The 56,282-nt window shown below is 72.1% G+C and carries 52 protein-coding genes, 1 tRNA gene and 1 riboswitch (2 of these 54 cut by a window edge); of the genes, 32 read left to right on the top strand and 21 right to left on the bottom strand.

The genetic code is table 11. The features are described from left to right. On the top strand, positions 1 to 316 hold the 3' end of the coding sequence (locus tag IO39_RS08160; RefSeq protein WP_043618474.1) for a response regulator. 353 nt of this gene lie to the left of the window's left edge; 316 of the gene's 669 nt are visible here — the last part of the coding sequence; the start codon falls outside the window, past its left edge; the stop codon is at positions 314 to 316. 92 nt (positions 317 to 408) lie between these two features. Next, a complete protein-coding gene (locus IO39_RS08155; RefSeq protein WP_043618471.1) occupies positions 409 to 2,421 on the top strand; it encodes a VanW family protein in 2,013 nt (670 codons plus the stop codon). A 171-nt stretch (positions 2,422 to 2,592) separates the two neighbouring features. Here the strand turns inward: IO39_RS08155 and IO39_RS08150 are convergent, their stop codons facing one another. Next, entirely contained in the window at positions 2,593 to 3,642 is a 1,050-nt protein-coding gene (locus tag IO39_RS08150; RefSeq protein WP_084772474.1) for a PQQ-dependent sugar dehydrogenase, read from the bottom strand. 38 nt (positions 3,643 to 3,680) lie between these two features. On the opposite strand from IO39_RS08150, the gene IO39_RS08145 reads away from it, so the two are divergent. The 5 genes from IO39_RS08145 to ilvC all read left to right on the top strand — a co-directional run bounded on the left by IO39_RS08145 (position 3,681) and on the right by ilvC (position 10,939). Next, positions 3,681 to 4,589, top strand: coding sequence for a 2-hydroxyacid dehydrogenase (locus IO39_RS08145; protein ID WP_043618465.1), 909 nt, complete (start codon positions 3,681 to 3,683; stop codon positions 4,587 to 4,589). A gap of 236 nt (positions 4,590 to 4,825) precedes the next feature. After that, positions 4,826 to 7,471 carry a putative bifunctional diguanylate cyclase/phosphodiesterase gene (locus tag IO39_RS08140; RefSeq protein ID WP_245641861.1) on the top strand — a complete coding sequence of 882 codons (2,646 nt, stop codon included), beginning with the start codon at positions 4,826 to 4,828 and terminating at the stop codon, positions 7,469 to 7,471. Between the two features lie 204 nt (positions 7,472 to 7,675). Then, positions 7,676 to 9,415: an acetolactate synthase large subunit gene (locus IO39_RS08135; protein WP_043618462.1), complete on the top strand. Its 1,740-nt coding sequence runs from the start codon at positions 7,676 to 7,678 to the stop codon at positions 9,413 to 9,415. After that, positions 9,408 to 9,932, top strand: a complete 525-nt coding sequence (gene ilvN / locus IO39_RS08130; protein WP_043618458.1) for an acetolactate synthase small subunit — start codon at positions 9,408 to 9,410, stop codon at positions 9,930 to 9,932. The genes IO39_RS08135 and ilvN overlap by 8 nt, the downstream gene beginning before the upstream one ends. Positions 9,933 to 9,955: 23 nt before the next feature. Then, entirely contained in the window at positions 9,956 to 10,939 is a 984-nt protein-coding gene (gene ilvC / locus IO39_RS08125) for a ketol-acid reductoisomerase (protein ID WP_043618664.1), read from the top strand. Between the two features lie 80 nt (positions 10,940 to 11,019). Here ilvC and IO39_RS08120 read toward each other — a convergent pair whose 3' ends face one another. Beyond that, positions 11,020 to 11,844: a CPBP family intramembrane glutamic endopeptidase gene (locus IO39_RS08120; RefSeq protein ID WP_084772472.1), complete on the bottom strand. Its 825-nt coding sequence runs from the start codon at positions 11,842 to 11,844 to the stop codon at positions 11,020 to 11,022. A 126-nt stretch (positions 11,845 to 11,970) separates the two neighbouring features. On the opposite strand from IO39_RS08120, the gene IO39_RS08115 reads away from it, so the two are divergent. From IO39_RS08115 to IO39_RS08100, 4 genes are all read left to right on the top strand, one after another. Continuing rightward, positions 11,971 to 13,227 carry a sensor histidine kinase gene (locus IO39_RS08115; protein ID WP_157548021.1) on the top strand — a complete coding sequence of 419 codons (1,257 nt, stop codon included), beginning with the start codon at positions 11,971 to 11,973 and terminating at the stop codon, positions 13,225 to 13,227. Between the two features lie 35 nt (positions 13,228 to 13,262). Beyond that, positions 13,263 to 13,940 carry a response regulator gene (locus IO39_RS08110; protein WP_052422588.1) on the top strand — a complete coding sequence of 226 codons (678 nt, stop codon included), beginning with the start codon at positions 13,263 to 13,265 and terminating at the stop codon, positions 13,938 to 13,940. Positions 13,941 to 14,059: 119 nt separating this feature from the next. After that, positions 14,060 to 14,827, top strand: coding sequence for a type I methionyl aminopeptidase (gene map, locus IO39_RS08105; RefSeq protein WP_043618452.1), 768 nt, complete (start codon positions 14,060 to 14,062; stop codon positions 14,825 to 14,827). A 224-nt stretch (positions 14,828 to 15,051) separates the two neighbouring features. Then, a complete protein-coding gene (locus IO39_RS08100) occupies positions 15,052 to 15,291 on the top strand; it encodes a hypothetical protein (RefSeq protein WP_043618449.1) in 240 nt (79 codons plus the stop codon). Positions 15,292 to 15,408: 117 nt separating this feature from the next. Here IO39_RS08100 and IO39_RS08095 read toward each other — a convergent pair whose 3' ends face one another. After that, entirely contained in the window at positions 15,409 to 16,335 is a 927-nt protein-coding gene (locus IO39_RS08095; RefSeq protein ID WP_043618447.1) for an adenosine deaminase, read from the bottom strand. An 88-nt stretch (positions 16,336 to 16,423) separates the two neighbouring features. Here IO39_RS08095 and IO39_RS08090 point away from each other — a divergent pair, with 88 nt between their 5' ends. Further along, the gene (locus IO39_RS08090; RefSeq protein WP_043618445.1) at positions 16,424 to 17,566 is read left to right on the top strand and encodes a PucR family transcriptional regulator; all 1,143 of its coding nucleotides are present in this window, start codon (positions 16,424 to 16,426) and stop codon (positions 17,564 to 17,566) included. Between the two features lie 13 nt (positions 17,567 to 17,579). Here the strand turns inward: IO39_RS08090 and IO39_RS08085 are convergent, their stop codons facing one another. Continuing rightward, positions 17,580 to 18,761, bottom strand: coding sequence for a metal-dependent hydrolase family protein (locus IO39_RS08085; RefSeq protein WP_052422587.1), 1,182 nt, complete (start codon positions 18,759 to 18,761; stop codon positions 17,580 to 17,582). A gap of 218 nt (positions 18,762 to 18,979) precedes the next feature. On the opposite strand from IO39_RS08085, the gene IO39_RS08080 reads away from it, so the two are divergent. The 5 genes from IO39_RS08080 to IO39_RS08060 are packed head-to-tail and all read left to right on the top strand — an operon-like array spanning position 18,980 to position 23,312. Then, positions 18,980 to 20,035: an ABC transporter substrate-binding protein gene (locus IO39_RS08080; protein WP_043618443.1), complete on the top strand. Its 1,056-nt coding sequence runs from the start codon at positions 18,980 to 18,982 to the stop codon at positions 20,033 to 20,035. After that, entirely contained in the window at positions 20,032 to 20,784 is a 753-nt protein-coding gene (locus tag IO39_RS08075; RefSeq protein ID WP_052422586.1) for an ABC transporter ATP-binding protein, read from the top strand. The genes IO39_RS08080 and IO39_RS08075 overlap by 4 nt, the downstream gene beginning before the upstream one ends. Beyond that, positions 20,781 to 21,530, top strand: a complete 750-nt coding sequence (locus tag IO39_RS08070; protein WP_043618441.1) for an ABC transporter permease — start codon at positions 20,781 to 20,783, stop codon at positions 21,528 to 21,530. Before IO39_RS08075 ends, IO39_RS08070 begins: the two co-directional genes overlap by 4 nt. Next, positions 21,527 to 22,306 carry an ABC transporter permease gene (locus tag IO39_RS08065; RefSeq protein ID WP_043618440.1) on the top strand — a complete coding sequence of 260 codons (780 nt, stop codon included), beginning with the start codon at positions 21,527 to 21,529 and terminating at the stop codon, positions 22,304 to 22,306. Before IO39_RS08070 ends, IO39_RS08065 begins: the two co-directional genes overlap by 4 nt. A gap of 40 nt (positions 22,307 to 22,346) precedes the next feature. Continuing rightward, on the top strand, positions 22,347 to 23,312 hold the full coding sequence (locus IO39_RS08060; protein ID WP_043618650.1) for a YobF C-terminal domain-containing protein: 966 nt from the start codon (positions 22,347 to 22,349) through the stop codon (positions 23,310 to 23,312). Between the two features lie 376 nt (positions 23,313 to 23,688). On the opposite strand, the gene dacB is transcribed toward IO39_RS08060, so the two are convergent. Continuing rightward, a complete protein-coding gene (dacB, locus tag IO39_RS08055; protein WP_043618438.1) occupies positions 23,689 to 25,233 on the bottom strand; it encodes a D-alanyl-D-alanine carboxypeptidase/D-alanyl-D-alanine endopeptidase in 1,545 nt (514 codons plus the stop codon). Positions 25,234 to 25,416: 183 nt separating this feature from the next. Continuing rightward, entirely contained in the window at positions 25,417 to 25,965 is a 549-nt protein-coding gene (locus IO39_RS08050) for an FHA domain-containing protein (protein WP_043618436.1), read from the bottom strand. Between the two features lie 89 nt (positions 25,966 to 26,054). On the opposite strand from IO39_RS08050, the gene IO39_RS08045 reads away from it, so the two are divergent. Genes IO39_RS08045 through IO39_RS08035 form a run of 3 tightly spaced genes read left to right on the top strand, consistent with a single transcriptional unit; the run spans position 26,055 to position 29,781 of the window. Further along, complete coding sequence (locus IO39_RS08045; RefSeq protein ID WP_043618434.1) at positions 26,055 to 26,564, top strand: PadR family transcriptional regulator; 510 nt, start codon at positions 26,055 to 26,057, stop codon at positions 26,562 to 26,564. After that, a complete protein-coding gene (locus IO39_RS08040; protein ID WP_043618430.1) occupies positions 26,561 to 27,241 on the top strand; it encodes an ABC transporter ATP-binding protein in 681 nt (226 codons plus the stop codon). The genes IO39_RS08045 and IO39_RS08040 overlap by 4 nt, the downstream gene beginning before the upstream one ends. Beyond that, the gene (locus IO39_RS08035) at positions 27,238 to 29,781 is read left to right on the top strand and encodes an FtsX-like permease family protein (RefSeq protein WP_043618427.1); all 2,544 of its coding nucleotides are present in this window, start codon (positions 27,238 to 27,240) and stop codon (positions 29,779 to 29,781) included. Before IO39_RS08040 ends, IO39_RS08035 begins: the two co-directional genes overlap by 4 nt. Here the strand turns inward: IO39_RS08035 and IO39_RS08030 are convergent. Beyond that, the gene (locus tag IO39_RS08030; protein WP_043618424.1) at positions 29,741 to 31,096 is read right to left on the bottom strand and encodes an MFS transporter; all 1,356 of its coding nucleotides are present in this window, start codon (positions 31,094 to 31,096) and stop codon (positions 29,741 to 29,743) included. The genes IO39_RS08035 and IO39_RS08030 overlap by 41 nt on opposite strands. A gap of 126 nt (positions 31,097 to 31,222) precedes the next feature. Beyond that, positions 31,223 to 32,047, bottom strand: coding sequence for a hypothetical protein (locus IO39_RS08025; protein ID WP_245641860.1), 825 nt, complete (start codon positions 32,045 to 32,047; stop codon positions 31,223 to 31,225). A 269-nt stretch (positions 32,048 to 32,316) separates the two neighbouring features. On the opposite strand from IO39_RS08025, the gene serA reads away from it, so the two are divergent. After that, positions 32,317 to 33,906: a phosphoglycerate dehydrogenase gene (serA, locus tag IO39_RS08020; protein ID WP_043618418.1), complete on the top strand. Its 1,590-nt coding sequence runs from the start codon at positions 32,317 to 32,319 to the stop codon at positions 33,904 to 33,906. A 609-nt stretch (positions 33,907 to 34,515) separates the two neighbouring features. On the opposite strand, the gene IO39_RS08015 is transcribed toward serA, so the two are convergent. Continuing rightward, a complete protein-coding gene (locus IO39_RS08015) occupies positions 34,516 to 34,920 on the bottom strand; it encodes a C40 family peptidase (RefSeq protein WP_052422585.1) in 405 nt (134 codons plus the stop codon). Positions 34,921 to 35,250: 330 nt separating this feature from the next. Then, a riboswitch (cyclic di-AMP (ydaO/yuaA leader) is annotated at positions 35,251 to 35,392 on the bottom strand. 98 nt (positions 35,393 to 35,490) lie between these two features. On the opposite strand from IO39_RS08015, the gene IO39_RS08010 reads away from it, so the two are divergent. Next, complete coding sequence (locus IO39_RS08010; RefSeq protein ID WP_043618415.1) at positions 35,491 to 36,537, top strand: 3-isopropylmalate dehydrogenase; 1,047 nt, start codon at positions 35,491 to 35,493, stop codon at positions 36,535 to 36,537. 313 nt (positions 36,538 to 36,850) lie between these two features. Beyond that, complete coding sequence (locus IO39_RS08005) at positions 36,851 to 37,948, top strand: branched-chain amino acid aminotransferase (RefSeq protein ID WP_043618412.1); 1,098 nt, start codon at positions 36,851 to 36,853, stop codon at positions 37,946 to 37,948. Positions 37,949 to 38,018: 70 nt separating this feature from the next. On the opposite strand, the gene IO39_RS08000 is transcribed toward IO39_RS08005, so the two are convergent. Continuing rightward, complete coding sequence (locus IO39_RS08000) at positions 38,019 to 38,663, bottom strand: O-methyltransferase (RefSeq protein WP_043618409.1); 645 nt, start codon at positions 38,661 to 38,663, stop codon at positions 38,019 to 38,021. A 59-nt stretch (positions 38,664 to 38,722) separates the two neighbouring features. On the opposite strand from IO39_RS08000, the gene IO39_RS07995 reads away from it, so the two are divergent. Beyond that, on the top strand, positions 38,723 to 39,367 hold the full coding sequence (locus IO39_RS07995) for a DsbA family protein (RefSeq protein ID WP_084772468.1): 645 nt from the start codon (positions 38,723 to 38,725) through the stop codon (positions 39,365 to 39,367). Between the two features lie 218 nt (positions 39,368 to 39,585). Next, positions 39,586 to 41,163, top strand: a complete 1,578-nt coding sequence (gene cimA / locus IO39_RS07990; protein ID WP_043618406.1) for a citramalate synthase — start codon at positions 39,586 to 39,588, stop codon at positions 41,161 to 41,163. 96 nt (positions 41,164 to 41,259) lie between these two features. Here the strand turns inward: cimA and IO39_RS07985 are convergent, their stop codons facing one another. Then, positions 41,260 to 42,891: a heparinase II/III family protein gene (locus IO39_RS07985; RefSeq protein ID WP_245641859.1), complete on the bottom strand. Its 1,632-nt coding sequence runs from the start codon at positions 42,889 to 42,891 to the stop codon at positions 41,260 to 41,262. Positions 42,892 to 43,041: 150 nt separating this feature from the next. Between IO39_RS07985 and IO39_RS07980 the strand changes: the two genes are divergently transcribed. Then, positions 43,042 to 43,635 carry an HD domain-containing protein gene (locus IO39_RS07980; protein WP_043618403.1) on the top strand — a complete coding sequence of 198 codons (594 nt, stop codon included), beginning with the start codon at positions 43,042 to 43,044 and terminating at the stop codon, positions 43,633 to 43,635. 163 nt (positions 43,636 to 43,798) lie between these two features. On the opposite strand, the gene IO39_RS07975 is transcribed toward IO39_RS07980, so the two are convergent. The 7 genes from IO39_RS07975 to IO39_RS07945 are packed head-to-tail and all read right to left on the bottom strand — an operon-like array spanning position 43,799 to position 46,930. Continuing rightward, complete coding sequence (locus IO39_RS07975) at positions 43,799 to 44,206, bottom strand: antibiotic biosynthesis monooxygenase family protein (RefSeq protein WP_043618402.1); 408 nt, start codon at positions 44,204 to 44,206, stop codon at positions 43,799 to 43,801. Positions 44,207 to 44,221: 15 nt separating this feature from the next. After that, entirely contained in the window at positions 44,222 to 44,809 is a 588-nt protein-coding gene (locus IO39_RS07970; protein WP_043618399.1) for an Asp23/Gls24 family envelope stress response protein, read from the bottom strand. Next, positions 44,806 to 45,468 carry a DUF6286 domain-containing protein gene (locus IO39_RS07965; RefSeq protein ID WP_157548019.1) on the bottom strand — a complete coding sequence of 221 codons (663 nt, stop codon included), beginning with the start codon at positions 45,466 to 45,468 and terminating at the stop codon, positions 44,806 to 44,808. The genes IO39_RS07970 and IO39_RS07965 overlap by 4 nt, the downstream gene beginning before the upstream one ends. 37 nt (positions 45,469 to 45,505) lie before the next feature. Further along, complete coding sequence (locus IO39_RS07960; protein ID WP_043618397.1) at positions 45,506 to 45,871, bottom strand: Asp23/Gls24 family envelope stress response protein; 366 nt, start codon at positions 45,869 to 45,871, stop codon at positions 45,506 to 45,508. Then, entirely contained in the window at positions 45,868 to 46,056 is a 189-nt protein-coding gene (locus IO39_RS07955; RefSeq protein WP_043618394.1) for a hypothetical protein, read from the bottom strand. Before IO39_RS07955 ends, IO39_RS07960 begins: the two co-directional genes overlap by 4 nt. Then, positions 46,053 to 46,409 (bottom strand): Asp23/Gls24 family envelope stress response protein, encoded by a 357-nt coding sequence (locus tag IO39_RS07950; protein ID WP_245641858.1) that lies wholly within the window; start codon positions 46,407 to 46,409, stop codon positions 46,053 to 46,055. Before IO39_RS07950 ends, IO39_RS07955 begins: the two co-directional genes overlap by 4 nt. Next, positions 46,406 to 46,930: an Asp23/Gls24 family envelope stress response protein gene (locus IO39_RS07945; protein WP_043618391.1), complete on the bottom strand. Its 525-nt coding sequence runs from the start codon at positions 46,928 to 46,930 to the stop codon at positions 46,406 to 46,408. The genes IO39_RS07950 and IO39_RS07945 overlap by 4 nt, the downstream gene beginning before the upstream one ends. A 185-nt stretch (positions 46,931 to 47,115) precedes the next feature. Here IO39_RS07945 and IO39_RS07940 point away from each other — a divergent pair, with 185 nt between their 5' ends. Both IO39_RS07940 and gltX read left to right on the top strand, forming a co-directional pair. Further along, a complete protein-coding gene (locus IO39_RS07940; RefSeq protein WP_043618388.1) occupies positions 47,116 to 47,892 on the top strand; it encodes a fumarylacetoacetate hydrolase family protein in 777 nt (258 codons plus the stop codon). A 34-nt stretch (positions 47,893 to 47,926) separates the two neighbouring features. Then, positions 47,927 to 49,258, top strand: a complete 1,332-nt coding sequence (gene gltX / locus IO39_RS07935; protein ID WP_043618385.1) for a glutamate--tRNA ligase — start codon at positions 47,927 to 47,929, stop codon at positions 49,256 to 49,258. Here gltX and IO39_RS07930 read toward each other — a convergent pair. Further along, the gene (locus IO39_RS07930; protein ID WP_052422582.1) at positions 49,239 to 50,600 is read right to left on the bottom strand and encodes an MATE family efflux transporter; all 1,362 of its coding nucleotides are present in this window, start codon (positions 50,598 to 50,600) and stop codon (positions 49,239 to 49,241) included. The two genes, gltX and IO39_RS07930, sit on opposite strands and share 20 nt — an antisense overlap. 56 nt (positions 50,601 to 50,656) lie before the next feature. Between IO39_RS07930 and IO39_RS07925 the strand changes: the two genes are divergently transcribed. Next, positions 50,657 to 51,202, top strand: a complete 546-nt coding sequence (locus IO39_RS07925; protein WP_043618382.1) for a PadR family transcriptional regulator — start codon at positions 50,657 to 50,659, stop codon at positions 51,200 to 51,202. A gap of 97 nt (positions 51,203 to 51,299) precedes the next feature. Here the strand turns inward: IO39_RS07925 and IO39_RS07920 are convergent, their stop codons facing one another. Beyond that, positions 51,300 to 53,270, bottom strand: coding sequence for a M3 family metallopeptidase (locus IO39_RS07920; protein ID WP_052422581.1), 1,971 nt, complete (start codon positions 53,268 to 53,270; stop codon positions 51,300 to 51,302). A gap of 167 nt (positions 53,271 to 53,437) precedes the next feature. On the opposite strand from IO39_RS07920, the gene IO39_RS07915 reads away from it, so the two are divergent. Beyond that, a tRNA-Gln gene (locus IO39_RS07915) sits at positions 53,438 to 53,509 on the top strand. 39 nt (positions 53,510 to 53,548) lie between these two features. On the opposite strand, the gene IO39_RS07910 is transcribed toward IO39_RS07915, so the two are convergent. Further along, entirely contained in the window at positions 53,549 to 54,532 is a 984-nt protein-coding gene (locus tag IO39_RS07910) for an alpha/beta hydrolase (protein WP_084772464.1), read from the bottom strand. 217 nt (positions 54,533 to 54,749) lie between these two features. Between IO39_RS07910 and IO39_RS07905 the strand changes: the two genes are divergently transcribed. After that, positions 54,750 to 56,120, top strand: coding sequence for a sensor histidine kinase (locus tag IO39_RS07905; protein ID WP_052422580.1), 1,371 nt, complete (start codon positions 54,750 to 54,752; stop codon positions 56,118 to 56,120). A gap of 38 nt (positions 56,121 to 56,158) precedes the next feature. Further along, positions 56,159 to 56,282: the start of a response regulator gene (locus IO39_RS07900; RefSeq protein WP_043618379.1), read on the top strand. 491 nt of this gene lie beyond the right edge of the window; the window shows 124 of its 615 coding nt (coding positions 1-124); its start codon is at positions 56,159 to 56,161; its stop codon lies off the right edge, out of view.

The raw sequence follows: 56,282 nt of genomic DNA, 5'->3' as shown, positions 1-56,282 counted from the left end.
CGACCACCTGACCGCGATCGGCCCCGAGGCCCGCCAGGACGACGTGGACCGCCTCTTCGGCGCCTACAAGGGCGCGCACAAGAGCGTCGGGCCCATGCCGAAAGGGTTGTCCCCCGCCACGTGCGCGCTGGTCGCCGATACGCTGCGGGAGGCGGGCCGCGGCCTGTCGGCGGCCGAGGCCGCCGAGCTGACGGGCCTGTCGCGGGTGAGCGCCCGCCGCTATCTGGAACACCTGTGCGCGGCGGGGCAGGCCGAGTTCCGTCCGCGTTACGGCACGGCCGGACGACCGGAACATCGTTACCGATGGCTAGGTTGACACACTTCCGTAGCCGTTTCCCGTGACATATGCGGATCCGCGTGCCTTACTGTTGCCTGAGACTTGGCTGCGGACCGGGAGGAGATTGAGGCGTGCGTAACGCCGGACCGATCGAATCACCGACCGACCCGTTCGCCTCGGTGCCGCTACCCACGTCGGCCGTCTCCAAGAAGCCGCGGATCGAAGGGCTGCCCCCGGGCGTCTCCCGGGACATCTTCGGCCCGCCGGACGGGCGGGAAGCACGGCCGGCCCCCGGCCCGAGCGCCTCGGGCGGTCCTTCGGGCGGCTCCGCCGGAGGGTCCTCCGGCGGGGGCGCGCTGCCGCCGATGGCGCAGCCCGCCCAGCCCTGGCCGGTGGCCGACAAGGAGCGCTCGCCCGCGCCCGTGTTCGGCCCCGCGCCCGAGCGGCCCTCGCCGTACGAGCCCGAGCCGCCCCGGCGCCGCAGGCTGCTGCCCGGCCTGATCGTGCTCGTGCTGGTGCTGGCGGCGCTGGCGTACGTGGTTCCGGCCGTGCTCATGTCCGGCTCTGTCTTACGCGGCACGCGCGTGGCCGGCGTCGACATCGGCGGCCTGACCGTGACGCAGGCGGCCGACAAGCTGCGCAGCGAGCTGGCCGCCAAGCTCAGCAAGCCCGTCGTGGCCGACATCGGCGGCACGAAGGAGACCATCCAGGCCGACGAGGCCGGCCTCGAACTCGACGTGGTCGCCACCATCGGCCAGGCGCCCAGCGGCTTCCCCGGCCCGCAGGAGGTGTGGCGGGCGCTGACCGGCACGACCGAGCTGCCACCCAAGATCACCATCGACTCCTCCCAGCTCACCAGGACCGTCGAGGGCCTGGCGGAGAGCGTCGACAAGCCGGCCCAGGAGGGCCGGGTGTTCTTCACCGGGCTGCGGGCCAGGGCCCGCCAGCCCCGGGACGGCGTGCTGCTCGACCGGGACGACGCCGTGCGCAGGGTCAGCCAGGCCTTCCTGAGCGGCGGTGGCGACGTCGTCCTCGCGCTGCGGCCCGCCAAGCCCGCCACCACCCCCGAGGCCGTCGAGGCGGCGCTGGTCAAGGCGAAGGCGGCCGTCGCCGCCCCCCTGACGCTGACCCTCGGCGCCAAGCGGGTGGCGCTGCCCCCGGCGACGATCGCGGCGAACCTGACCTTCGAGTCCGACGGCGACGGCGGCCTCGCCCCCTCGTTCGACGCCGAGAAGGTGCTGGCCTCCGTCGAGGGCGGCCTGGTGGACGCGGCGCAGCAGCCGCGCGACGCCACCTACCAGATCGTCGACGGCCGGCCGGTCCTCGTGCCCGCGCGCAGCGGCCGCGGCGTCAACCACAGGCTGCTGGCCAGGGACGCGGAGAAGGTGTTCGCGGAGGGCGGCCCCCGTACGGTCGAGGTCCGGCTGGGCACGGTCGCGCCGGCCGTGGAGACCACCCAGATCCAGGGGCTCGGCATCAAGGAGGTCGTCAGCACGTTCACCACGACCTTCGACTGCTGCCAGGACCGGGTGAAGAACATCCAGCGCATGGCGCAGGAGCTCGACGGCCACGTCGTACGCCCGGGCACGACGTTCTCGCTCAACGAGACCCTCGGCCAGCCGACGGTCGAGGACGGCTACGTCGAGGCGGGGGAGATCGTCGGCGGCCGGATGGTGAACATCGTCGGCGGCGGCGGCTCGCAGTTCGCGACCACCCTGTACAACGCGGTCTTCTTCGGCGGGTTCGAGGACGTGGAGCACCAGCCGATGGACTACCACGCGCCGCGCTACCCCGCCGGGCTGGACGTCGCGCTGCTCTACCCGGACCTGGACCTGAAGTGGCGCAACGACTCCGAGCACGGGGTGCTGATCAAGACGGCCTTCACCGGGACGTCGGTCACCGTCACGCTGTGGGGCACCAAGCGCTACGACAGGATCGAGGCCGTGGAGTCGGAGCGGCGCGACTTCACGCCGTTCCGCCGGGAGACCAGCTCGGCGGCCGGCTGCCTGCCGACCGTGGGGGAGCAGGGCTTCACGATCGACGTGACCCGGGTGTTCCACCAGGACGGGAAGGTGGTCAAGCGGGACAAGAAGCTGACCACCAAGTACCGCCCCCAGACCCAGATCACCTGCACCGCCGGCTGACCCCGGCCGGGGCCACCGCCCGAGGCCGGCGCGGAGCTCCCGCCCGGCCATCGTCCGGGCCCCGCCCGGGTCCACGCCCGCGCCGGGCGGTCCGGGCCGGGAGGTTCGGGCCGGGAGGTTCGGGCCGGGAGGTTCGGGCCGGGAGGTTCGGGCCGGGAGGTCCGGGGCGGGTCAGGACGGGGTGACGGCCATGATGCGGTCGTCGCCCTCCCTGGGGGAGCCGCGGCCGTCCTTGTTGCTGGTGCCCACCCACAGCGTGCCGTCCTCGGCCGCGGTGACCGCGCGCAGGCGGCCGTACCGGTCGGTGAAGCGGGCCGCCGGCGCGCCGGCCGAGCCGTCCTCGCCGAGCGGGACCTGCCACAGCCGCGCCCCGCGCAGCGCGGCCACCCACAACGAGCCGTTCGCGTACGCCATGCCCGACGGCGACGCCTCGGCCGTGGACCAGGTGAGGATCGGGTTGACGTAGCGCGGGTCGTCACCGCGGCCCTCGACCTCGGGCCAGCCGTAGTTGGCCCCCGCCTTGATCAGGTTGACCTCGTCGTAGGCGCCGGCGCCGAACTCGGAGGCGTACAGGCGGCCCGAGCCGTCCCAGGCCAGGCCCTGGACGTTGCGGTGGCCGTAGCTGTAGACCAGCGTGCCGAACGGGTTGCCGGGCGCGGGCGCGCCGTCCACGGTCATGCGCAGGATCTTGCCGGCGAGCGAGTCGCGCTGCTGGGCCAGGTCGGGGTCGCCGGCCTCGCCGGTGGTGGCGTACAGGTGGCCGTCGGGGCCGAAGGCGAGCCGGCCGCCGTTGTGGATGCCGCCCTTCGGGATGCTCTGGACGAGGAGCTGCTGATCGGTCAGCGCATCCCCGGCGAGGCGGTAGCGGACGATTCGGTTGTCCAATTCGGCGGTGTAGTAAAGGAAGATCTGCCCGTCCTTGACCGCGACCCCCAGCAGGCCGCCCTCGCCGTCGGGCCGCGCCTCGTCGATCGTGGCCAGCGTCCGCACCTGCCCGGCCGGGCTGACCCGCAGCAGGCGGGCGGTGTCACGCTCGGTGACCAGCGCGTCGCCGCCGGGCAGGAACGCGATCGCCCACGGCACGGACAGCCCGGTCACCACGTCCTCGGGATCGGCGGGGGCGGCGCCGGCCGACACGGCCGCCGTGGGAAGGACCTCTCCGCCGCGCCCCGAACATGCGGTGAGCACGGCCAGCAGCATGATCGCCCAGAGCTTCCTCATGTGCTCCATCCTTCCCCCGGAGTCGTAAGGTTCTCGACATGAAGACCTGGGTTCCGTCCGATGCGGTGGCTGATGTACTGTCCGACCTTCCCGGCGTCGAATGTGCTGTCTATGACGGCACGAGCGGGATGCCGGACGGGGTGGAGGAAGTGGAGGTGTGGATCCCGCCGCTGGTGACCGTGCCGGACGTGCCGGGGACGCTGGCCAGGATGCGCTCGTTGCGGCTGGTGCAGACGGTCACCGCCGGGGTGGACCCGTACCGGCCGCACATGCCGGAGGGCGCGCTGCTGTGCAACGCGCGCGGCGTGCACGACGCGGGCACCGCCGAGTGGGCGGTGGGGGCCATGGTCGCGGTGCTCAGGGAGTTCCCCGGGTTCGTGGACGCGCAGCGCAGGGGCGAGTGGACCTACCACCACACCGACGTGCTGGCCGACTCGACCGTGCTCATCGTCGGGTACGGCTCGATCGGGGCCGCGCTCGAACGGCGGCTCGACGGCTTCGAGGTGGACGTCGTGCGCGTGGCCAGGAGCGCCCGCGACGGCGTGCACGCCATGGACGAGCTGCCCGCGCTGCTGCCGGAGGCCGACGTCGTCGTGCTGCTCGTGCCCGCCACCGCCGACACCGCCGGGATGGTGGACGCCGCCTTCCTGGCGCGCATGAAGGACGGCGCGGTGCTGGTCAACGCCGCCAGGGGCGGCATCGTCGACACCGACGCGCTGGTCGCGGAGCTGAAGACGGGCCGGCTGCGCGCCGCGCTCGACGTGACCGCGCCCGAGCCGCTGCCCGAGGGCCACCCCCTGTGGAGCGCGCCGGGCGTGCTCATCACCCCGCACATCGCCGGCAGCACCCCCGCCTCCGGGCGGCGCATGCTGCGGCTCATCCGGGCCCAGATCGAGCGTTATCTCGCAGGGAAAGAGTTGCACAACGTCATCACCGACTCGTACTGAGAGTAATCCGGAACGTGGCTGGTCCGTGACCTTCGGTGCGTACGGTGGCGTTTGCAAGGAGTCCCTGACTCACTGTCAAGGAACTCTTGGCGGCAATTGGTCTGTCTGGTTATCAGATCGGTGACGACATCGGCGTTGTCACCACCCGCGCACCCACGACAGCACACACTGGCGAAGTGATCGACCGGACTTCGGCGGTCACTGGTGCAGAGTTCGAGACGGGATGGGCAACGACTGTGATCCGCTGGCGTGATCCACGGGTGCCGCCGGCCGCCGCGGCGGCCACAGGGGCGGTGGCGTACGCCGTCGCAGTCCTGGCGGGCAGCCCGGCCATGGTCACGGGCGCGATCGCCGGAGGGATCGCGGCGCTGGTCGCCGCCGCCTCCTTGCTGATCGCCTCAGTGAAGCAGGCCGCCGCGCACCGCCCCATGGCGATGGGTGCGCGCTGGATGGGCGGCGGCGCCGTCATCTGGGCCGCGGGGGTGGTGCTCGGACCGATCGCCGAGAGCTTCATGGTCAGCTTCGCCGACATGTTCGTGCTGCTCGGCACCGTGGTCACGGCGGGCGGCGCGCTGATCGCCGCCGACCGCAAGCTGCCGGCCAGGGCCGTCTTACGGCATGTGACCGACGCCTACCTGTGCACCGCCTCCCTGTTCCTGATCGGCTGGCTGGTGGCGCTGCGGCACGTCTACGCCGACACGGCCGACCCGGCCGCGTTCACGCTGGTCATGCTGCCGCCGATGATCGCGCTGCTGCTGACGTTCGCGGTGGTCCCGTCGGTGCTCGCCGGCGGCTCGTCCTCCCGGCTGTTCGCCCTGGCCGGGGTGGGCGTGCTGGCGGGCATGACCGTCGCGGGCGTGGCGACGGCGGTGGCGCGGCTGCTCGACGTCGAGCCGCAGTTGTGGGCCGTCATGCTCGCGCCCGTCGCCTTCCTGCTGCTGGCGGCCCTCGCCTGGGGGCCGCGGGCGCGGCGGGAGCACGGGCCGGGCGTCGTGCAGGCGGCCGGGCTCGTGCCGCTGGTGCTGGTCGCCGTGGCGGCCTGCACGCTGCTCGCCCACCAGGCGGGCGGCCGGGCCGGCGCGCCCGTCACCGGCGTCGTGGTGGTCGCCGTCTCCGCGGTGCTGCTCCTGCTGGTGCGCCTGTTCGTGGTCTCGGCGGCCAACGTGCGCCTGCGCGGCCTGGTCAAGCTGGGCGAGCGGCAGCTGCGCGAGCTGGCCGAGAGCACCGGCGACGTCGTGTTCACCTGCGACTACGAGGGCGTCGTGCGCGAGATCGGCGCCGGGGTCGAGGTCACCTACGGCTACCGCCAGGACGAGCTGGTCGGCGGGTCGATCTTCGACTACATCCACCCCGAGGACGTGCCGGGCATCCAGGTCGCCATGCGCGCGCTGACCCTGGACGGGTCGCCGCCCGAGGAGGAGGAGAACCCGCCGGGGGCCTGCCTGATCGCCTGCCGCGTACGCGCCGCCGACGGCACCTGGCGCCCCACCGAGTCCGTCGCCACCCGCCGGGCCGGCGGCGCCGACCTCATGCTCGTGACGACCAGGGACATCAGCGACGAGGAGGCCCTGCGCAACCAGGTGGCCCACCTGACCTTCCACGACGGCGTGACCGGGCTGCCCAACCGCGCCTACTTCGAGGAGCGCACCCGCGAGGTGCTGTCGGGCCGCACCGCGGGCCCGGGGATGGGCGGCGTGGCGGTCATCTTCCTCGACCTCGACGGGTTCACCTCGGTCAACGACTCGGTCGGGCACGCCAGCGGCGACTACCTGCTCGGGCAGGCGGCCCGCCGGCTGCGCGGCGCCGTGCGCGCCGACGACACGCTGGCCCGGTGGGGCGGCGACGAGTTCGCGGTGCTGGTGGAGACCGGCGGCGAGGCGCAGGTCGCGGTCGACCTGGCCGAGCGGCTGGTGCGCGCGGTCTCGCAGGAGCCGTTCCGGGTGGCCGACCGCGACGTGGCGCTGACCGCCAGCGTGGGCGTGGCCTTCACCGAGGACGACCTGCCCGCCGGCGACCTCATGCGCAACGCCGACGTGGCGATGGCGCGCTCCAAGGAGCTGGGCGGGCGGCGGGTCGAGGTGTTCGCCGCGCAGATGCACGCCGACGTCATGCGCCGCCTGGAGCTGGCCGCCGACCTGCAGCGGGCGCTGATCGAGCAGCAGTTCGCGATCGAGTACCAGCCGGTGGTCGACCTGGCCACCTCGCGGGTGACCGCGGTGGAGGCGCTGGTGCGGTGGTGGCGCGGGTCGGTGTTCGTGCCGCCCGAGCAGTTCCTCGACGCCGCCGAGGACACCGGGCTGATCGTGCCGCTGAGCGAGTGGATCCTGCGCGAGGCGTGCCGCGAGGTGGCCGCGTGGCGGGCCTCGTCGTGGGACATCGGGCTGTCGCTCAACCTGTCGGCGCGCCAGATCATGGCGCCCAGGTTCGTCGAGACCGTGGCCGAGGCGCTGACCGAGAGCGGGCTGCCCGCCTCCTCGCTGACCCTCGAAGTGATCGAGGAGATGCTCGTCGAGGACGCCGAGGAGACGATCAAGCGGCTGTCGGAGCTGCGGGCGCTGGGCGTCCGGCTGGCGATCGACGACTTCGGCACCGGCTACGCCTCGCTGGCGTTCCTGCGCCAGCTCCCCGTCGACATGATCAAGATAGATCCGTCCTTCGTGTCGGGGCTCGGCATGGACGACACGCTGACCCTGCTCACGCGCACGATCGTGCGGCTCGGGCACGACCTCGGGCTTATCGTGGTGGCCGAGGGGATCGAACGCCCCGAGCAGCTCGAACTGCTCAAGCAGATGGGCTGCACGCGGGGGCAGGGTTTCCTCGTGGCGCGGCCGATGGCGGCGCGCGGGGTCGACTCGCTGATGCGTACGAGTCTCACTGTCTGAGACATGTGTCCACCAAGTTGACACTGGGGCGTTCGGAGCGGCTATGGTGTAAGGCATGCTTCGCAGTGAGATTCTCGTAGTACTTCGCCGGCGCGCGGGCCGATAGCGAAGCACGACGACCTGCGCGCCGCCCCAGACCCGCCGTCCGGTGGGAAGGGGCATTTTTTATGTCCTTAAGCGAGTAGCCACGCAAGGAACGAGCCGATGACCGAACGGATGACAGGTGCACAGGCCCTGGTCAGGGCGTTGGAGCACGTTGGAGTCGACACAGTGTTCGGGATCCCGGGCGGTGCCATTCTGCCGGCCTACGATCCTCTCTACGACTCGACCAAGGTCCGGCACGTGCTCGTACGCCACGAGCAGGGCGCCGGTCACGCGGCCGAGGGCTACGCGCAGGCGACGGGCAAGGTCGGTGTCTGCATGGCGACCAGCGGGCCGGGCGCCACGAACCTGGTGACTCCGATTGCCGACGCCTTCATGGACTCGGTGCCGATCGTGGCGATCACCGGGCAGGTGGCCTCGCCGATGATCGGCACCGACGCCTTCCAGGAAGCCGACATCTCCGGCATCACCATGCCGATCACGAAGCACAACTTCCTGGTCACCGACGCCGGCGACATCGCCCGTACGATCATGGAGGCCTTCCACATCGCCTCCACCGGCCGTCCCGGGCCGGTCCTGGTGGACATCTCCAAGGACGCGCTGCAGGCCGAGACCACCTTCAGCTGGCCGCCCACCATGCAGCTCCCGGGCTACCGCCCGGTCACCAGGCCGCACTCCAAGCAGATCCGCGAGGCCGCCAAGCTCATCGCCGAGTCCAAGCGCCCGGTCCTGTACGTCGGCGGCGGCGTCCACAAGGCGCGCGCCTCCGAAGAGCTGCTGCGGCTCGCCGAGCTGACGAACATCCCGGTCATCACCACCCTGATGGCCCGCGGCACGTTCCCCGACAGCCACCCCCAGCACATGGGCATGCCCGGCATGCACGGCAGCGTCTCCGCCGTGGGCGCTCTGCAGAAGTCCGACCTGATCATCGGCCTGGGCGTGCGGTTCGACGACCGGGTGACCGGTCACCTTCCGTCGTTCGCCCCCTACGCCAAGGTCGTGCACGCCGACATCGACCCGGCCGAGATCTCCAAGAACCGCCACGCCGACGTGCCGATCGTGGGCGACTGCAAAGAGGTCATCAGCGACCTCGTCGCGGCGATCGAGGCGTCGGGGCAGAAGGGCGACTACGCCGACTGGTGGACGGTGCTCAACGGCTACAAGGAGACCTACCCGCTGGGCTACGAGGAGTTCGCGGACGGCTCGCTGGCCCCCCAATACGTCATGGAGCGGCTGAGCGCGATCGTGGGCCCCGAGGCGTTCTACGTGGCCGGCGTGGGCCAGCACCAGATGTGGGCCTCGCAGTTCATCGGCTACGAGAAGCCCGGCACGTTCATCAACTCCGGCGGCGCGGGCACGATGGGCTTCGCCGTCCCGGCCGCGATGGGCGCCAAGATGGGCCGCCCCGACGCCACGGTGTGGGCCATCGACGGCGACGGCTGCTTCCAGATGACCAACCAGGAGCTGGCCACCTGTGCGCTGGAGGGCGTGCCGATCAAGATCGCCGTCATCAACAACGGTAATCTCGGCATGGTCCGCCAGTGGCAGACGCTCTTCTACGACCAGCGCTACTCCAACACCAACCTGCAGGCCCCCCGCCGCATCCCCGACTTCGTCAAGCTGGCGGAGGCCTATGGTTGTGTGGGCCTGCGGTGCGAGCGTCCCGAGGACGTGGACGCCGTGATCGCGAAGGCCATGGAGATCAACGACGTGCCTGTCGTGGTCGACTTCGTCGTCCACCAGGACGCCATGGTCTGGCCCATGGTCGCGGCGGGCACCAGCAACGACGACATCAAGATCGCCCGTGACATGGCGCCGAGGTGGGAGAACGAGGATGAGTAGACACACGCTGTCCGTGCTTGTGGAGAACAAGCCGGGTGTCCTTGCGCGCGTGTCGGCGCTGTTCAGCCGCAGGGGGTTCAACATCGACTCCCTGGCCGTCGGGCCCACCGAGCACGACGACATCTCCCGCATCACGATCGTGGTGAGCGTCGAGGAGCTGCCCCTTGAGCAGGTCACCAAACAGCTCAACAAGCTGGTGAACGTGCTCAAGATCGTCGAGCTGGACCCGGCGCAGTCCGTGCAGCGCGAGCTCATGCTGATCAAGGTCAAGGCCGACGCCGAGAGCCGCTCCCACGTGCTGGAGCTCGTCAACCTCTTCCGCGCCCGCTGCGTCGACGTGGCGGCCGACGCCGTGACCATCGAGGTCACCGGCACGCCCGACAAGCTGGAGGCCTTCGTGAAGGTCCTCGAGCCGTTCGGGATCAAAGAACTCGTCCAATCGGGCATGGTGGCCATCGGCCGCGGCGCCCGCTCCATCACCGACCGGTCCCTCAGGGCACTGGACCGTACCGCCTGAAAGGTTTTGAGCAAGTGACCGAGATTTACTACGACGACCAGGCCGACCTGTCGATCATTCAGGGACGCCACGTGGCCGTGCTGGGGTACGGCAGCCAGGGCCACGCCCACGCGCTCTCCCTGCGTGACTCCGGCGTCGACGTGCGGGTCGGCCTGCCCGAGGGCTCCAAGAGCCGCGAGAAGGCCGAGAACGACGGCCTGCGCGTGGTCACCCCGGCCGAGGCCGTCGAGGAGGCCAACCTCACGATGATCCTGGCGCCGGACCACATCCAGCGCCACCTCTACGCCGAGCACGTCGCCCCCAACCTGGTCGAGGGCGACGCGCTCTTCTTCGGCCACGGGCTCAACATCCGCTACGGCCTCATCGAGGCCCCCGAGGGCGTCGACGTCTGCATGGTCGCCCCCAAGGGCCCCGGCCACCTCGTCCGCCGCCAGTTCGAGGCCGGGCGCGGCGTGCCGTGTCTCGTGGCCGTCGAGAAGGACGCCTCGGGCAAGGCGCTCGACCTCGCGCTCTCCTACGCCAAGGGCATCGGCGGCACCCGCGCCGGCGCGCTGCGCACCACGTTCAAGGAGGAGACGGAGACCGACCTGTTCGGCGAGCAGGCCGTGCTCTGCGGCGGTGTCTCCGAGCTGATCAAGGCGGGCTTCGAGACCCTCATCGAGGCCGGCTACCAGCCCGAGGTCGCCTACTTCGAGTGCCTGCACGAGATGAAGCTCATCGTCGACCTCATGTACGAGGGCGGCATCTCCAAGATGTACTGGTCGGTCTCCGACACGGCCGAGTACGGCGGCTACACCCGCGGCCCGCGCGTCATCAACGACGAGTCCCGCCAGGAGATGCGCCGCATCCTCGCCGAGGTCCAGGACGGCACCTTCGCCCGGCAGCTCGTCGAGGAGTTCGACAGCGGCCAGAAGGAGTTCCAGCGCTACCGCGACGAGCTGGCCGAGAACCCGATCGAGAAGACCGGCGCCAAGCTCCGCCCGATGATGAGCTGGCTCAAGGCCTGACGATCAGGAGGTGAGCCGATTCGTGGCCTGGCGAGCCGTTTCCTGGCCTGACGGTCCGGCTCGTGGCCTGACGGCCCGGCTCATGGCCTGACGATCGCGTCGCCGGCGGCGGGCGGGGGGCTTCCCTCCGCCCGCCGCCGTTTTTCGGGCCCGGCCGGGCGCGGGGCTCCCGGGACGGGCATGAGGTGGACGGCGAGGGCCGCCAGGGCGAGGGTGGCCGCCTGGAGGGCGAGCTGCGCGCCGTAGTGGGTGGCGGGGGCCGGGACGAGGGCGTTGACGTACATCGCGGTGTGGGCGCCGATCGGCATCCACACCGCGCCCGTGCGCTCCCTGGCGATCCCGCACAGCAGGCCCAGCGCCGTCGCCTGCGCCACGAACAGCAGCTTCTCCCCGAGCCCCGACGCCTCGCTCGACGAGATGACGTGCAGCGCGCCGAACGACAGCGTGGTGACCGCGAGCACCCCGCGCCGGCCCAGGCGGGCGGAGAGCACGTCGTGCAGGTGGCCGCGGAAGAGCAGCTCCTCCGGCAGGGAGGCCCGCAGCACGATGAGGACGATGGCGAGCAGCACCATCGCGGGCGGCGTGGGAAGGTCCGGCGGGCCCCATTCCGCCGCGCCCAGCCAGACGGAGAGGGCGCTGCCGGCGACCAGCGCGGCCAGGCCCGCCGCCAGGCCGGCCAGCGCCTGCGGCAGCGCCCACCACGTACGGGTGAGGGCGAGGCCCGACCACGGGCGGCCGGTCAGGCGACGATAGGCATGGAGCAGCCCGAGGACCACCAGGGCGGTCAGCGGCGGGGACACCCAGCCCGCCAGGCCCTCGGGCAGGGCACGTGAGATCGCCTGGGTCCCGAACAGGGCGGCGATGAGCATCGCGATCGTGACCAGGACGGCACCGAGTATTCGCATGCCGGACGACGCTAGGCCCGGCGCCGCCGGGGACGCATCGAGCCGGGGACAGAGCCGGCCATGACCGGAGTCATGGTGCCCGTGGTGGGATGCCGGGCGGAGAGTGGCCGCGTAAGGTGCGAAGATGTGAAATTTCGGGACACGTGGCACGGCAGGCTGTTCGCCGCGGGCGGGACACTTCGGGCACGCCCGGACGGCGCACCCGGGGCGGGCGGGGCGCGTCAGGCGGGGGTGCTCGCGGTGGGGCCGGACACGGGCCGTCAGGCGGGGGTGCTCGCCGCGGGCCGGGGCCGGGTGCTGACCGTGGCGTTCTGGGCCGTGTACGCCGTCACGCTGGCCGGCGGCCTGGCCACCGCGCGCGGCCCGGCCGACCTGGGGCTGTTCGCCGGCGTGATGGCCCTGGTGGCCGGGCTCTGGCTGGTCATCCCGGCGGGCCGGGACGCCGGCGCCCTGCGCAAGCTGGCCGCCCCGGGGCTGCTGCTGACCCTGCCGTTCGTCGGGCAGTTCGTCAGCGGGCTGCACTCGGCCATGCTGCTGGTCGCCATGGTGCACGTGGCCTTCCTGTACGGCATGCGGGTGGCCGTCGCCATCGTGGCCGCGTACGTCGTCGTCATGGGCGCGGTCGTCGCGCTGCTGTCCGGCGGCGACTGGGCCGTGATGGTGGACCAGGTCGTGCTGCTGGTGCTGTTCGCGGTCTTCTCCCTGGCCATGGCGGCGGCGCTGCTGGAGGCGGGCAGGCAGCGGGAGGCGGCCCAGCGGCTGATCGAGCGGATCAGGGAGCTGGCGGTGGCCGAGGAGCGCGCCCGGATGGCCAGGGACATGCACGACTCGATCGGCCACCACCTCACGCTGATCAAGATGAGCCTGGAGAACGCCGAGCGGTTCAGGCAGCGGCGGCCGGAGGCGGTGTGGGAGGAGGTGGGCCAGGCCAAGGAGCTGACCGTGCAGGCGCTGGCCGAGTCGCGGCGGTGGGTGCGCGCCCTGCGCCCGCTCGCGCTGGACGGCCAGGCCGGCAGCGCCGCGCTGGAGCGGCTGGCCCGCTCCTTCGACGGCACGGGGGTCGAGGTCGCGTTCGAGGTGGAGGGGCCGGAGCGGCGCGTCGACCCGGACGCGGAGCTGGTCCTCTACCGGGTGCTGCAGGAGGGGCTGACGAACGTGCTGCGGCACGCCGGGGCCCGGCGGGTGCGGGCGCGGCTGGCGTACGGGGCGGAGCGGGTGGTGCTGACGGTCGGCGACGACGGCAGGGGAGCGGCGGACCCGGCGGGGTTCGGGTTGTCGTCGCTGGCCGAGCGGGTGCGCGGCGTCGGCGGCGACTTCCGCGCGGGCAACGCCGACGGGGGCGGCTTCGAACTGCGCGCCGAGGTCCCGGCGGCACGCCCATGACGCGGCCGGGGAACGGCGGGCCCGGCGGAACGCCCATGACCCGGCCGCCGGGTGGTGCGCCGGAGGCGGGGCGGGGGATCCGGGTGCTGCTCGTGGACGACCAGGACCTGATGCGGCAGGGGCTGCGCAAGCTGCTGGAGGTCGAGGACGGGATCGAGGTCGTGGGGGAGGCGGCCGACGGCCGGCAGGCGCTGGCGGCCGTGCCGCGCTGCGCCCCCGACGTCGCGCTGGTGGACGCCAGGATGCCGCGCATGGACGGCGTGGAGCTGGTCGGCAGGCTCGCCGGGGAGCATCCGGGGGTGGCGGCGCTGGTGCTGAGCACGTTCGAGGAGGACGAGTACATCTTCGGCGCGCTGCGCGCGGGCGCCCGCGGCTACCTGCTCAAGGACTGCTCGCCGGAGGAGCTGGTGGCGGGCATCAGGAAGGCGTACGCGGGGGAGACCGTGCTCGACGGGCCGGTGGCGACCCGGCTGGTGGCCGAGCTGCGCAGGTGGCCGGGGACGGGCGGCGGGTTCCGGGGGCGGGAGTCGTTGTCGGAGCGGGAGCTGGACGTGGCCCGGATGATCGCCGTGGGGGCGACGAACAGGGAGATCGCGGCCCGGCTGTTCATCACCGAGGGGACGGTGAAGAACCACGTCTCCAGCATGCTGCGCAAGCTGGGGCTGCGGGACCGTACGCAGCTCGCGCTGCACCTGCGCGACCCCGGCTGGTGACGCTGCGCCGGTCACCGGGGGTCACGGGCCGGCGGCACGTGCGGAGAACACGATTTCCGCTCGTCCCGCGCCGCGATCCGTGATAATAATACCGGTATAGTTATCGACAAGGAGGGGCCGTGATCGAGCTCAAGTCGGCCGGTGAGATCGCCGCGATGCGGGAGTCGGGCAGAGTCGTCGCCGCCGTGCAGGCCGCGGTGCGGGAGGCGGCCGGGGTGGGGGTGTCGCTCAAGGAGCTGGACGAGCTGGCCAGGACGGTCATCCAGGAGGCCGGGGCGGGGGCCTCGTTCTTCGGCTACCACCCGTCGTTCGGCGCGATGCCCTACCCGGGGGTGATCTGCACCTCGGTGAACGGGGTCATCCTGCACGGGCTGCCGTCGCCGTACCGGCTGCGGGACGGCGACCTGCTCAGCGTGGACTGCGGCGCCTTCGTCGACGGCTGGCACGCCGACGGCGCGGTCACCTTCACCGTCGGGCAGGCCCGCGCCGAGGACCTGAAGCTGATCAGGGTCACGGAGGAGACGCTCGCGGCGGGCATCGAGGCGGCCGTGCCCGGGGGCCGGCTCGGAGACATCGGGCACGCGATGTCCACGGTCGGGCGCGGCGCGGGCTACGGCATGCAGAACGACTTCGGCGGCCACGGCATCGGGCGCGCCATGCACGAGTCGCCGTTCGTGCCCAACGTGGCCCCCCGGGGGCGCGGGATGCGGCTGCGGCCGGGGCTGGTGATCGCGATCGAGCCCAGCCTGATGGCCGGTGGCGGCGACGACTACTTCATGGGTTCCGACGGCTGGTCGGTGTGCTCGGGCGACGGCAGCAGGGGCGCGCACGTCGAGCACACGGTGGCCATCACGGAGGACGGACCGGTCATTCTCACCGTGCTCTAGGTCTCGCCGCCCGAACGGTCATAAACCGGGCAGCCAAAGGTCGCGCCTTGTCTAGCTGCGCACACCTATGCGTCAAATAGGGCGATCATCGTCATCTGTTCGTTTAGACACCGTATTTTTGCAGGTCAAGAGCGAAAATACGGGCGTTTGTCGAACTTGGGGCAGGGGCAGATCTTCCTCCGATAGCTACGGAGAGTAGTCGAGAGGTAGCAGGGAGAAACGCAATGGTCAGAAACGGACTCGTCCTCGCCGGGCTGGTCGGCGGGATGGTCATGTTCGGAGGCACCGCGCTCGCGGCGGCGCCCAGCGTCACCGCCGAGTCGGGCATCCTTCCCGGGCCCAACCACGGCAAGGACGACGGCAAGGGCTGGGACTTCGGTGAGTGGAACAACTACGGGGAGGACAACGACATCCTCGACCTGGACCTCCTGAACGAGCTGCTGAGCAGCGTCCTGAGCGGCTGACACGACAGCGGCTGACACGACAGACGTGTGAAGGGGCCCGCCCATCGATGGGCGGGCCCCTTCCGGCCGTACGGGCAGACCGCCCGCACCTGGCCGAACGGGCGCCGCGCGGGAGGGTCAGCCCGCGTAGGCGAAGGACGCCTCGAAGGAGTTGGCGGCGATCCGGTCGAGCTGGGCGTCGGTCATCCCCAGCTCCCGCCGCAACGCCGCGTAGTTGTCCTCCACGTATCCGCCGAAGTAGGCGGGGTCGTCGGAGTTGACGGTCACGACCAGCCCCTCGTCCAGCATCGCGGGCAGGATGTGGTCACGCAGGGACGGCACCGCGCGCAGCCGTACGTTCGACAGCGGGCACACCGTCAGCGGGATGCGCTCCGCCCGCAGCCGGGCCACGAGCTGCGGGTCCTCCATCGCCCTGATGCCGTGGTCCACCCGCTCGACGCGCAGCACGTCCAGCGCCTCCCACACGTAGTCGGGCCCGCCCTCCTCGCCCGCGTGCGCCACCCGGTGCAGCCCCTCGGCGGCGGCCGTCTCGAAGACCCGCCGGAACAGCGACGGCGGATACCCCACCTCCGCCGAGTCCAGCCCCACCCCGATGAAGTGCTCCCGGTACGGCAACGCCGCCCGCAGCACCTGCTCGGCCTCCTCGGCGCCCCGGTCGCGCAGGAAGCACAGGATCAGCGCGGCCGACACGTCACCGTCCTTCAGCGCCGCCGACAGCCCGCCGAACACGACCTCCAGCGGCACGCCCCTGCTCAGGTGCGCCTGCGGGTCGAAGAAGATCTCCGCGTGCCGCACCCCCTGGCCGGCGGCCCGGCGCAGGTAGGCGGTGGCCAGGTCGTAGAAGTCTTCCTCGGTGCGCAGGACCGCCATGTTCTCGTAGTACACGTCCAGGAACGACTGCAGGTTCGCGAAGGAGTACCGTGCGCGGATGGCCTCCACGTCGAAGGTGGGCAGGTCGATCCGGTTACGCCGGGCCAGCTCGACGACGAGCTCGGGCTCCAGGGTGCCCTCGATGTGCAGGTGGAGTTCCGCTTTGGGACGCATGGCAACGAGTAAACCCGACCCGGAGCAGCGGAGGCATCGTGCGAACCTCTGAACTCTCACCCTTTGAGCTGGCATAACATCAGATTTCATGAGGCTGTCGGATCTGCTCGCCCGCGAGGACCTACGGCTGACGGTGGTGACGGGCGCCGACGCGCTCGACCGGGAGGTGCGGCGGGCGTACCCGACGGATCTGCCCGACCCCCGGCGCTACCTGCGCCCCGGCGACCTCGTGCTCACCAGCGGGGTCTGGTACACGCGGCCGTCCGACTGCGAGCGCTTCGCCGACGCGTTGTGGGCCAGCGACGCCGCCGGCCTGGTCGTCGGCCTGATCGTGCTCGGCGAGCTGCCGGACGAGCTGGTCGCGGCGTGCCGGCGCCGGCGGCTGCCGCTCCTCCTGGCCGCGCCCGACCAGGCGTTCGGCGCGATCAGCGAGGCGGTGACGGCCGAGGGCTTCGCCGCCGAGCAGCGCAGGGCCGAGCGGGTCAGGGCGCAGACCCTGCTCGACGTGCTCGGCCAGATCCCGCCCGGCGAGGTCTCGGCGCACCTGCGGCTGCTCGGCGCGGACCCGGGGCTGCCGACGGCGGCCATGGCGGTGGCGCTGACCGGCGGGCCCGAGCTCGACCTGCCGGAGCTGCTGCACGAGGGGCTGGCCAGAAAGGGCCGGCACCTGATCGTCGGCGGCACGCCGCAGGAGGCGGTCGTGCTGGTCAACGGCCGGGCCTCGCGCAAGAGCCTGGCCGACGAGCTGCGCGGCCTGCTGGCGGACGCGCCCGGCACCAGCATCGCGGCCGGGATCAGCGAGATGGCGGCCAGCGTGTCGCAGCTCGGCGAGGCCCTGGAGACGGCCAGGCGCGGCATGGAGTCGGCGCGCGGCGGGCCGGGGCCCGTGTCGATCATGTCGGTGGCCGACATCGACAGCTTCGACCTGCTGCTGGCCTCGCTGCCGGCGAGCATGCGCCGCTCCTTCCGCGACCACCTGCTCGGCCCCGTCGAGGAGTACGACGCGCGGCACGGCTCCGAGCTGCTGCGCACGCTCGACATCTTCCTGGAGACGTGCGGCTCCTGGCAGCGCACGGCCGACGAGCTGTACGTGCACGTCAACACCCTGCGTTACCGGATGCAGCGCATCGAGGAGCTCACCGGGCGGCGGATGTCCTCGATGCGCGACCGTACCGACCTCTACCTGGCGCTGCGCTCGGGGCAGCAGGCCCGCGACGACGCCGCTCCCTGAGCGGCGCCCGGCGTCAGGGCAGGCGGCCGGCGACCACGTTGCCCCGGGAGACGACGGCCACGATGTTCTCCGTGGCCAGGTCCTCGATGCGCTCCCACGGCCGGCCGCGCAGCACGACGAGGTCGGCCCCCAGCCCGGGCGCGACGCGGCCCACCGGCATGCCGATCGAGTCGGCCGCGTCGGAGGTGGCCGCGCGCAGCGCCGACTCCGCGTCGAGGCCGAGGATGCGCGTCATGTGCACCACCTCGGCGAGCTGGTCGCCGAACTGCACGTGGTGGCCGTTGGCGTCGGTGCCGAGCACGAAGCGCACGCCCAGCGCGGCGGCCTGCGCCAGCAGCACGTTGCGGGTGGCGACCAGCTCGGCGGCCTTGGCCATGGCCTCGGGGGTGACGGGCACCCGGCCCTCGGCGATGGCCTCGTTGATGAGCAGCGTCGGGGCCACCGGCGTGCGGCGCTCGGCCAGGATCTCGGCCAGGTCCCTGCTCATGAGCGTGCCGTGCTCGATGGAGTCCACGCCCTCCTCGACGGCGACCCGGATGCCGTCCTCGGAGTGGGCGTGCGAGGCGACCGGCATGCCCAGCGCGTGCGCCTCGTCCACCACGGCCCTGATCTCGTCGCGGGTGTAGTTGCGCCAGACGTTCTTGTCGCCGATCGACAGCACGCCGCCGCTGGTGGTCAGCTTGATGCCGTCCATGCCGGCCCGGGCCCAGGTGCGGACGAGCTTGCGGCACTCGTCGGGCCCGTCGGCGGTGGGCTTCCTGACCGGGAACGCGGGCGGCACGAACAGGTCGTTGTGCCCGGCGGTCATCCCCACCACGCCGTGCACCTGGATGCGCGGCCCCGGCAGCACTCCGGCGTCGAAGACCCGGCGCAGCGCGATCTGGGCCTCGTCGCCGGCCAGGTCGCGCAGCGTCGTCACGCCGTGCCGCATGGCCCGCTGGGCGTGCGCGGCGCCGTGCAGCACCTGCTCGTCACGGGTGGTGGTCAGCGGCCAGGTCGCGAAGTCGGGCGGCGTGCCGGGGCCGGCGTAGCCGACGAGGTGGACGTGGGTGTCCACCAGGCCAGGCAGCACGCACAGGTCGGCGTGGCGCGGCGGCGCGGGGCTCACGCCGGTGATCCGGTCGGGCTCCCAGGTCAGATCGACCGGGCCGCGGAATTCGGTACCGTCCCAAAGGGGGATTCCGTCGAGTCTCATTTCCCGCTCGACGCTACCCGAGCCTCCGGGCGGCTGGAGGGATCTACGGTCCTCGCGCGGCGCTCTCGTAGGGACCTACAGGGGCCGCCAGCGGTTTTCCCGGGTTCCCGGCTCGTGGCCGTTCCCCGGACGGTGATGTCCGAAACCATCGTCACACGATGGTAATAATCGAGGGATACCGTCCTGACCTGCATGTTCACGGCCGTTCAAGGAGAATTATGGCTACCCTCGACCGTCGCGCGTTCCTGCGGACGACCGGTCTGGCCGGTCTGGCGCTCGGTCTGGCCGCTTGTGGCGACAACGGCACGACCACCTCCGGCAGCAGCAGCGGCGGCGGCGGATTCGGGTCGGTCAAGCTGCAGCTCTCCTGGAAGAAGAACGTCGAGTTCGCCGGCGAGTACTTCGCCGACACCAACGGCTACTTCAAGGCCGCCGGGTTCACGCAGGTCGAGCTGCTGTCCGGCGGCGGCTCCGGCACCTCGGTCGAGTCGGGCCTGGCCACCGGCCGCTGCTGGGCGGGCCTGTCGGCGCCCACCATCACCGCGCCCGCCGTGCTGCAGGGCGCCCCGCTGAAGATCGTCGGCGCGACGTTCCAGAAGAACCCGTTCGCCGTCATCTCCCTGAGCAAGAACCCGATCGAGAAGGCCGAGGACCTGGTCGGCAAGAAGATCGGCGTGCAGGACTCCAACGAGCTGGTCTGGAACGCCCTGCTCAAGGCCAACGGCCTCGACGCCGCCCAGGTGACCAGGGTGCCGTTCCAGTCGGACCCGTCGATGCTCACCTCCGGCCAGCTCGACGGGTACGTCGGCTTCGTCACCAGCGGCCCGGTCAACCTGCGCATGAAGGGCCACGACCCCAGGTACCTGCTGCTCGCCGACGCCGGCCTGCCGCTGGTCGCCGAGACGTTCACCGTCACCCAGGAGACCATCGACAACGAGCGCGACAAGCTCAAGGCGTTCCTGACCGCCGAGATCAAGGGCTGGAAGGACGCCGTCGCCGACCCGGCCAGGTCCGCCGAGCTGGCCGCCACCGTCTACGGCAAGGACCAGAACCTCGACGTCAAGGAGCAGACCGAGGAGGCCAAGATGCAGAACGAGCTCGTCGTCACCGACGACTCCAAGGCCAACGGCCTGTTCACGATGACGCCCGAGCTGATCGAGCAGAACATCGAGTCCCTGGCCAAGGCCGGTCTGACGATCAAGGCCGAGCAGCTGTTCGACCTGTCGATCCTCAACGAGGTCTACCAGGCCGACCCGAGCCTGAAGCTCGCATGAGCGGCATCTCCATCACCGGGCTGAGCAAGACGTTCGGCAAGGGCGTGACCGCCGTCGAGGGCGTGGACCTGAAGACGCCGAAGGGCTCGTTCCTGTCGCTGCTCGGCCCGTCCGGCTGCGGCAAGTCCACCGTGCTGCGCATCCTGGCCGGCCTGGAGGAGCCCACGTCGGGCGAGATCCGGGTCAACGGCGAGACGCCGCAGGAGCTGCGCCAGGGCCACCACCTCGGCATCGCCTTCCAGGACTCCGCGCTGCTGGCCTGGCGCAGCGTCGCGGCCAACATCCGGCTGCCGCTGGAGGTGGCCGGGATCAAGCCGGAGCCTGGCGTGATCGAGGACCTGATCAAGCTGGTCGGCCTGGAGGGCTTCGAGAAGGCCCGGCCCGCCGAGCTGTCGGGCGGCATGCGCCAGCGCGTGTCGATCGCCCGCGCCCTGGTCGTCAAGCCCAGCGTGCTGCTGCTCGACGAGCCGTTCGGCGCCCTGGACGACATGACCCGGCAGCGGCTCAACCTGGAGCTGCTGCGGATCTGGACCGAGAAGCCCGCCACCACGCTCATGGTCACCCACGGCATCGGGGAGGCGATCTTCCTGTCGGACCTGGTGGCCGTCATGAGCCCGCGTCCCGGCCGGGTGGTGGAGATGGTGGAGATCGACCTGCCGCGTCCGCGCACGCCCGAGATGATGCGGACGCCGGAGTTCCACGCCATCCACGACCACCTGAGCGACCTGCTCTTCGGGCACGGCTCATGAGACGGATCCAGGGCCTGATCGGCGTCGTCGCGCTCGTCGCGCTCTGGTGGCTGCTGGCCGTGACGGTGTTCGCCGACGGCGGCGCCGTGCCCGCCCCGCCCGCCGTGCTGGCCTCCATGGCCGACGACGGCTGGGCCTTCTACGGCCCCAACACCACCGCCACGCTGTCCGCCGCCGTCCAGGGCTTCCTGTGGGGCAACGGGCTGGCCATCGCCGTGGCGCTGCTGGTGCTGCTCGTGCCCCGGCTGGAGGCCGTCGCCACGCAGCTCGCCGTGATCAGCTACTGCGTCCCGCTGCTGGCCATCGGCCCGATCGTGCTGGTGGTCTTCGGCGGCGAGGCGACCGTGGTGTTCCTCGCGGCCATCTCCGTCTTCTTCACCACGCTCATCGGGGCGCTGCTCGGGCTGCGCTCGGCCGACCGGGCCGGCCTCGACCTCGTCACCGTGTACGGCGGCGGCCGCCTGGCCAGGCTCCGCTACGTCCAGGTCATCTCCGCCCTGCCGAGCACGTTCGCCGGCCTGAAGATCTCGGCCCCGTCCGCGCTGCTCGGCGCCATCATCGGCGAGTACCTCGGCAGCAACGACCAGGGCCTCGGAGTCTCCCTGATGATCTCCCAGCAGCAGTTCCAGGTGCCGCGCACCTGGGGGCTCGCGCTCGTGGCGGGCCTGATCGCCGGCCTCGGGTACGCGGTCGTCGCGCTCGTCGCCCGCGTGGTCACCCCTTGGTCGAGGGGGGAGGCCGCGTGATCGGGCGCACCGTGCTGCGGATCGTGGGCCCGCTGGCGCCCTCCGTCGTGATCGTCGTGGCCGCGTGGTGGCTGGCGCTGGAGGCGTTCGGGATCAGCCCGCTGGTGGGCAAGCGCCCGCCGCAGGTCTGGGAGTACCTGACCTCCTCCGAGGCGCACCGCGAGGCCGTGTTCGGCGCGCTGGGCGTCACGATCAGGGACGCGGCCATCGGCTTCGCCTCCGGCATGGTCGCCGCGACCGCCGTCGCCGTCGCGTTCGTGCTGTTCAGGACCGTCGAGCAGACGTTCATGCCGGTCGCCATGCTGCTGCGCTCGGTGCCGCTGGTGGTGATGACCCCGCTGATCACGCTGATCTTCGGCAGGGACCTGGTCGGCGTGGCCGTCATCGGCGGCATCGTGGTCTTCTTCCCCGCGCTGGTGAACATCGCCTTCGGCCTGCGCTCCGCCTCGCCGCAGGCCACCGACCTGATCCTGGCGTACGGCGGCAGCCGGCTGACCGTCCTGCGCAAGGTCGCCGTGCCGACGGCGATGCCCGCGGTCTTCGCCTCGGCCAGGATCTCCGTGCCCGCCTCGATCATCGGCGCGCTGATCGCCGAGTGGCTGGCCACCGGTGAGGGCATCGGGGCCGAGATCCTGCGGGCCATCGGGGGGTTCCGCTATGACGAGGTGTGGGCGGACATCGTGGTCGTCACCACCGTGTCCATCCTCGCGTACGCGGTCGTCGGCGTCGTCGAGGCGCTGGTCCTGGCGCGCTTCTCGGACCGGCCGCACGACTGAGCTTGCGCCTGACACCGTGTCAGGGCCTTCAATGGCGGCCATGTACCTCGGATCAGGACCGTACTGTTACGCCAGCTCGCTGGCCATGATGCTCGGCCCCGCCGCACCGGAGGTCGGGGCGATCGAGACGCTGACGGGGTCGCCGTTCGGCATGCAGCTCGTCGGCGGCTCCCAGCCGTACTTCGACCCCTATGCCTGGGACCCGGAGATCGGCGTGGACGCCGCCGTCGAGCTGCTCGGCTTCGCGTGCGAGCGCAGCCACGGGGGCACGCCGGAGGAGGCGCTCGGCCGGTTGCGGGCGGCCTGCGAGCGCGGACCCGTCATGGCGGGGCCGGTGGACATGGCGCTGCTGCCCTACACGCCCGGCGGGGGCGGCGACCATTACGTGGTGGTCCTCGCGGTGACGGACGACCCCACCGCCGGCGCGGCGGGTCTCGTGGGCGGCACTCCGGGGAGCGCTGCGGGTGATGGCGGGGGTGGCACCGTCGTGGTGCACGACCCGCACGGGCATCCCTTCGCGACGCTGCCGGTCGCCGACTTCCTGGCCGCGTGGCGGGCCGACGCGGTGGAGTACCTGGACACCTCCTACGTGATGCGCACCGGCTTCGTCCGGGTGCGCAGGACGTCCGTGACGCGCGCCCTGCACGACTCGCTGCCCGCCGCGGCCCGCTGGCTGGAGGGACGGGACGACCTGCCGGTGCCGCCGGGCACGCTGGGTGGGGCCGACGCGGCGCTGCGGCTGGCCGAGCTGGTGGCGGGCGGGCTCGGCCCGGACGTGCGCGGGCTGCTCACGCACTTCGGGGTGCGGGTCGGGGCGCGGCGGCTGGCCGACGCGGCCACCTGGCTGGGGAGCGTGGGCAGGGCGGAGGCGGCCGCCGTCGCGGAGCGGCAGGCCCGGGTGCTCGGCACCCTGCAACTTCCGCTGGTCACGGGCGACGACGCGGCCGTGGTGGCCGGCCTGCGCCGCCTGGCCCCCGGCTACGCCGCACTCCGGGCCGCCCTCTGAGCTCCCGGCCGAAGGGCGCCGGGGTCCTGGGCCGGTGGCGTTGTGCTGAGGGCGTGCTCCGATGGTGGTGCGGACCCGGCCGCGGTCCTGTGCGGGGGGAGGGCGCGGCCGGGTCCGCCGGAGGGGGAGCGCGTGGGCGTGCGGTGGGAACCGGCTCGGGGTGGGGCCGGTAAAAGCCCGGCGCTCCCCTGGTCGGGGAAGTCGAGGCTCGGCAATGCGTCGAACCCGCATTCTGGTCCCCCGAAGTCACCTATGAAGGGAAATTTCACCGCGAACCTGGAGTACCAAGCGGCCCCATCGTGATGCGACCCCGCCTGATCTCGGTGAACCACAGCGGCCCCCGCGCGTGGAAGGGCCGCTGCTTGCGATCAACCGGCTAGCACTGGACGGGCTTGAGCCACGAGCACTCCAGATCGCCCGCCGCGCCCGGCTCGGCGGCGCGCAGCGGGGTCGCGGTCCCGGCGGCCGCCGTCCGGGAGAACTGCGCGAGCCGTACGGCGATCTTGTCCTCGATGTCCTTCGGCGAGCCCGACAGGTACTGGTTGAGCATGATCGAGAAGATCAGCGGCTCGCCCTCGGCGCTGTTGACGTAGCCGGACAGCGAGGTGACGCCGGTGAGCGAACCGGTCTTGGCGTGCACGTTGTTCTCGGCCGGCGTGCCGCGCATCCGGCTGCGCAGCGTGCCGCCGGTGAACCGGTCGGCGTTGCCGGCGATCGGCAGGGACTCGTACCAGGTGGAGAACCACGGCTTGTCGCGTACGGCCGACAGGAGCTGCACGATCGAGCCCGGCGAGAACCCGTCGCGGCGCGAGAGCCCCGAGCCGTCCCGCATGTTGATCACCTGCACGCCGTGCGCCTTGGCGAAGTCGGTGCTGACCTTGAGCCCGGCCGACCACGTGCCCTGGCCCGACACCTTGCGGCCCATGGCCTTGGTGAGGATCTCGGCGTGGATGTTGTTGCTCAGCTTCATGAACGGCACCAGCAGCTCGCCCAGCGTCATCGACTCGTGCCTGGCCAGCTCCTTGGCCCCGGCCGGCGCCGCGCCGGTGACGGTCGGGCCGAGCACCTTGACGCCGTGCCTGGCCAGCGCCTTGCGGAACAGCGTGGAGACGTACGCGGTGGGGTCGTCCACCGCCACCCACTCCTGGTACGGCTCCGCGACCGTGCCCGTGATCACCACCGTGCGCGTGCCGTGCTGCCGCTCGATGAGCACGTCGGTCTCGGCGCCCACCGTGGCCCGGTTGACGATCTTCAGGTAGTCGGTCTCCGGCGTGGTGGACACCTTCACCTTGTCCCCGTCCGCCGCCACGGAGACGATCACCGAGCCGGCGTCGTAGTCCCTGTCGGGCGAGGCGGTCAGCGCGGAGATCGGCGCGGCGTAGTAGGCGGTCTCGTCGTCCCAGGCCCAGTCGTTGCCGAGCCGCTGCGCGTCGAACCAGGTGTCGTCGGCCACCAGCCGCCCGGCGACGGCCTTGACACCGGCGGCGGCGACCTCGGCCGCCAGGGCGTCGTAGTCCTCGGCCAGCATGGTCGGGTCGCCGGTGCCGCGCAGCACCAGGTCCCCGGTCAGCACCGAGCCCGCCTTGCGGCCGGAGTGCAGGACCGTGGTGGGGAAGCGGTAGTCGAGGCCGAGCGTCTCCGCCGCCGCGGCCGAGGTGAACAGCTTGGTGTTGGAGGCGGGGATGAGGAGCTTGCCGGCGTCGGTGGCGTACAGCTCCTCGCCGGTCCTGGCGCTCTTGACCACGACGCCCGCCCTGGCGATCGTGAGCCGCGAGTCGCTGAGGATCTGGTTGATGTCCTGGGTCAGGTCCGCCACGCCCGCCGAGGGGTCGTTCGCTACGGCCGGGGAAGAGGGTCCTGACGCCCACGCGAGGGCCGCGACGAGCGTGCCCGCGACGAGGGAGGCTGAGGTGCGCCGCATGGGGTCTCCAAGTGACTCGGGGATCGCATGAGAGCATGGATCACCGCACTCAGCCTGTAATCCGCAAATATCCGTATTTATTGGGGCGGGACGGCTTGTGAGGCGCCGTCCGGGCCGCCCCGCCGCCCCGCCGCCCGGCCGCCGGGACGGACGCGCGTGCCCGCCGGGACGGCGGGTCCGCCATCAGGACGGCTGGTGCGCCGTCACCAGGAAGCCGCAGTCGCCGAACGAGATCTCGTCGCCCGACTTCACCCGCGCCGGCCCAACCAGCCGCCATCCGTTGAGCCGCGTGCCGTTGAGCGAGCCGAGGTCCACCAGCAGCCACGCGCCGTCGTCCTCGCGCCGCAGCTCGGCGTGCACGCGCGAGACCGTCAGGTCCGACAGTACGAGGTCGCAGGCCGACCCCCGGCCCACCACGTAACGCAGCCGGTCGTCGTCGGGCAGGGCCAGCCGGGGCAGGCGCGGCCGGCGCCAGGCGGACTGCAGCCGGGTGGTGAACTCGGAGACGGAGGAGACCGCGTCGGTCAGCCGTTGCCGCAACGACGGCCGCCGGGGCAGGTCGGCGACGACTTCGTCGAGCTCGTAGCGGTTGCGCGCGCGCAGCACCTGGTCGACCCGGCCCACGAAGGTGTCATGGGAGATCCGGCCCTCCACGGCACGCTCTTTGAGCTCGTCGATCGCACGGTCACGTTCCCCATCTGAGGCGCGAAAGGGCGGATGCGTGGAGCTCATAGAGCGAGTATCGGCCTCAACCTCGGCTCGTGTCCAGAATACGCGGATCGGGTTGCCCTAGGCATACTCGGTATGCATACTCAGTATTCATGTCGATCAGGCATGGACTGCTCACCTTGCTGAGCAGCGGACCGCGGTACGGCTACCAGCTGCGCGTGGAGTTCGAGGCGACGACGGGGGCGACCTGGCCGCTGAACATCGGCCAGGTCTACACGACGCTCGCCCGGCTCGAACGTGACGGGCTGGTCGCCCCCGGCGGGGCCGACGAGCAGGGCAGGGCCATCTACACGATCACCGAGGCCGGTCGGGAGGAAGTGGGGCGATGGTTCAGCACCCCCGTCGCCCAGACCGACCGGCCCCGGGACGAGCTGGCCATCAAGATCGCGATGGCTGTCGCGAGCGGCGTGGACGTCGCCGACGTCATCCAGACCCAGCGCGTGGCGACCATGCGCGCGCTGCAGGAGCTGACCAGGGCCAAGCGGGCCGCGGGCGACGGGCTCGCGCAGCGGCTGGTCCTGGACTCACTGATCTTCAAGGCCGAGGCGGAACAGCGCTGGCTGGACCACTGCGAGGCCGTGTCCAAGGAGAAGAGCCGATGACTGTGGTGGAGTTGCGGGACGTGACCCGCGAGCACGGCCGGGTGCACGCGCTGAAGGGGGTCAGCCTGGAGGTCGCCGCGGGCGAGCTGGTCGCCGTCATGGGCCCGTCGGGCTCGGGCAAGTCCACCCTGCTCAACCTGGCGGGCGGCCTCGACCGGCCGACCTCGGGCAGCGTGACGATCGAGGGCGTCGACCTGGCCGGCGTCAAGGACCTGGCCGCCCTGCGGCGCACCCGCGTCGGGTACGTCTTCCAGGATCTCAACCTCATCCCGTCGCTCACGGCCGCCGAGAACGTGATGCTGCCCAGGGAGCTCGACGGCTCACGGTCCCGGCAGGCCCGCGCGCAGGCGCTGGCCGTGCTGGCGGAGGTGGGCGCCGAGGAGGTCGCCGACCGGTTCCCCGAGGAGCTGTCCGGCGGGCAGCGCCAGCGCGTGGCCATCGCCAGGGCGCTGGTCGGCGAGCGCCGGCTGCTGCTGGCCGACGAGCCCACCGGCGCGCTCGACACCGCCACCGGCGACGAGATCCTGCAACTCCTGCGCGCCCGCTGCGACGACGGCGCCGCCGTGCTGCTCGTCACCCACGAGCCCCGCTACGCGGCGTGGGCCGACCGGGTGGTCTACCTGCGTGACGGCCTGATCGCGGAGGCGAGCGCGGTGCGGCTGGAGAGCGCCCGATGAGCGCCCTGCGCGCCGCGCTGCGCCTCTCCCGCAGGGACGCCCTGCGCGCCAAGGGCCGCAGCGCGCTCATCATGGTCATGATCGGCCTGCCCGTGCTCGTCATCACGGCCCTCCTCACGCTGTCGCAGACCTCCCACCTGACCGCGCGGGAAGAGCTGCCCTCCCGGCTGGGCGCGGTCGCCGACGCCGCCGTGCTGAGCCACCTGCGCAGGACCCCGATCGAGCAGGACCCGGCCGGCAGGTACGGCAACCAGAGGCAGGAGGGCGCGCGGCCGTCCAGGTGGACGACGGCCGAGGTCGCCGCGCTGACCGGCGGCCGGCTGCTCCCGTTCCACGCCTATCCGGGCGAGGCCCGGCTGGGCGCGGGCTTCGACCCGGTGGACGTCCTGGAGATCGACCTGCGCGACCCGCTCGCCACCGGCCTGCGGTCGCGGGTCGAGGGCAGGCTCCCGGCCGCGCCCCAGGAGATCGCCGTCACGCCCGCGCTCCTGGACGCGGGCGTCCGCGTCGGGGACACGCTCCAGGTGACCCGGCACGGCGCGCCGAAGCGCGTGGTGGGCGTCGTCGAGCACCCGAGCCGGCCGGGCATCCGGGAGGTCGTGGCCCTGTACGACGCCCTGCGGCCGGACGAGGGCACCTGGCGGGGCGCCGGCTGGCTGGTGGACACGCCGGCCCCGGTCACCTGGGAGGACGTGCGGCGCCTGAACCAGGCGGGCCTGCGGGTGGCCTCCCGCGCGGTCATCGAGAGCCCGCGCGCGGCGGAGTGGGATCGCCGGCCGCTCGACGCGGAAAGGCCGCGCTGGCTGGCCATCGGCGTGATCCTCGTCGTCACGGAGACCGCGCTGCTGGCCGGGCCCGCGTTCGCCGTCGGGCTGCGCAGGCGGGCGCGAGAGCTGGCCACGATCGCGGCGCAGGGCGGCTCTCCCGGCCAGTTGCGCACGCTCGTGCTGGCCGACGGCCTCCTGCTCGGCGGCGCTGCCGCCCTGATCGGCGCCGCGCTCGGCGTCGGCACGGGCCTGGCCGCCGCGCGCGTCGTCGCGACGGCGCTGGACTGGCGCGCCGGGCCGCCCGACGTGCCGTGGTCGCAGGTGCTGGGCGTCGCCGCCCTCGGCCTGGTCAGTGCGCTGGTCGCGGCCCTGGCCCCGGCCGTGCGAGCGGCCCGGCAGAGCCCGGCTCTGGTGCTCGCCGGGCGAACGGCCGAGGTGCGCGGCCGGGCGCGCGTGCCGGTGCCCGGGATCGTGCTGGTGCTGCTGGGCGCGGGGCTGATGGTCCCCATGTCGTCCGGGAACGCGCTCGGGGCGGTGGCCGCGTCCACGGTGCTCCTGTTCGGGCTGATCGCGCTGACGCCCTGGATCGTCCGGCGCACCGGACGGTGGGCCGGGCACCTGCCGCTGCCCATGCGCCTGTCGATCCGCGACGGCGCCCGCCATCCCGGCCGCACGGCCTCGGCGGTGGCCGCCGTCATGGCGGCGACCATGTGCGCGATCACCATCGGCATCGCCGCCGGCACCGCGCTGACCGCGCGCCAGTCCGAGTTCCGGCTCGACGCGCCGGAGGGCACGCTGATCGTGCGCGCCTCCGGCGTCGGCGAGCAGGACTGGGCGGAGGTGCGCGCCGCCTTCCGCCAGCGGCTGCCCGGAGCGGACCTGGTCGCCGGGCTGGAGGCGGTCGACGGCGCCGGGCGGAGCCTGTCGACCAGCGCGGTACGGCCGGCGGAGGCGGCCTGCAGCGGGTGCCTCGACGCGAGCTACGACGAGGCGGCGATAGGCGACGCCCGCCTGCTCGCCCTCTTCCAGGGGCGGCGGGACCCCCGGGCGGCGGCGGCGCTGGCGGCCGGCCGGGCGGTGGTGTTCGACCCCCGGCTGATCAGCGACGGCACGGTGACCGTGGCCCTCGGCCCGGCCCGAGACCCGTACGGGGACGACCGCCGGATCCGGGTGCCCGCCGTGGCGGCCACCGGGGCGCAGCCCCACCAGGGCGGCGTCGTGCTGCCCCCCTCCGCCCTGACCGCGGCCGGGTACAAGACCGCCGAGCGGCGGCTCTACACCGTGCTCGACGCGCCCGACCTGGGCCTCATCCAGCGCGCCATGCAGGCCGTGACCGTCGGCGGCCTGCGGGTCAACGTCGAGAACGACACGACCGAGGAGGAGCTCGCGTTCACCCTCTGGGCCTCGCTGGCCGGGGCGCTGGTGCTCGTGCTCGGCGGCACGTTCGCGGCCACCGGTCTCGCCGTGGCGGACATGCGCAGGGACCTCGACACCCTGTCCGCCGTGGGCGGCCGGCCGCTGACCCGCAGGCTGGTGGTGGCGGCGCAGGCGGGCCACGTCGCCGGGCTCGGCGCCGTCATGGGCCTGGTCGCGGGCCTGGGCTCGGGGACCGTGCTGGCCGGGGCCACGATGCGGGACTGGCACGGCGGCGCCGGGATCGTCGTGCCGCTGCCGCTCGTGGCGGCGCTCGTGATCGGCCTGCCCCTGCTGGCCGCGCTGCTCGCGGGGCTGTTCACCCGGACGCGGATGGAGCCGGCACGTCGTCTGGCCTGAGCCGGTACTTCAGCGTGATCAGCGCCGAGGCGAAGATGATCAGCGCGGGGATCGCGGTCTGCCCGATGAGGACCGCGGTCACCGCGCTGTCGGGCTGCTGCACCGGCCGGCTCGGCTCGGACTCCACGAAGCCGCCGATCGACAGGATCAGGCCGAAGAACAGCGCACCCGACGAGCTGACCGCGTTCTCGATGGCCGTCCACAACCCGGTCAGGACGCCCGCCCGCCGTCTGCCGGTCCTGGCCGCGTCCACCGCGATCACGTCCGCCAGCATCGAGAACTGCATGAGCTGCACGCCCGCGTACCCGACGCCGACGAGCAGGATCATGACGTGCGCCCAGACCGGGCCGAACAGCGGGGTGGCCACGGCGGCGGTCGTGCCGCCGCCGAACAGCACGATCGCCAGGATCATCGCGCCGCGCTTGTCGAACCGCCTGGCCAGGCGCACCCACAGCGGCATCGTCAGCAGGATCGGGCCGACCAGCACCGCGAAGAGCGTCTGCGTGGCCGAGGACGTGCCCAGCGTGTACGTCGCGAAGTACGGCGCCGCCGCCAGCATCATGCTCACGGCCAGCATCTGCACGCAGGCCAGCACCGTCAGCCAGAGGAACGCCGGATTGCCCCTGATCGCGGCGAACTGCTCGCGCCACCCGCCGCGATCCGGCTCGGGGGCGCCCGTCATGGGGGCGCGGGCGGTGCCGAAGAAGGAGCCGAGCATGGCGACGAGCAGGATGACCGCGATCGTCAGCGCCATCATGCGGTAGCTGTCCAGCGTGCCACCCCCGCCGGTGGCGATGGCTGGCGCGAGGATGCCGCTGATGGCCGTGGCCGCCCCGATGAACACCATCCGCCACTGCAGCAGCGACGTGCGCTCGTGGTAGTCGTGCGTCATCTCGCCGGGCATCGCCTTGTACGGCACCTCGAACAGCGCGTACGCCGTCGCCGTGGCCAGGAAGCAGAGCCCGACGTACAGCGCCGCCGGCACCCCGGTCAGCGGCGGCCCGGCGAACACCAGGAAGAACGCGACCGGCAGCGTGCACGCCCCGGCCAGCAGCCACGGCCGGCGCGGCCCCCAGCGGGAGACCGTCCGGTCCGACCAGCGCCCGACCAGCGGGTTGATGAACAGGTCCCAGACCTTCGGCGCGGTGACCACCACGCCGGCCAGCCACGCGGGCACGGCCAGGAAGTTCGTCATGTAGAACAGCAGCAGCAGACCCGGCACGGCGTTGACCGTGGCCGTGCAGAACGAGCCCACCCCGTAGCCCAGGCGCACGCCCTTCGGGACGCTGGCCGCGCGCGCCGCCGGTGTGATCATTCCCTCATTAGAACCGAGGGAGGGCCGGTTCGTAAGGGCCCACTTTCGCGGGTCCCGAACGTCCCGGCCAGGCCCGCCGGGCCGGTTCCGGCGGGCTGCCGGCTCGCTTCCGCGGGCCCGGAACGGTCAGTCCGACACGTTGGCGCACACCACGTGCGCGCCGATCTCGATCATCCGGCGCTCGCTGCGCGCGTCGGCCACCCTGGCCATGAGGATCGGCGCCCCGGAGGCGGCGAACTGCGGCAGCCGGGCGCGCACCAGCCGGTGCAGGTCGCGCACGACGTCCTCGGCGGCCGACATGTGCACCTTCACGTGCAGCATGATCCCGGTCGCCCCCGACGCCGTGCCGGCCTCGGAGATCCAGACGTGGTGCACCAGCGGGAAGTCCACGAGCAGGTACGCGATCGCCTGGCGCAGCGCGGGCAGGATCGGATGCGTGCACCGCCGGTAACCGGGGTCCACCTGCTGCATCGGCCCCGACAGGTGCGGCCGTGGCGCGGGCACCCAGGGCATGGCGGGCGCCTGCGGGGACGGCGGGGCGACCTGGGCCAGCGCGGCGCCGCGCGAGACGGTGGCCATGGCGCCCGTCGCGTAGGCGGCCGGCACCGCCCCCGACAGGACGGGCGTGGGGCCCGATCGCGTCGTGGTCATGAAGCGCTGGAGATCGTCGATCGGCACGGCCGCGGCGGCGGGCCCGGCCGCGTCGATCACGATCTCGCGCACCCCGGTGACGCGCTGGATGTCCAGGATGGTGTCGGCGTCGCACGCCGAGAGGGAATGGCTGCCGCGGTGCCTGGCATAGGTCGCGGGGCCGGTGTACCCGAGCAGCACCCGGTCACCGGCCTGGGTCGTCCCCAGGACGACGGAACGATCTGGTCGCACTGCCACCAGGACTCCACCGTCGGCAAGAGCGCCCAGCAGGCGGTGCGGGGTGCCATGCTGTGCGAGCACGTCGGCAAGCGCAGGATTCCCGATGCTCATATGACGAACCATAGGTAGTCGGCCACGGCTTATCAGGCTAATGGCCAATAAATCTCCCGATCAAGACAAAGATGTGCCCGGACTGGATGACTTTGCGGCCACGGGGGTACGCAGGAACGCGTCTCAAATGATGGGCTCTCGTGAACGCGTTCACAAGCTGCCGATAGACTCTGTGGGACCGCCGGGGGGATCCGTGGACGTGTCCCCCCAAGCCCGCCGTGCCTTAAGGATTCCCACCCGTGAACAAGCCCGTCGTTCTCGTCGCAGAGGAGCTGTCCGAGGCTGGCCTCGCCGTACTCGGTGCCGATTTCGAGGTCCGCCACACCGACGGCGCCGACCGTTCCCAGCTGCTGCCCGCCCTCGCGGACGTGGACGCACTGATCGTCCGCTCGGCCACGCAGGTCGACGCCGAGGCCATCGCCGCCGCGCCCAAGCTGCGCGTGGTCGCCCGCGCCGGCGTCGGCCTCGACAACGTCGACGTCGAGGCGGCCACCAAGGCCGGCGTCATGGTCGTCAACGCCCCCACCTCCAACATCACCAGCGCCGCCGAGCAGACGCTCGCCCTCATCCTGGCCAGCGCGCGCAACACGGCCCAGGCCCACGCCGCGCTGAAGAACGGCGAGTGGAAGCGCTCGAAGTACACCGGCGTCGAGCTCGACGAGAAGGTCGTCGGCATCCTCGGCCTGGGCAAGATCGGCCAGCTCGTGGCGCAGCGGCTGCAGCCGTTCGGCGTCGAGCTGATCGCCTACGACCCCTACCTGCCGCCGGCCCGCGCCGCGCAGATGGGCGTCAAGCTGCTCAGCCTCGAAGAGGTGCTCAAGCAGGCCGACTTCATCACCGTGCACCTGCCCAAGTCCAAGGAGACGCTCGGGCTCATCGGTGACAAGGAGCTGCACCAGGTCAAGCCCAGCGTCCGCATCATCAACGTGGCCCGCGGCGGCATCGTCGACGAGGGCGCGCTCTACTCGGCGATCAAGGAGGGCCGGGTCGCGGGAGCCGGCCTGGACGTCTTCGCCAAGGAGCCCTGCACCGACAGCCCGCTGTTCGAGCTCGACCAGGTCGTCGTCACGCCGCACCTGGGCGCCTCCACCCACGAGGCCCAGGAGAAGGCCGGCACCCAGGTCGCGCGCAGCGTGAAGCTGGCGCTGGCGGGCGAGTTCGTGCCCGACGCCGTCAACGTCCAGGGCGGCGCGGTGGCCGAGGACGTCAAGCCGGGCCTGCCGCTGGCCGAGAAGCTGGGCCGCGTGTTCACCGCGCTGGCCGGCGAGGTCGCCACCAAGCTCGACGTCGAGGTGCGCGGCGAGATCGCCGCCCAGGACGTGCGGGTGATCGAGCTGGCCGCGCTCAAGGGCGTCTTCGCCGACGTGGTCGAGGAGCAGGTCACCTACGTCAACGCGCCGCTGCTGGCCAAGGACCGCGGCATCACCGTCGAGCTGGTCACCAGCTCCGAGAGCCCCGACTGGCGCAACGTGGTGACCGTGCGCGGCGTGCTGGCCGACGGCCGCACGGTCTCGGTGTCCGGCACGCTGTCCGGCCCCCGCCAGATCACCAAGATCGTCGAGGTCAACGGCTACGAGATGGAGATCGAGCCGACGGCCCACCTGTGCTTCTTCACCTACGCCGACCGTCCCGGCATCGTCGGCGTGGTGGGCAGGCTGCTGGGTGAGCACGGCATCAACATCGCCTCGATGCAGGTGGCCCGTGACGTCAAGGGCGGCAAGGCGCTCATCGCCCTGACCGTCGACTCCGCCATCCCGGGCGAGGTCGTCGAGCAGATCGGCGCCGAGATCGGCGCCGAGAGCGGCCGCTCGGTGGACCTGGAGGACTGACCTCGCACCCGCGCGCGGCAGGCCGTCACCCGTTCCGGGTGGCGGCCTTTTGCGTCTCAGCATGCGAGATAGTAGGACATCCAAGGACGTTGCTCGGGTACTGTTACCGGTAATGCGCCAGGTTCTCGTACTCATTACCTGCCGCGGCGGGGCCTGTTAGGGCAGGCCGACGACCCGCCGCGGAGTGCGGCGTGCGTGTCGGCCATCAAGTCCCTTCGTCCGGTCCGTGACCCGGACCTCACGAGATCAGGCCCGGTCGGATTCGCGACCGGAGTCCGGCTTTCCGCTCCATCCGCCGTCCCGCGAATGAGATGAGTCACCATGTACGAGATGTATTCCTGGAACCGTGCCGAGGACAACCAGGACGAGGCCGCCGAGGCCCTGCAGACCGCGCTGGACCGCCGCGACAACGGCGGCGCCCCGCAGAACTCCGGCCGCTAGCCGTCGACACAACCCGGCCCGCGCGTTCTCGCCGCTCGGTCCGGTGGCCCGCGCGGACCCCGCGGCGTGACCCGGTCGCCCGCGCCGGCCCGCCGCGATGAGCCAGGAGTGCGAACAGGCCCTCCGGGTGTCCCCGGAGGGCCTGTTCTCAGGTGCGGGCCGGTGTCGTCAGAAGGTGGCGACGAGGTGGGCCGGGATGGGCTCCTCGCGCCGTTCGAGCACCTTGGCCCACTGGCGCACGCCCTGGGGATCGGGCCGGACCGCGCCGACGAACGCCTGCCTGCGCCAGGCGGAGAGCTTCTCCTCCTTCACCACGTCGCCCGTGCGCGGCGCGTGCACCATGTGACCGGGCTTGGAGATCATCCCGACGTGGCCCAGGTTGCTGAAGAAGACCAGGTCGCCGGGCTTGAGGTCCGGCCAGTCGATCTTCCTGGAGAACGCCCCGTACTGCTGGCGGGCCGTGCGCGGCAGGTCGATCCCCGCCGCCTCGTACGCCCGGAGCATGAGCCCCGAGCAGTCGTAGCCGTTCTCGCTGGTCCCGCCCCAGACGTAGGGCGTGCCGCGCTTGTCCATGGCGTATTCGAGCGCGGTCTTCCAGGCGGGCTTGGGGGTCTGGCGTTCCCTGATGCGCTTGATCTCGGCGCCGGTCAGGGTGGCGTTGTCGTAGGCGATGGCTGCCCTGGCCGCGTCTTGGGCGGTGGCCTGGGGGGACGCGGTGTCGTGGCGGACGCCCGCCGGTGCGGCGGCGGCGTGACGGACGCCCGCCGGTGCGGCGGCGGCGTTCGGGCCGGTGCCGGGCGGTGACCCGGGGGTGGCGGCGTGGCCGGTGTCGGCCTGTGCGGAGGGGGAGGCCAGCAGGAGTCCGGCGGAGGCCGCCAGGACGATGGCGATGCGAGACAGAGGACTGTCCTTCCATGCGGCCGACCGGGTTAGCTGACGGGCTCGGGCCTGGAAGACAGCCCTACGGCGGTGCCGATTCGCCCCTGGGGGGAAAGTGGGTCCCCGGCTCCACGCAGCGGCTGCGTGGATTAGGCCAGACGGACGCTAACGAAACGGTCAAAAGATCGCAATACGTAACAAATCGGACGTCCGGAAAATGAGATGCTGTGTTCGTCAGGCGAGACGAGCCGGTAAGGTACCGGCATGGAGTCGCGTAACATCCGCTTGGCCGTCATCCCCGGCGATGGCATCGGCACCGAGGTCGTGGCCGAAGGGCTCAAGGTCCTTGAGGCAGTGGGCACGAAGATCGAGCCGACGCACTACGACCTGGGAGCCGCACGCTACCACCGCAGCGGCGAGACGCTGCCCGACGCGGTGCTCGAAGAGCTGCGCGGCTACGACGCCATCCTGCTCGGCGCCATCGGCGACCCCAGCGTGCCGCCGGGCATTCTGGAGCGCGACCTGCTGCTGCGCCTGCGCTTCGAGTTCGACCACTACGTCAACCTGCGCCCGGTCAAGCTGCTGCCCGGGGTGGAGACCCCGCTGGCCGACACCTCGGCGGAAGACATCGACATGGTCGTCGTCCGCGAGGGCACCGAGGGCCTCTACGCCGGCACCGGCGGCGTCATGCGCCGCGGCACGCCCCACGAGATCGCCACCCAGGAGTCGCTCAACACCGCCCACGGCGTCGAGCGCGTGGTGCGTTACGCGTTCGAGAAGGCCCGCTCGCGGCCGCGCAAGAAGCTGACGCTCGTCCACAAGACCAACGTGCTCACCTACGCGGGCGACCTGTGGCAGCGCACGGTCAACCGGGTGGCCGCCGAATATCCCGAGGTCACCACCGACTACTGCCACATCGACGCGGCCTCGATGTTCTTCGTCACCCAGCCCGAGCGCTTCGACGTGGTGGTCACCGACAACCTGTTCGGCGACATCATCACCGACCTCGGCGCGGCCATCGCCGGCGGCATCGGCCTGGCGGCCAGCGGCAACATCAACCCGGAGGGCGCCGCGCCCAGCATGTTCGAGCCGGTGCACGGCAGCGCGCCCGACATCGCCGGCCAGGGCAAGGCCGACCCGACCGCGACCATCCTGTCCGTCGCCATGCTCCTCGACCACCTCGGCCTGAAGGCGGAGGCGGCCAGGGTCGAGCAGGCGGTCGCCGACGACATCGTGGAGCGCCTGGCCGGCTGGGCCAACCGCACCACCCACGAGATCGGCGACGACATCACCGCGCGAGTATCCGGCTAGGACCGCCTAGCCCACACGAGCGCCTGGCGGTCCGACGAGGACCGGCAGGCGCTTTTTCGCGTCCGCGGGTGGCGGCCGACCAGACCCGCCACCTGGTACGCGCACCTGCCGATCCGGTCCGCCACCCCGTGCCGCGTCGGCTGAATCTGGGCCAACCACCCCTTCGGCCACTTGTCATCCCATATAGCGAGACAATAGGAAGTACGGACTGCCCTCCTGGGCACGGCTGCTCGCCGCCGCAGGGCCGCAGATCCGCAGACAGCGGGCAGATTCCGGTAGATTTCGGTAGATCGCAGAGAGAAGGACCGCCGTCATGACCATCGCTCAGAAGCTCAGCTTCGACGTGCAGCTATCCGACCACGCTCGCACCGCGGCCGAGCGGGAGCAGGTACTGGCGAATCCCGGTTTCGGGCAGACCTTCACCGACCACATGATCTCGGTCGACTACACCGAGGGCCGCGGCTGGCACGACGCCAGGCTCCTGCCGTACGGCCCGCTCTCGCTCGACCCCGCCACCTCGGTCTTCCACTACGCGCAGGAGCTGTTCGAGGGCCTGAAGGCCTACCGCCAGCTCAGCGGCTCGATCGTGACCTTCCGGCCGTACGCCAACGCCGCCCGCTTCAACCGCTCGGCCGCCCGTATGGCCATGCCCGAGCTGCCGGAGGAGGCGTTCGTCGACTCGCTCGAACTCCTCGTCACGACCGACAAGGAGTGGGTGCCCACCACCGAGGGGCACAGCCTCTACCTGCGGCCCTTCATGATCGCCACCCAGGCGGGCCTGGGGGTCAACTACCCGTCGAAGACCTACAAGTACATGGTCATCGCCTCGCCGGCGGCGTCGTACTTCACCGGCGGCATCAAGCCCGTCTCCGTCTGGCTGTCCACCGAGTACACCCGTGCCGCCCCCGGCGGCACCGGCTTCGCCAAGTGCGGCGGCAACTACGCCGCGGCGTTCGTCGCCCAGCGCCAGGCGGTGGAGAACGGTTGCGACCAGGTGGTCTGGCTGGACGCCCACGAGCACCGCTACGTCGAGGAGATGGGCGGGATGAACCTGTTCTTCGTCTTCGGCGACAAGCTCGTCACCCCCGCGCTCACCGGCACGCTGCTGCCCGGCATCACCCGGGAGTCCATCCTGGAGCTGGCCGGCGACCTCGGGCTGGAGACCGAGGAGCGGCTCATCTCGGTGGACGAGTGGCAGTCGGCGTGCGAGTCGGGCGAGCTGACGGAGGTGTTCGCCTGCGGCACCGCGGCCGTGGTGACGCCGGTGGGCACGGTCAAGGGCGCCGACCGCTCCTGGATCGTCGCCGACGGCACGCCGGGCCCGGTCACGATGCGGGTGCGCGAGGAGCTTGTCGGCATCCAGTACGGCGCCCGCCCCGACACCCACAACTGGATCCACAAGATCGCCTAGTACGGACGCCGCCCCGCGGAGCCTGGTGCGGACGCCGCCCCGCGGACCGCCGCCCGCGGGGCGCGTCAGGCTAGTTCTTCCTGATCAGCGCCATGCCGTCGGCGACCGGCAGCATGATCACCGTCACCCGTGGGTCCTCCATCACCAGGTCGTTGAACTGCCGGATGTCCACGGTGGTCGGCTCGTCGTGCGCGGGGTCGGCCACCCAGCCCCTGCGCAGCGTGTTGTCCGCCACCAGCAGCCCGCCCGGCCGCAGCCGCTCCATCAGCAGCTCGTAGTAGACCGGGTAGTTGCCCTTGTCGGCGTCCAGGAACGCCAGGTCGATCGGCTGGTCGAAGGCGGCCAGGGTCTCCGCCGCCGGGCCGAGCGTGAGCGTCACCCGGTCGGCCACGGCCGCCTCCTGCCAGTAGCGGCGGGCGATGGACGTCCACTCCTCGCTCACGTCGAAACAGTGCAACCGGCCGCCCGACAGCCCGCGCGCGATGCAGACGGACGAATATCCGGTGAACGTCCCCACCTCCACGACCACCTCCGGCGCCAGGAGCTGCGTGATCATCGTGAGAAAGGCGCCCTGGTCGGGGGAGATCTGCATGGCCGCGTTCTCGCCCGCGACCTCGGCGGTCTCCCGCGCGAGCGCGGCCAGCAGGGCGTCGGGCGGGGTGGTGTGCTCGAACACGTACCGCGCAACGGCGGGGTCGAGGAGGTATGCCTTCATGCGGCCATTGTTTCCGTTTCGGGTAGGGTCTGCGCGATCAATGAGGTGAAAGTGGGCTGATGATGAAGCGGTTGATGGCGGTCGCGGCGGCTTGTGTGGCGATCGCCGTACTGGGGGTGCTGGCCTTCGCCCGGTCGGGCGCGTCGTCGGACGGGGTGACGCTGACCCGGCAGGCGGACGGCTCGATGGTCCTGGCCGACCTGGGGAGCGACGCTCCCGTGCTCGACGTGTACGAGGACTTCGACTGTCCCGTCTGCAAGGACATGCACGCCAAGGTCGACGCCACGATCCAGCGGCTGGCCAGGGAGGGCAGGGTCAAGGTCGTCTTCCACACGGTGACGATCTTCAGGGACGAGCCCATGCGCTCCAACTCCATCCGCGCCGCCGCGGCCGCCCGGTGCGTGCCGGCGGCGAACTGGCTGGCGTTCCGGGACGCGGTGTACGCCATGCAGCCCGCCCCGCACGGCGTGGCCTCCGGGTTCACCGTGGAGGAGCTGGCCGGGGCGGCGCGGAAGGCGGGCGCGTCGGTGGACTCGTGCGTGACGTCGCAGACGCACGCGGAGGCGCACCTGGCGGAGACGGCCAAGGTGCCGCTCCAGGGCACGCCGACCGTGGTGCTCGACGGGCAGGTGCTGGGCGGTGAGGCGTTCGACCCGGCGGCGCTGGAGCGCGTCATCACCGGAGGTGACGGAATCCAGGTGTGACCTGGGGTGTCCCATGAGGTGAGACCGTTGTGCCAGATGGTGAATCGATGTGGCAGACTGGACGGCACCATGTTCTACGGTCTGCTCATTATCGGCAGGCGCGCCGGCTGACGACAGGGACACCGCCGGCGCGCAGACCTCTCACGTCCGTGAGGGGTCTTTTTGTTTTCCCGAAGACAAAGCCACCTTTCACCGACTTCCGCAGAGAAGAGAGACTCATGGCCGACGACCGCTTCCACGTATACGACACGACGCTGCGTGACGGCGCCCAGCAGGAGGGCCTCAACCTCACCGTCGCGGACAAGATCGTCGTAGCGCGCCACCTGGACGGTCTGGGCGTCGGCTTCATCGAGGGGGGCTGGCCGGGCGCCAACCCCAAGGACACAGAGTTCTTCAGGCGTGCTCGAACAGAGCTGGACCTGAAGCACGCGCAGCTCGCCGCGTTCGGCGCGACCCGCCGGGCGGGGATGAAGGCGGCCGACGACCCTCTGGTCGCCGCGCTGCGCGAATCCGGCGCGCCGGTCGTGACCCTTGTCGCCAAGAGTCACGACCGGCACGTGGAGCTGGCCCTCCGCACGACTCTCCAGGAGAACCTCGCGATGATCCGCGACACGGTCTCCCACCTTCGTGCGGAGGGCCGGCGAGTCTTCCTCGACGCCGAGCACTTCTTCGACGGCTACAGGTCCAACCCGGCGTACGCGCTGGAGGTCGTCAGGACCGCCGCCGAGGCCGGGGCCGACGTCATCGCCCTGTGCGACACCAACGGCGGCATGCTCCCCGACGAGCTGGCCGAGATCGTCCAGGAGGCCGTGCGCACCAGCGCCCGCGTCGGCATCCACTGCCACGACGACACCGGCTGCGCCGTGGCCAACACGCTGGCCGCGGTCAAGGCCGGCGCCACGCACGTCCAGGGCTGCGCCAACGGCTACGGCGAGCGCTCCGGCAACGCCAACCTCTTCACCGTCGTGGCCAACCTCCAGCTCAAGCGGGGCTTCGACCTCGTGCCCCGGGAGTCGCTGGCCGACATGACGCGCATCGCCCACGCGATCACCGAGGTCACCAACGTCACCCCCAACTCCCACGCGCCCTACGTCGGCATGTCCGCCTTCGCCCACAAGGCCGGCCTGCACGCCAGCGCCATCAAGGTGGACCCCAACCTCTACCAGCACATCGACCCCGCCCAGGTGGGCAACGACATGCGCATGCTGGTCTCCGACATGGCCGGCCGCGCCTCCGTGGAGCTCAAGGGCCGCGAGCTGGGCTACGAGCTGACCCCCGAGCACACCAAGGCGCTGGTCGAGCGGGTCAAGGACCTGGAGTCCAGGGGCTTCACGTTCGAGGCCGCCGACGCCTCGTTCGAGCTGCTGCTGCGCGACACCGTGCACGGCGAGCGCCGGCGGCACTTCGAGGTCGAGTCCTGGCGGGTGATCGTCGAGCGCACCAAGGGCGGCGAGCTGGTCAGCGAGGCCACGGTCAAGCTGCACGCCAAGGGCGAGCGCATCGTGGCCACCGGCGAGGGCAACGGCCCCGTCAACGCCCTCGACAAGGCCGTGCGCCAGGCGCTGGAGCAGCTCTACCCCGAGCTGGCCCGGCTGGAGCTGGTCGACTTCAAGGTGCGCATCCTCGAAGGCGCCCACGGCAGCGACGCCGTCACCCGGGTCCTCATCACCTCCAGCGACGAGCTGGGCGAGTGGGCCACGGTCGGCGTGGCCGAGAACATCATCGACGCCTCCTGGCAGGCGCTGGAGCAGGCGGTCACGTACGGCCTGCTGCGCGCCGGCCACGGCTGCGACTAGCCGCCGGGCTCGCGGCCGGCTCCCCGGGACGGGAGCCGGCGGCCGTGCGGTCGGCCGCCACCGGGAGGCCGGCAGTGACCGGCAGGCCGGCGACTCCTAGATCAGCCCGGCGGAGAAGGACACGCCGTCCACCGTGACCTTCCCGCCGGAGCACGACACCTTGGGCGAGTCCGTCCCCGGCACGACCACCGTCAGCAGCGACTTCGCCGCCGGGGACACCACCACGGTGGTCGCCTCCTTCGACAGGTACGTCGGCGACACCCAGCCCAGCTTGCCGCCCCGCTCCACCTTCTGCCCGCCGACCTGGTCGCACGAGGAGAACTGCAGCAGGGTGACCTTGAACTTGCCGTCGCCCAGCACCACCTTGCCGCCGCTCTTGGAGACCACCTTGAGCGAAGGGGCGAAGCGCCAGATGGTGCGGACCTTCTTGCCGCCCGAGGCCGTGTCCAGCACCGCCATCAGGTCGTCGCCATGGTTGACCAGCACCGACCTGGTACGGCTGACCCCGTACGCCTTGTCGGTCAGCTCGAACGCCTGCCGGTCCTTGCCGTACCGGGTCTTGACGAGCTTGCTGGCCGTGCGCGGCCGGAACTTCGCGCCCACCACGGTCGGCACGTTGTGCGCCTCGGGCGAGAGCGTCCAGTAGCGGTAGGAGCTCTTCTCGTAGGAGTGGAACCCGCCGTCCACCAGGATGTCGCGGCCGTGCGCGTAGTACGTCACGCCCAGGTGGTCCTCGTGGCCGTGGAACTTCATGCCCGGCCCGAACCGGATCGAGTAGTAGGCGGAGTCGGGCTTGTCCCAGGCGGTGCGGCCGTAGACGTAGCCCGCCTTGTACGTCTTGACCTCCTGCTTCGGCGTGCCCGTCTCCATCTTCGGCTCGGTCTCGGCGCTGCCGTCGCCGATGGGCACCATGTAACCGTTGGGCATGGTCGAGTGGGCGACGAACTCCTTCATCGCCTCGGCCCGCCGGGAGATCTCGCCGGGCACCTTGCGCCCGCACGCCTTCATGTTCGCCATGGCGACCTGGAGCCGGCCGTACACGTAGACCGCGTACCTCGGGGCCTGCTCCATCAGCGCGCCCTGCGCGTCCACGTCGAGCTTCACCGTGCCGGTCAGCCGCCGGCCTGCCAGGTTCGCCCAGTCCGCGCGGCCGTACCGGCAGCCGATGCCCATGAGCGCGATGTCCTGGTCGATGCCGTGGTTGTGGCCCTTCTTGTACAGGCGTGGGTCGGACAGCAGCTTGGCGTGCGTGGCCAGGCTGTCCTTCAGCCAGCTCTCGTTGACGTGCCTGCTCAGGCAGAGCAGCGGCTGGGTGCGCAGCGAGACCGGGTGGTCCTTCCACACGTAGGCCGGGGTGCCCTGGGCGCCGTACCGGTTGGCGGCCACCCAGTCCTTGGCGATCTCGGTGGCGCGGTCCAGGTAACGCTGCTCGCCGGTGTTCTCGTACTCGACGACGAGCCCGCCCATCCAGCGCAGCGAGTGGAAGACGAACTCCCACGACCGGTTCCGGTACGGGCTCGCGTCCCAGTCGATCTTCTTGCCCAGCTTGTACGCCGGCAGCCCCACCAGCGAGATCTCACCCTTCATGACCTCGTCGGGCGTCGGCGTGGCGGGCAGCCAGTCGCCCTGGCACTCGGCGGTCCTGGTCACCTTGTCGGCCGCCTGTGCCGGGCTCGCGAGGGTGCCGAGCGCGAGCGTGAGGGCAAGAGGGATCGCGAGGCGGCGCACGCCAGTTCCTTCCGGGACAAAAGATGAGGGCGGAACATGCTTTCGGAATCACGATCAACTGGTCAAGTTGAGTGCCCGATTCGTTAACCGGCCGACACCCCTCCGGGCCCCGCCTGGCGTGCGGGCAGCCCACCGCGACATGCTGGGGGCGTGAGATACGACGACCTGGTCATCCCCGACACGCCCGCGTGCCGCGGCGCGCTCGACGTGGCGGCCCAGTACCACACGCCGTCCCTGCTCAACCACTCGATCCGCGCCTACCTGTGGGCGGCGGCGTACGCGCAGGGCCACCGCATCGACTTCGACGCCGAGCTGCTCTACGTCTCGTCGATGCTGCACGACCTCGGGCTGGCGGCCGAGTTCGACAGCCACACGGTGCCGTACGAGGAGGCCGGCGGGCACGTGGCCTGGGCCTTCTGCGCCGGGGCCGGCTGGTCGCGCGAGCGCCGCACCCGCGCCTGCGAGGTGATCATCCGGCACATGTGGGAGGAGGTGCCCGTGGCGGACGACCCCGAGGGACACCTGCTGGAGCTGTCGACCGGCATGGACATCTCGGGCCGCCGGACGGACGAGATCCCCGCCGAGGTGCGGCGGGAGGTGCTGGAGCGGTACCCGCGGCTGGAGATCGCCAAGGAGTTCAGCGTGTGCATCGCCGACCAGGGCGCGCGCAAGCCGACGAGCTACGCGGCGCGGTTCGTGAGCGGCGGCATCGTGGACCGCATCCTGCGCAACCCCCTCGACTGACCCGCATCCCGCCCCGGCCCGCCGGTCGCTCTTGCCCGCCGGTCGCTCTGGCCTGCCGGTCGCTCTGGCCTGCCGGTCGCTCTTGCCCGCCGGTTGCGGCCGGCCCGCCGGCCGGGACCGCCGGGGACGGCCGCCGCAGACCCGAGGCGCGGGGCCTCTGACGTCAGGACTTGGGGGCGGCGCTCTGGACGACCTCGAACGTCCACACCTCGGACCCCGTCGCCGCGGGCCCCTGCCCGTGGCCGTGCCCCTGGGCGGGCCCCTGGCCCTGTCCCTGGCCCTGTCCCTGGCCCTGTCCCTGGCCCTGTCCCTGGCCCTGGGCGGCGTCGGCGGCGGCCTGGGCGTGACCGCGCTGGAACGCCTGGCCCTGCTGCCACTTCTGGAAGTCCTCCTCGCTGCGCCAGCGCGTGTAGACGAGGTAGCGGTCGGACCCCTCCACCGGCCGCAACAGCTCGAACCACTCGAACCCGTCGGCCGACTCCACCATCCCGGCCCGGTTGGAGAAGCGCCGTTCGAGCTCCTCCCGCATCTCGGCGGGCACGGTCAGCACGTTGATCTTCACGACGGCCACGGAGAACCCCTCTCGTCAGCGCACGACTCGGTGCGGCGAAGGTGAGGGCTCCAGGCTAACGCGGGCCACCGCCGGCACCCGATCCCGGTCGAGCGCGTCGCGCACGTGGGGCAGCGCCACCTCGGCCAGGTGCCGGCCGAGCGCGCCGATGGGCACCGACTCGTCGGCCGCCACGCGCAGCCGTACCTCTGGGCGGCCCGGCGGGCCCACCAGGTTCGCGTCGGCGTGCAGCACGCCGGGGCCGGTCGCCACGTCCGCCGCCACCGCCTGCGCCATCCCGCCCGCCGCCACGTCAGTGACGCCGGTCGGGCCGTCCTCGATGCGCAACGTCCTGCGCGTCTGCCTGCGCCCCTGCACGAACAGCCAGCGCAGGGCCAGCACCGCGACGATCAGCGCGGCCAGCGCCACCAGCCACCAGATCCCCGGTCCGGTACGCGCGAAGAAGCCCGTCACGTTGCCGTCCACGATCGTCGTCCGCGCGGCGGCCCAGTTCTGGGAGAACGCGCCCAGCCCCCGGGCCAGCGCCGACCCGCCCAGGACCGTCAGCACCAGCCCGACCAGCCCCAGCCCCCACCGGTTGCCCCGCCCGGTCTTCCTGTTCACCGGCGCTCCTTGAGGTTCACGGCCACCCGGTACGGCCGCACGGGGTCCAGCCCGGCCAGCCTGCTCAGCACCGCGCCGCGCACGTCCCGGCCGACGCCGTCCGTCTCCCGCTCGGAGGTGTCCGGCGTGACGGCGAACGTGTGGCCGCGCAGCCTGACCCGGGCCGAGCGCACGCCGGGCACCTGCTCGGCCGCGCGGGCCAGGGCCCGGGTGACGCTCTTGGGGCGCAGGCCGATGATCACGTCGGGGTCGCCGCTGCGTACCGGCACCATCCTCGGCCGGCCCGGCACCAGCGCGAGCGCCAGCGCCGCCAGTCCCAGCAGCGTCACGAGCGCCGAGCCGAGCAGCACGCGCGGGTCGGACCACAGGGTCGAGGAGGCCCAGGCCAGCATGCGGTCGTACGGGAGCCAGCGCAGCGGCCGCCCGGCCAGCGCCGAGACCGTCTCGGCGAGGACCAGCAGGCTCAGCAGCGTGAGCAGGAGGGCGGCCACGATGGCGGGCACCCTCCGCTGCGGCCGGAACGCCCGCACGGCCGCCCGATCGGCGGCCTTGGACCGCGGCGGCTCCACCGGCGCCCGATGCGCCCCGCCCGGCACCGGCATGGTGTCCCGCAGGTCCTGGTCCCGACTGTCCTGGTCGCGCATGTCCTGCGTGCTCATCAACCCTCCCCGCTCCCGCGGCCCCGTCCTCGTACCGTCATGGGAGGTCTCCGCCCAGGTCGGTCATGGTGATGTCCAGCCGGGAGACCTCCACCCCCGTCTGGTACGCGACCCGCCGGATCACGTGCTCGCGCAGCCGGGCCGCCACGGCGTGCAGCGGCGCGGGATAGGCCACGCTGACGTTGAGCCGCACCGTCGCCCGCCCGCCGTGCACCTCGCAGTCCGACGCGCGGGCCCACGGCCGCGCCCGCTGGTGCACCTCGCGCACCTCGGGCACCTCGCGGGCGGCGCAGCACGCGATCTTCGTGACCACCCGGTCGGCGACCTCCGTGCGCCCGCGCCGCTCGGGCGCGGGCAGCGGCGCGGGACGCTGCGCGGGCACCGTCACGCCGGTAGCGGTCATTTGCGCCTCACGGACAGGTTGGACAGGTTCACTTCGCCGGTCTCGGCGAACCGCCCGACCAGGAAGCCGACCGCGCCCAGCACGAGGACGAGCAGGAACGCGTTCAGGCCGCCGAACGCCCCCGCCAGCCCGAGGATGATGCCGACGGCCATGCCGATGATCGGCCCCCACTGGATGTTGTTCATGGTCCCTCCACGACGATGTCGTCCACACGCACGTTGACCCGGCGCTCTCCGGCCAGGTCCGCCACCGCCCGCCGTACGGCGTCGGCGGTCTCGGGCAGCGGGCGGTCCAGCGTGGCCACGATGGCGATCTCCACCTCGCGCTCGCCCACGGACACGCCCGTGAGCCGCTCACCCGGCAGGTACGTGGCCACCGTCCCGAACGGCCCGCCCGACAGCCCCGCCACGCCGTCGCACCCCAGCGCCCTCTCCGCCATCACCCCGGCCTCGCCGCCGGAGCCGGGCGCGGTGCCCGACGGCGTGCCGGAGCCCGGCGTGGCGCCGGGCGGTGGCGGGGTGGGCGGGGCGGGTGTCATTGGACCCGGGGTTCCTGCTCCGGGCCCTGCCCCTGCCCGTCGTGTCCCCGGTCCCGGTCGCGGCCCCAGCCGCGGTCGCGGTCCTGCTCGGGCAGGTGCACGTCGTCCACCCGGATGTTGACCTCGGTCACCTCGAGCCCGCACATCCGCTCGACGGCTCCGATCACGTTCTTGCGCACGGCCGCCGCCAGATCCGGGATCGCGGTGCCGTACTCGGTGACGAGGTCGAGGTCCACGGCCGCCTGCCGCTCGCCCACCTCGACCGACACGCCCTGGGAGACGTTCGCCTCACCGCCGACGATGCCCCGCATGCTGCCCAGGGCCCGCGCCGCGCCGCCGCCCATGGCGTACACGCCGGACACCTCGCGGGCCGCCAGTCCGGCGATCTTGGCGACGACCCCGTCGTCGATGCTCGTGGTGCCCTTCTCCGTGACCAGGGCGGACGCCTGACCGGCGCCCTCCTGTGTCCGGGCCCGTGGCACGGTACCCGTCATACCGGTTCCCGTAGGCCGATTAGACATCGTGTCCGACACGATCCGTCACCCCCTAGGTGTCTCACTAATAGGCAGTGATAACCGCTGGTAGTCCAACGAAGCCCAACAAAACGGACTCTGGGCTCATTAATGGACGGTTCCTGACTTGTGCCGACGGCGGCGCGCCGAAAAGGGTGGGCGGACCCCTCCGGCGGCGGCGATAGCCTTGTCAGGTGCGTATAGCGAGGTTCTCCACAGGCGAAGGCGTCTCGTTCGGCGTGGTCGAGGGCGGTCCCGGCGAGGAGTTCGTCTCCACGATCTCCGGCCATCCGTTCGGTCAGGTGCAGTTCACCGGCGAGCGCTTCCCGCTGTCCCAGGTGAAGCTGCTGGCCCCCATGCTGCCGAGCAAGGTCGTCGCCATCGGCAGAAACTACGCCGAGCACGCGGCCGAGCTGGGCAACGAGGTGCCGGAAGAGCCGCTCATCTTCATGAAGCCGTCCACCACGGTGATCGGCCACGGCGAGAGCATCGCCTACCCCACGTCGTTGTCCGACCGGGTCGACTACGAGGGCGAGCTGGCCGTCGTGATCGGCCGGCTCTGCCGGGAGGTGCCGGTCGAGCGGGTCAAGGACGTCATCTTCGGCTACACCTGCGCCAACGACGTGACCGCCCGCGACCTGCAGAAGAAGGACGTGCAGTTCACGCGGGCCAAGGGATTCGACACGTTCTGCCCGCTCGGGCCGTGGATCCAGACCGATCTCGACGCGAGCGACCTGGCGCTGACGACCACGGTCAACGGCGAGATCCGGCAGAGCGGGCGCACCAGCCAGCTCATCAACGACATCCCCGCGCTGGTGGCCTACGTCAGCGCGGTCATGACCCTGATCCCCGGCGACGTCATCCTGACCGGCACCCCGGCGGGCGTCGGCCCGCTCGAGATCGGCGACGAGGTCAGCGTCGGCATCGAAGGCATCGGCACACTCACGAACAAGGTGGTCTCCCGTGACTGACGTACGGGTCCGGTTCGCTCCGTCCCCAACCGGCATGTTCCACGTCGGCGGCGCCCGCACGGCGCTGTTCAACTGGGCGCTGGCCGAACAGTCCGGCGGCCGGTTCGTGCTGCGCATCGAGGACACCGACGCCTCCAGGAACCGGCCGGAGTGGACCGAGGGCATCATCTCCGCCCTCGACTGGATCGGCGTCAACGGCACCAACCCGGTGTTCGAGGGCCCCTACTTCCAGTCGGCCTACGAGCCGCAGCACCGCGAGGCGGTGGCCAAGCTGCTGGCCGACGGCCGGGCCTACTACTGCGACTGCACCCGCGAGGCCCTCGTGGCCCGCACCGGCTCCGAGCACAAGGGCTACGACGGTCACTGCCGCGACCGCGGCCTGAGCGAGGGCGCCGTCCGCTTCCGCACGCCCGACGAGGGCGTGACCGTGGTGCACGACCTCGTGCGCGGCGACGTCGAGTTCCCCAACACGGCGCAGGAGGACTTCGTCATCGCCCGCACCGACGGCTCGCCGCTCTACGTGCTGGCCAACGCGGTCGACGACATCACCCAGAACATCACCCACGTCGTGCGCGGCGAGGAACACCTGGGCAACGCCGCCAAGCAGATGCTGCTCTGGCCGGCGCTGGGCGCGACGCCGCCGGTGTGGGCGCACCTGCCGGTGATCGTCAACGAGCAGCGCAAGAAGTTGTCCAAGCGCCGCGACAAGGTGGCCCTGGAGGACTACCGCGCGGAGGGCTACCTGGCCGAGGCCATGGTCAACTACCTCATGCTGCTCGGCTGGGGCCCCGGCGAGGACCGCGAGATCATGCCGTGGTCGGAGATGGTGCCGCTGTTCAGGCTGGAGGACGTCAACTCCGCCAGTGCCTTCTTCGACGAGAAGAAGCTGCGCGCGTTCAACGGCGAATACATCCGGGCGCTGCCGCTGGAGACGTTCGAGGAGCGCTGCGCGCCCTACCTGGAGCCCTCCTGGGACCGCGAGCTGTTCAGCAAGGTCGCGGCGCTGGCCCAGACGCGCATCGCGGTCCTGTCCGAGATCCGGCAGAACGTCGACTTCCTCTTCCTCGACGAGCCGGTCTTCGACCAGGCGTCGTGGGACAAGGCGATGAAGAACGCCCCCGAGGAGATCCTCACCGGCTACCTCGACCGGCTGGAGAGCGTGAGCTGGGACCCTGAGTCGCTCAAGCAGGCGCTGGAGGAGGTCGGCGCGGCCCACGGGCTCAAGCTGGGCAAGGCGCAGGCTCCGGTGCGGGTGGCGATCACGGGCCGCACGGTGGGCCTGCCGCTGTTCGAGTCGATCGAGGTGCTGGGCCGCGAGCGCGCCCAGGACCGCCTCCGCGCCGCCCTCATCCGCCTGAAGGGCTGAGCGCGGGGCTGGCCTGGCCGGCGCGCGGCACGAGCGCGCCGGCCAGGCTGACGGCGGCTCCGGCGGCCATCGCCCACCACACGCCGGCGACGCCGAACCACGCGCTCAGCGCGTACGCGAGAGGCACCTGCGCGGCGAAGCCCGCCAGCGTGGCGGCGAGCAGCCGGCCGCCCCTCCCGCTCGCCTGCAGCACCCCGCCCACGGCGATCAGCCCGCCGAACGGCACCAGGTAGAGCGTCATCCACCGGAGGAACCCGACGGCCGCCGCCGGGTCGTCGGTGAACAGCGCGGTGGCCGGCGCGGCGAGCAGGTTCAGCACGACCGCGACCGCCGCGCCCGAGCCGAGCCCGAGCAGGAGCGGCGACCTGACGGGCTCCGAGCGGGCGGTGCGGATCATCGCCGCCTGCCGTAGCGCGTAGAACACCATCACGCCGGCCAGCATGATCTTCTGCCCGATCCCGTAGCCGGCCACCTCCGCCGTGCCGAACCCGGCCAGGATCTCCACCGTCGCCATGCCCACGAGGGCGCGGGCCAGGAAGTCTCCCGACATGGGCAGGCCGGTCCGCATCACCCCGCCACCCGTCGCCCGATCAGCCTCCCGCGACCGGTCGCGCCTCGAAGCACCGGGATGGCGCCCCGGGGCGGGGTGACGGCCCGGGGCGGGGTGGTGTGCGGGAGCGGCATCGGGTGCCGAAGCAGGGTGGCGCGCCGGAGCGGGATCGCGCGCCGGGGCGGGGTGGCCCGCCAGGGCGGGGTGGCGTGCCAGGGAGCGCAGCGCGATCGCGAGGGTGAGCGCCCGCGCCAGCACCGTCGCCACCGCGGCCCCCTGCACCCCCATCCCCAGCCCGTGGATGAACAGCGGGTCCAGGACGACCACCAGCACGTTGCAGACGATCGCGTGCCGCATGGGCAGCCGCGTGTTCCCCAGCCCTTTCAGCACGCCGTCCACGACCGTCTGGGCGAAGTACACCGGCAGCCCGCCCAGCGAGATCAGGAAGAAGTCCGCCGTCAGCGCGGGGTCGTCGGTGAACAGCGCCGCCAGCGGCTCGCGCAGCAGCACGCCGGGAACCGCCACCGCGATCGAGAAGACGCCCCACAGCAGCCAGCCCGTCCTGATCACGGGCGCCAGCGGCGCGCGCCCGTCGCGCCGCCCGACCAGCACCGTCACTCCCGTCGGCACGGCCAGGAACAGCCCGTACGCCAGGTACTCGGCCGTCGTGCCCACGGTGACCGCGGCGATGGCCGCCTCGCCCAGGCCGGCGACCCAGAGCAGGTCGATCACGCCGACCGCGACCACGGCGGAGAGCAGCTCCACGTAGATCGGCAGCGCCAGTCGCAGCATCGCATTACCTCGTTTCGCTATATATCGAATCGAGGTATAGCGGTACGATGCACCCCATGGCAAGCGGCGGTGATCTGAGCCTGACGATCCTGGGCTTTCTCGACGAGCGCCCCATGCACGGCTACGAGCTCAAGTCGCACCTGGCCGCGCTGACCGGCCACCTGCGCCCGGTCAGCGACGGCGCGCTCTATCCGGCCATCGCCAGGCTGGAGGCGAAAGGGCTGGTGGAGCGGCACGAGGAGGCGGGCGCGGCGGCGGCGCGCCGGCAGGTCCTGACGATCACGGACGACGGCCGCGCCGAGCTGCGCCGGCGGCTGCGCGAGCCCGCCGACCTCGACATCAGCGACCAGACCCGGTTCTTCGCGATCCTGGCGTTCCTGTCGGCGCTGCCCGACCCGGCCGACCAGGCGCGGGTGCTCCGCCGCAGGCTGGCCTTCCTGGAGGCGCCCGCCGGCTTCTTCCGCAAGGACGGCGCGCCGGTCAGGGCCCGGGACGAGCCGGACCCGTACCGGCGCGGCATGATCCTGATCGCCCGCGCCTCAAGCCAGGCCGAGAAGGAGTGGCTCCGCCGCCGGATCGAGGAGCTGAACGTTCCGCGGTAGCCGCGGCTTCACCGGCACGCCCTCTTGGACGGCCGGGACCACGCGGGGCGGCCCACCGCGCGTTCGCGCGGTGGGCCGCCGGGCACGTCTCAGCCGTTCAGAGCAGGCCGCGGCGCTTGAGCAGCGGCTCGATGCCGGGCTCGCGCCCGCGGAAGTTGCGGAAGGCGGCCAGCGGGTCGATGCTGCCGCCCCTGGACAGCAGCTCGCGCCGGAAGTGGTCGCCGTTCGCCCTGGTGAGCCCGCCGTTCTCCTTGAACCACTCCACGCTCTCCGCGTCGAGCACCTCGCTCCAGATGTAGGAGTAGTAGCCCGCGCTGTAGCCGCCGGAGAAGATGTGCGCGAAGTAGTTGGTGCGGTAACGCGGCCGCACCAGCGGGAAGTCGCTCCCGGCCGCCTTCAGCGCCGCCGCCTCGAACGCCTCGGGGTCGGCCACGGTCTCGCCGGGGGCCAGCTTGTGCCAGGCCCAGTCGAGCAGCGTGGCCGCGAGGTATTCGACGGTCTTGAAGCCCTGGTTGAACGTCTCGGCGGCGGTCAGCTTCGCCACCAGCTCCGCCGGCATCGGCTCGCCCGTCTCGTGGTGCCTGGCGTAGTTGGCCAGCACCTCGGGCCAGGTCACCCACATCTCGTTGACCTGCGACGGGTATTCGACGAAGTCGCGCGGCACGCTGGTGCCCGACACGCGCGGGTAGCGCACCTGCGAGAACAGGCCGTGCAGGGCGTGCCCGAACTCGTGGAAGGCGGTGTTCACCTCGTCGTACGTCAGCAGCGTCGGCCCCGAGGCCGGCTTGGTGACGTTGAGGTTGTTCATGACCACCGGCCGCAGCCCGAACAGGAACGACTGGTCGACCAGGTTGTTCATCCACGCGCCGCCGCGCTTGGTGGGCCGGGCGTACGGGTCGAGCACGAACAGGCCCAGCGGGCTGCCGTCCTCGTCGGACACCTCGAACACGGTCACGTCGGGGTGGTAGCCGCCGAGGTCGGGCCGCTCGGCGAAGGTGATCCCGTACAGCTTGGTGGCGGCGAAGAACACGCCGTCGCGGAAGACCCGGTTCAGCTCGAAGTACGGCCGCATCGCGGCGCCGTCGAACTCGTAGCGGGCCTGGCGCACCTTCTCGGAGTAGTACGGCCAGTCCCACGGCTCGATGTCGAACCCGGCCTGCTCCGCCAGCGCCTCGGCCTCCTTGCGGGCGTTGCGCACGGCGGGGCCGACGAGCTGGCCCAGCATCTCCTCGACCGCCTCGACGGTCTTGGCGGTCTGGTCGGCGACCACGTAGGCGGCGTGGCTGGGGAAGCCGAGCAGCGCCGCCCGCTCGGCGCGCAGCGCGGCCATCTTCGCCGCGATCGCGAAGTTGCCGGGGGCGCGGCCGACGCTCAGCTCGTACAGGCGCCGGCGCACCTCGCGGTCGGTGAGCTGGGCCAGGGCGGGCTGGGCGGTGAAGTTCAGCAGCGGCAGGACGTAGGTGCCGTCGTCCTTGCGCAGCGACTCGACCTTGGCCTCGTCGAGCCCGTCGAGGTCCTTCGGGTCGGTCACCACCAGCGCCGACTCCGTGCCGGCCTTGAGCAGGCTCTGCGCGAACTCCGTGGACAGCTTCGACAGCTCCTCGTTGAGCGCGCGCAGCCGGTCCTGCTCGGGCTCGGACAGGTCGGCCCCGGCCCTGATGAAGTCCTCGCGGTATTTCTCCAGCAGCCAGGACTCCTCGGCGTCGGCCGTGGTGACCTGCTTGATCCGGGCCCAGAGCGCCCGGTTGAGCCGGATGGCGTCGCTGTGCCGGGTCAGCTTCGGGGAGATCTCCTTCTCGATCTCCATGAGGCCGTCGGTGGTGTTGGACGCGCTGACGCTGAAGAAGACCGTGGCCGTGCGGTCGAGGATCCGGCCCGACCGCTCGAGCGCGGCGATCGTGTTGTCGAACGTCGGCGGCTCGCTGCTGCTCGCGATCGCGTCGACCTCGGCGAGCTGCTCGGCCATGCCGCGCTCGAACGCCGGAAGGTAGTGCTCCTCGCGGATGTCGGCGAAGGGCGGCAGTTCGTACGGCAGGCCGCTTGGGGCGAAGAACGGATTCTCGGGCAACGCTCGGGCTCCTCCACGTGGTGTTTTGTCCCCTTCAGCTTGGCACGACCGGGCGCGTGGCGGGGGCCGTGGAGAAGCCCTCGGGCAATCGTTTTGGTCTTAGCCCCGGAGCTGGGCTATTCTTTCGGACGTCGCCAAAGCGCAGCTCCGCGAGGAGAGCGCAGCGGTGGGGTATGGTGTAATTGGCAGCACGACTGATTCTGGTTCAGTTAGTCTAGGTTCGAGTCCTGGTACCCCAGCATTGTGCAACGGATGTCTCCGCCGGAGACGTCCGTTTTTCATTTCGCCAGCCGGTCGAGGATGTCCGTGATCCGGCGGTAGGCCCGGGGAGCCGGCGCGTGCGACGTCTTCACGGTGAACACCTCGAATCTGTTGCCCGGCGTCGCCTCGTCCGCCTCCCTGATCATGCGGTCCTGCAGGGCCGGCGGGATCACCCGGTCCAGCGACTGCCTCACGTAGACCCGCCGCACCCGCCCCCAGGCGTCCTTGCGGCCCCGGGCGTCCGCGCTCGACACCTGAAGGCTCTCGTCCGGCAGCGAGGAGTTGAGCATGGCGAGAAACTCCCCGTCGGTGGCCTCGGCCATGAACGCCGCCTTGGCCGCGTCGAGGAACTTCCTGTCGTTCGTGCGCCAGTTGATCCGGATGGCCTTGAGCACCCGCGGATCGCCGACGACGGCCGGCAGGATGGCGCTGCCCAGGCTCGTCCTGCCCTCCGGCGTCTCCAGGTAGTCGGCCGGCGAGCGCAGCTTCGTGCAGCAGTACGCGCCCACGTAGACCAGCCGGTCGATCAGCTCGGGCACCTCGTCGGCCGTCTTGGTGATCGTCGAGCCGCCCAGGCTGCCGCCCACCAGGACGACCGGGCCGTACCGGGAGACGCGGCGCACGACGTTCACCGTGGCCTCGACATAGTCGTCCAGCGTCACCCCGGCCATGGGGGAGGGGATCTCGGCGAGCTTCGCCAGGTCCTGCGGGGCCTGGTAGGCGCGGTGGAACTGCTGCTCCGGGCCGTGGCCCGGCAGGCTCACGCCCACCGTGCGGTGGCCGCGCAGCGCCAGCTCCGCGTCGCCGGTGGCCATGCCGTTCGAGCCGGTCACGAAGACGAACGTGGTCACCTCCTCGCGCCGGCCGGAGGAGCCGTGGGCGAGGGTGGTGGCGGCGGTGGCGGCGGCGGTGGCGGCGGTGGTGGCGGCGGTGGCGGCGGCGGTGGCCCCCGCGCCGGCGGCGGCGAGCCTGAATGCGGTTCTGCGGGTCGGAACGTTCATGTCTCGATGCTCGCCGAGGTCAGGGGCGGGCCACATCGCCCGGGCGGATGGAGGAGCGGTTGATGGCGACCATCCACCGATCGGTTGACGACTCGGTTGGCGATTTGGCCGGCGGCCCGGTTGGCGACGGCCGTCCGGCGAGCGGCCGGCGGCGGCCGCCCGGTGATCGCCGGGCGGTCATCGGACGACCGGTCGGCGGCATGCCAGGCTGGGTGTCATGAGCCGGCTCGACGGGCGTGAGAGGTGGGTCCACACGGCGCTGGCGTACGCGCTGCTGGCCGTCTCCTGCGTCGCGGCCGCCGTCACCGGCCCCGGCGCGGACCCCGGCACGGGCCCCGGCGCGGACCCCGGCACGGGCCCCGGCGCGGACCCCGGCACGGGCCCCGGCACGGGCCCCGGCACGGGCCCCGGCACGGGCCCCGGCGCGGGCGGCCGGTGGGTCGCCGGCGCGCTCTGGCCGGGGTTGCCGTGGCCGCTCCTGGCCGGGGCGGCGGCGCTCTGGCTGGCCGCCGTCCCCTGGCTGCACGCCCGCCGCGACACGCGCCGCGCGCTCGTCGTGGCCCACTATCTCGTGCTGCTGGCCCTGGCCGCGGCGCTGTCGGCCGAGAGCCTGGCCTTCGTCCTGTTCGCCTCCGCCGGCTACCCGCTGGCCATCGCGCTGCTCCCGGGCCGCCTGGTCATGGCCGGCGTCACGCTCACCGCGCTCGTCAACGTGACCACCCAGGCGGGGCCTGACGCCGGGACGACGCTGCTCACGGTCATCGCCGGCGTGGCCCTGCCGCTGGTCGCCGCGGGCTGGTACGTCTCCGCCGAGCACGACAGGCGCCGCCGCCTGGTCGAGCGGCTGCGCGCCGCCATGGACGAGAACGCCGACCTGAACGCCCGGCTCCTCGGCCAGGCCAGGCGGGCGGGCGTGCTCGACGAGCGGCACCGCGTGGCCGGCGAGATCCACGACACGGTCGCGCAGGACCTCGCCGCCCTGATCGGCCAGCTCGACGCCGCCGGCCGCGCCCCGCACGAGGAGGCCCGCCGCCGCCATCTCGCCCGCGCCTCCGAGCTGGCCCGCCGCGGCCTGGCCGAGGCCCGCCGCTCGATCAGCGCGCTGCGGCCCGAGCCCCTGGAGGAGACCGGGCTGCCGGAGGCCGTCACGCGCATGGCCCGGTCGTGGGCCGAGGCGACGGGCGTCGAGCTGCGGGTCGAGGTCACGGGCACGCCCGTCGCGCTGTCCGGGGAGGTGGAGGCCGCCCTGTTCCGCGTCGCCCAGGAAGCCCTGGCGAACGTCGCCAAACACGCCAGTGCCACCAGGACGGCCCTCACCCTCTCGTACACGGACGAACTCCTCCTCCTCGACATCCGTGACGACGGGGTCGGTTTCTCCCCGCAGCGGCCCGCTGACGGCTTCGGCCTGGACGGCATGCGGCAGCGGGTCCGCGGCGTGGGCGGCACCCTGGAGATCGAGTCGGAGCCCGGCACGGGCACGGCCGTCGCCGCCGCCGTCCCCGCCATCCCGCCGGCCGATGAGAGCCTGGAGGAGGAGCCGGCCCGCCCGGCGTCCCACGATCCCGGGCCAGGGGGAAGACCGAGATGAGACACACCGGCGGCGACGGGTCCGGGAAGGGGAGAGCGATGCCACTGCGGGTGCTGATCGCCGACGATCATCCGATCGTGCGCGACGGGCTGCGCGCGGCCCTCGGCGGGGCGGCCGACCTGGAGGTCGTGGGCGAGGCGGCCGACGGGGAGGAGGCCGTGC

The sequence above is a fragment of the Nonomuraea candida genome (assembly GCF_000725485.1).
Lineage (GTDB): Bacteria > Actinomycetota > Actinomycetes > Streptosporangiales > Streptosporangiaceae > Nonomuraea > Nonomuraea candida.
The sequence above is the reverse complement of the archived record's forward strand: the minus strand, read 5'-3'. Positions and strand labels throughout refer to the sequence as shown.

Coding starts and splice junctions, on each gene's coding strand:
- IO39_RS08045 (WP_043618434.1), top strand. CDS start 26,055: ATGTCGATCAGGCATGGACTGCTCACCTTGCTGAGCAGCGGACCGCGG.
- IO39_RS08035 (WP_043618427.1), top strand. CDS start 27,238: ATGAGCGCCCTGCGCGCCGCGCTGCGCCTCTCCCGCAGGGACGCCCTG.
- IO39_RS08040 (WP_043618430.1), top strand. CDS start 26,561: ATGACTGTGGTGGAGTTGCGGGACGTGACCCGCGAGCACGGCCGGGTG.
- IO39_RS08050 (WP_043618436.1), bottom strand. CDS start 25,965: ATGAGCTCCACGCATCCGCCCTTTCGCGCCTCAGATGGGGAACGTGAC.
- IO39_RS08110 (WP_052422588.1), top strand. CDS start 13,263: ATGACCCGGCCGCCGGGTGGTGCGCCGGAGGCGGGGCGGGGGATCCGG.
- ilvN (WP_043618458.1), top strand. CDS start 9,408: ATGAGTAGACACACGCTGTCCGTGCTTGTGGAGAACAAGCCGGGTGTC.
- IO39_RS08120 (WP_084772472.1), bottom strand. CDS start 11,844: ATGCGAATACTCGGTGCCGTCCTGGTCACGATCGCGATGCTCATCGCC.
- IO39_RS08070 (WP_043618441.1), top strand. CDS start 20,781: ATGAGACGGATCCAGGGCCTGATCGGCGTCGTCGCGCTCGTCGCGCTC.
- IO39_RS08150 (WP_084772474.1), bottom strand. CDS start 3,642: ATGAGGAAGCTCTGGGCGATCATGCTGCTGGCCGTGCTCACCGCATGT.
- IO39_RS07965 (WP_157548019.1), bottom strand. CDS start 45,468: ATGAGCACGCAGGACATGCGCGACCAGGACAGTCGGGACCAGGACCTG.
- IO39_RS07950 (WP_245641858.1), bottom strand. CDS start 46,409: ATGACACCCGCCCCGCCCACCCCGCCACCGCCCGGCGCCACGCCGGGC.
- IO39_RS08015 (WP_052422585.1), bottom strand. CDS start 34,920: ATGGACAAGCGCGGCACGCCCTACGTCTGGGGCGGGACCAGCGAGAAC.
- IO39_RS08145 (WP_043618465.1), top strand. CDS start 3,681: ATGAAGACCTGGGTTCCGTCCGATGCGGTGGCTGATGTACTGTCCGAC.
- IO39_RS08010 (WP_043618415.1), top strand. CDS start 35,491: ATGGAGTCGCGTAACATCCGCTTGGCCGTCATCCCCGGCGATGGCATC.
- IO39_RS07905 (WP_052422580.1), top strand. CDS start 54,750: ATGAGCCGGCTCGACGGGCGTGAGAGGTGGGTCCACACGGCGCTGGCG.
- IO39_RS07995 (WP_084772468.1), top strand. CDS start 38,723: ATGATGAAGCGGTTGATGGCGGTCGCGGCGGCTTGTGTGGCGATCGCC.
- IO39_RS08090 (WP_043618445.1), top strand. CDS start 16,424: ATGAGGCTGTCGGATCTGCTCGCCCGCGAGGACCTACGGCTGACGGTG.
- IO39_RS07955 (WP_043618394.1), bottom strand. CDS start 46,056: ATGAACAACATCCAGTGGGGGCCGATCATCGGCATGGCCGTCGGCATC.
- IO39_RS08030 (WP_043618424.1), bottom strand. CDS start 31,096: ATGATCACACCGGCGGCGCGCGCGGCCAGCGTCCCGAAGGGCGTGCGC.
- IO39_RS07910 (WP_084772464.1), bottom strand. CDS start 54,532: ATGAACGTTCCGACCCGCAGAACCGCATTCAGGCTCGCCGCCGCCGGC.
- IO39_RS08060 (WP_043618650.1), top strand. CDS start 22,347: ATGTACCTCGGATCAGGACCGTACTGTTACGCCAGCTCGCTGGCCATG.
- IO39_RS07945 (WP_043618391.1), bottom strand. CDS start 46,930: ATGTCTAATCGGCCTACGGGAACCGGTATGACGGGTACCGTGCCACGG.
- IO39_RS07930 (WP_052422582.1), bottom strand. CDS start 50,600: ATGCTGCGACTGGCGCTGCCGATCTACGTGGAGCTGCTCTCCGCCGTG.
- IO39_RS08095 (WP_043618447.1), bottom strand. CDS start 16,335: ATGCGTCCCAAAGCGGAACTCCACCTGCACATCGAGGGCACCCTGGAG.
- cimA (WP_043618406.1), top strand. CDS start 39,586: ATGGCCGACGACCGCTTCCACGTATACGACACGACGCTGCGTGACGGC.
- IO39_RS08005 (WP_043618412.1), top strand. CDS start 36,851: ATGACCATCGCTCAGAAGCTCAGCTTCGACGTGCAGCTATCCGACCAC.
- IO39_RS08075 (WP_052422586.1), top strand. CDS start 20,032: ATGAGCGGCATCTCCATCACCGGGCTGAGCAAGACGTTCGGCAAGGGC.
- gltX (WP_043618385.1), top strand. CDS start 47,927: ATGTTCCACGTCGGCGGCGCCCGCACGGCGCTGTTCAACTGGGCGCTG.
- IO39_RS07925 (WP_043618382.1), top strand. CDS start 50,657: ATGGCAAGCGGCGGTGATCTGAGCCTGACGATCCTGGGCTTTCTCGAC.
- IO39_RS08135 (WP_043618462.1), top strand. CDS start 7,676: ATGACCGAACGGATGACAGGTGCACAGGCCCTGGTCAGGGCGTTGGAG.
- IO39_RS08000 (WP_043618409.1), bottom strand. CDS start 38,663: ATGAAGGCATACCTCCTCGACCCCGCCGTTGCGCGGTACGTGTTCGAG.
- IO39_RS07960 (WP_043618397.1), bottom strand. CDS start 45,871: ATGACCGCTACCGGCGTGACGGTGCCCGCGCAGCGTCCCGCGCCGCTG.
- IO39_RS08085 (WP_052422587.1), bottom strand. CDS start 18,761: ATGAGACTCGACGGAATCCCCCTTTGGGACGGTACCGAATTCCGCGGC.
- IO39_RS08100 (WP_043618449.1), top strand. CDS start 15,052: ATGGTCAGAAACGGACTCGTCCTCGCCGGGCTGGTCGGCGGGATGGTC.
- dacB (WP_043618438.1), bottom strand. CDS start 25,233: ATGCGGCGCACCTCAGCCTCCCTCGTCGCGGGCACGCTCGTCGCGGCC.
- IO39_RS08080 (WP_043618443.1), top strand. CDS start 18,980: ATGGCTACCCTCGACCGTCGCGCGTTCCTGCGGACGACCGGTCTGGCC.